53 protein-coding genes and 1 tRNA gene (1 of these 54 cut by a window edge) are annotated in these 55885 nt (G+C 62.8%); 24 read left to right on the top strand and 30 right to left on the bottom strand.

Features of this window, described 5'->3' with window-relative positions; genetic code table 11:
* From ASE60_RS06955 to ASE60_RS06945, 3 genes are all read right to left on the bottom strand, one after another.
* Positions 1-2925: the 5' portion of a sarcosine oxidase subunit alpha family protein gene (locus ASE60_RS06955; protein ID WP_057249019.1), read on the bottom strand. Its footprint begins 33 nt before the window's first position; 2925 of the gene's 2958 nt are visible here — the first part of the coding sequence; it begins with the start codon at positions 2923-2925; its stop codon lies off the left edge, out of view.
* The gene (locus ASE60_RS06950) at positions 2922-3200 is read right to left on the bottom strand and encodes a sarcosine oxidase subunit delta (protein WP_057249018.1); all 279 of its coding nucleotides are present in this window, start codon (positions 3198-3200) and stop codon (positions 2922-2924) included. Before ASE60_RS06950 ends, ASE60_RS06955 begins: the two co-directional genes overlap by 4 nt.
* Before the next feature lie 72 nt (positions 3201-3272).
* The gene (locus tag ASE60_RS06945) at positions 3273-4523 is read right to left on the bottom strand and encodes a sarcosine oxidase subunit beta family protein (protein WP_057249017.1); all 1251 of its coding nucleotides are present in this window, start codon (positions 4521-4523) and stop codon (positions 3273-3275) included.
* A 231-nt stretch (positions 4524-4754) separates the two neighbouring features.
* On the opposite strand from ASE60_RS06945, the gene cysQ reads away from it, so the two are divergent.
* The gene (cysQ, locus tag ASE60_RS06940; protein ID WP_057249016.1) at positions 4755-5531 is read left to right on the top strand and encodes a 3'(2'),5'-bisphosphate nucleotidase CysQ; all 777 of its coding nucleotides are present in this window, start codon (positions 4755-4757) and stop codon (positions 5529-5531) included.
* 19 nt (positions 5532-5550) lie between these two features.
* On the opposite strand, the gene ASE60_RS06935 is transcribed toward cysQ, so the two are convergent.
* Positions 5551-5925: a response regulator gene (locus ASE60_RS06935; RefSeq protein ID WP_057249015.1), complete on the bottom strand. Its 375-nt coding sequence runs from the start codon at positions 5923-5925 to the stop codon at positions 5551-5553.
* A 223-nt stretch (positions 5926-6148) separates the two neighbouring features.
* On the opposite strand from ASE60_RS06935, the gene ASE60_RS06930 reads away from it, so the two are divergent.
* A complete protein-coding gene (locus ASE60_RS06930) occupies positions 6149-6661 on the top strand; it encodes a DNA starvation/stationary phase protection protein (protein ID WP_057249014.1) in 513 nt (170 codons plus the stop codon).
* Positions 6662-6739: 78 nt separating this feature from the next.
* On the opposite strand, the gene ASE60_RS06925 is transcribed toward ASE60_RS06930, so the two are convergent.
* Positions 6740-7495 (bottom strand): Crp/Fnr family transcriptional regulator, encoded by a 756-nt coding sequence (locus ASE60_RS06925; RefSeq protein ID WP_057249124.1) that lies wholly within the window; start codon positions 7493-7495, stop codon positions 6740-6742.
* A 188-nt stretch (positions 7496-7683) separates the two neighbouring features.
* Between ASE60_RS06925 and ASE60_RS06920 the strand changes: the two genes are divergently transcribed.
* Together ASE60_RS06920 and ASE60_RS06915 are read left to right on the top strand one after the other, a co-directional pair.
* On the top strand, positions 7684-8541 hold the full coding sequence (locus ASE60_RS06920) for an SDR family NAD(P)-dependent oxidoreductase (RefSeq protein WP_057249013.1): 858 nt from the start codon (positions 7684-7686) through the stop codon (positions 8539-8541).
* A gap of 92 nt (positions 8542-8633) precedes the next feature.
* Entirely contained in the window at positions 8634-10190 is a 1557-nt protein-coding gene (locus ASE60_RS06915) for a VOC family protein (protein WP_057249012.1), read from the top strand.
* A 144-nt stretch (positions 10191-10334) separates the two neighbouring features.
* On the opposite strand, the gene ASE60_RS06910 is transcribed toward ASE60_RS06915, so the two are convergent.
* The 11 genes from ASE60_RS06910 to speB all read right to left on the bottom strand — a co-directional run bounded on the left by ASE60_RS06910 (position 10335) and on the right by speB (position 20345).
* Entirely contained in the window at positions 10335-10898 is a 564-nt protein-coding gene (locus tag ASE60_RS06910) for an NADPH-dependent FMN reductase (protein WP_057249011.1), read from the bottom strand.
* Between the two features lie 222 nt (positions 10899-11120).
* The gene (locus tag ASE60_RS06905; RefSeq protein WP_057249010.1) at positions 11121-12074 is read right to left on the bottom strand and encodes a ring-cleaving dioxygenase; all 954 of its coding nucleotides are present in this window, start codon (positions 12072-12074) and stop codon (positions 11121-11123) included.
* Between the two features lie 180 nt (positions 12075-12254).
* Positions 12255-13034 carry a carbon-nitrogen hydrolase family protein gene (locus ASE60_RS06900; protein WP_057249009.1) on the bottom strand — a complete coding sequence of 260 codons (780 nt, stop codon included), beginning with the start codon at positions 13032-13034 and terminating at the stop codon, positions 12255-12257.
* Positions 13031-13831: an ABC transporter permease gene (locus ASE60_RS06895; RefSeq protein WP_057249008.1), complete on the bottom strand. Its 801-nt coding sequence runs from the start codon at positions 13829-13831 to the stop codon at positions 13031-13033. The genes ASE60_RS06900 and ASE60_RS06895 overlap by 4 nt, the downstream gene beginning before the upstream one ends.
* Positions 13828-14682, bottom strand: a complete 855-nt coding sequence (locus tag ASE60_RS06890; RefSeq protein WP_057249007.1) for an ABC transporter permease — start codon at positions 14680-14682, stop codon at positions 13828-13830. Before ASE60_RS06890 ends, ASE60_RS06895 begins: the two co-directional genes overlap by 4 nt.
* Entirely contained in the window at positions 14679-15716 is a 1038-nt protein-coding gene (locus ASE60_RS06885) for an ABC transporter ATP-binding protein (RefSeq protein WP_057249006.1), read from the bottom strand. Before ASE60_RS06885 ends, ASE60_RS06890 begins: the two co-directional genes overlap by 4 nt.
* A gap of 121 nt (positions 15717-15837) precedes the next feature.
* Positions 15838-16917: an ABC transporter substrate-binding protein gene (locus tag ASE60_RS06880; protein WP_057249005.1), complete on the bottom strand. Its 1080-nt coding sequence runs from the start codon at positions 16915-16917 to the stop codon at positions 15838-15840.
* Positions 16918-17028: 111 nt separating this feature from the next.
* The gene (locus tag ASE60_RS06875) at positions 17029-17676 is read right to left on the bottom strand and encodes an amino acid ABC transporter permease (RefSeq protein ID WP_057249004.1); all 648 of its coding nucleotides are present in this window, start codon (positions 17674-17676) and stop codon (positions 17029-17031) included.
* Positions 17673-18341: an amino acid ABC transporter permease gene (locus ASE60_RS06870; protein WP_057249003.1), complete on the bottom strand. Its 669-nt coding sequence runs from the start codon at positions 18339-18341 to the stop codon at positions 17673-17675. The genes ASE60_RS06875 and ASE60_RS06870 overlap by 4 nt, the downstream gene beginning before the upstream one ends.
* A 61-nt stretch (positions 18342-18402) precedes the next feature.
* Complete coding sequence (locus ASE60_RS06865) at positions 18403-19197, bottom strand: transporter substrate-binding domain-containing protein (protein ID WP_057249002.1); 795 nt, start codon at positions 19195-19197, stop codon at positions 18403-18405.
* 86 nt (positions 19198-19283) lie between these two features.
* Entirely contained in the window at positions 19284-20345 is a 1062-nt protein-coding gene (speB, locus tag ASE60_RS06860) for an agmatinase (RefSeq protein ID WP_057249001.1), read from the bottom strand.
* A 223-nt stretch (positions 20346-20568) separates the two neighbouring features.
* Between speB and ASE60_RS06855 the strand changes: the two genes are divergently transcribed.
* A complete protein-coding gene (locus tag ASE60_RS06855) occupies positions 20569-21615 on the top strand; it encodes a LysR substrate-binding domain-containing protein (RefSeq protein ID WP_057249123.1) in 1047 nt (348 codons plus the stop codon).
* 80 nt (positions 21616-21695) lie between these two features.
* Positions 21696-22874, top strand: a complete 1179-nt coding sequence (locus tag ASE60_RS06850) for an aminotransferase (RefSeq protein ID WP_057249000.1) — start codon at positions 21696-21698, stop codon at positions 22872-22874.
* 24 nt (positions 22875-22898) lie between these two features.
* Here ASE60_RS06850 and ASE60_RS06845 read toward each other — a convergent pair whose 3' ends face one another.
* The 7 genes from ASE60_RS06845 to ASE60_RS06815 form a co-directional block, all read right to left on the bottom strand.
* The gene (locus ASE60_RS06845; protein WP_082615760.1) at positions 22899-23744 is read right to left on the bottom strand and encodes a DMT family transporter; all 846 of its coding nucleotides are present in this window, start codon (positions 23742-23744) and stop codon (positions 22899-22901) included.
* Between the two features lie 212 nt (positions 23745-23956).
* Positions 23957-25390, bottom strand: coding sequence for an aldehyde dehydrogenase family protein (locus ASE60_RS06840; protein WP_057248998.1), 1434 nt, complete (start codon positions 25388-25390; stop codon positions 23957-23959).
* A gap of 16 nt (positions 25391-25406) precedes the next feature.
* On the bottom strand, positions 25407-26141 hold the full coding sequence (locus tag ASE60_RS06835) for an MBL fold metallo-hydrolase (protein WP_057248997.1): 735 nt from the start codon (positions 26139-26141) through the stop codon (positions 25407-25409).
* A gap of 4 nt (positions 26142-26145) precedes the next feature.
* Positions 26146-27246, bottom strand: a complete 1101-nt coding sequence (locus tag ASE60_RS06830) for an ABC transporter ATP-binding protein (RefSeq protein WP_057248996.1) — start codon at positions 27244-27246, stop codon at positions 26146-26148.
* Positions 27243-28034, bottom strand: coding sequence for an ABC transporter permease (locus ASE60_RS06825; RefSeq protein ID WP_057248995.1), 792 nt, complete (start codon positions 28032-28034; stop codon positions 27243-27245). Before ASE60_RS06825 ends, ASE60_RS06830 begins: the two co-directional genes overlap by 4 nt.
* A 2-nt stretch (positions 28035-28036) precedes the next feature.
* Positions 28037-28921, bottom strand: coding sequence for an ABC transporter permease (locus tag ASE60_RS06820; RefSeq protein WP_057248994.1), 885 nt, complete (start codon positions 28919-28921; stop codon positions 28037-28039).
* A 104-nt stretch (positions 28922-29025) separates the two neighbouring features.
* Positions 29026-30123, bottom strand: a complete 1098-nt coding sequence (locus ASE60_RS06815; RefSeq protein ID WP_176907480.1) for a spermidine/putrescine ABC transporter substrate-binding protein — start codon at positions 30121-30123, stop codon at positions 29026-29028.
* 116 nt (positions 30124-30239) lie between these two features.
* Between ASE60_RS06815 and ASE60_RS06810 the strand changes: the two genes are divergently transcribed.
* Both ASE60_RS06810 and ASE60_RS06805 read left to right on the top strand, forming a co-directional pair.
* On the top strand, positions 30240-30857 hold the full coding sequence (locus tag ASE60_RS06810; protein ID WP_057248993.1) for a TetR/AcrR family transcriptional regulator: 618 nt from the start codon (positions 30240-30242) through the stop codon (positions 30855-30857).
* A gap of 54 nt (positions 30858-30911) precedes the next feature.
* Positions 30912-31304: a nuclear transport factor 2 family protein gene (locus ASE60_RS06805; protein ID WP_057248992.1), complete on the top strand. Its 393-nt coding sequence runs from the start codon at positions 30912-30914 to the stop codon at positions 31302-31304.
* Between the two features lie 298 nt (positions 31305-31602).
* Here ASE60_RS06805 and ASE60_RS06800 read toward each other — a convergent pair whose 3' ends face one another.
* The 3 genes from ASE60_RS06800 to ASE60_RS06790 all read right to left on the bottom strand — a co-directional run bounded on the left by ASE60_RS06800 (position 31603) and on the right by ASE60_RS06790 (position 35590).
* Positions 31603-32517, bottom strand: a complete 915-nt coding sequence (locus tag ASE60_RS06800; protein ID WP_057248991.1) for a transglutaminase family protein — start codon at positions 32515-32517, stop codon at positions 31603-31605.
* Between the two features lie 395 nt (positions 32518-32912).
* Positions 32913-34226, bottom strand: coding sequence for an FAD-binding oxidoreductase (locus ASE60_RS06795; RefSeq protein WP_057248990.1), 1314 nt, complete (start codon positions 34224-34226; stop codon positions 32913-32915).
* A complete protein-coding gene (locus ASE60_RS06790; RefSeq protein WP_057248989.1) occupies positions 34223-35590 on the bottom strand; it encodes a glutamine synthetase family protein in 1368 nt (455 codons plus the stop codon). Before ASE60_RS06790 ends, ASE60_RS06795 begins: the two co-directional genes overlap by 4 nt.
* Before the next feature lie 118 nt (positions 35591-35708).
* On the opposite strand from ASE60_RS06790, the gene ASE60_RS06785 reads away from it, so the two are divergent.
* Entirely contained in the window at positions 35709-36401 is a 693-nt protein-coding gene (locus ASE60_RS06785) for a GntR family transcriptional regulator (RefSeq protein WP_057248988.1), read from the top strand.
* Positions 36402-36727: 326 nt separating this feature from the next.
* Complete coding sequence (locus ASE60_RS06780) at positions 36728-37831, top strand: aminopeptidase P family protein (RefSeq protein WP_082615758.1); 1104 nt, start codon at positions 36728-36730, stop codon at positions 37829-37831.
* A gap of 80 nt (positions 37832-37911) precedes the next feature.
* Here ASE60_RS06780 and ASE60_RS06775 read toward each other — a convergent pair whose 3' ends face one another.
* Positions 37912-38169: a hypothetical protein gene (locus tag ASE60_RS06775; protein WP_156414596.1), complete on the bottom strand. Its 258-nt coding sequence runs from the start codon at positions 38167-38169 to the stop codon at positions 37912-37914.
* 144 nt (positions 38170-38313) lie between these two features.
* Here ASE60_RS06775 and ASE60_RS06765 point away from each other — a divergent pair, with 144 nt between their 5' ends.
* The 13 genes from ASE60_RS06765 to ASE60_RS06705 all read left to right on the top strand — a co-directional run bounded on the left by ASE60_RS06765 (position 38314) and on the right by ASE60_RS06705 (position 52858).
* Positions 38314-39030, top strand: a complete 717-nt coding sequence (locus tag ASE60_RS06765) for a FadR/GntR family transcriptional regulator (RefSeq protein ID WP_057248985.1) — start codon at positions 38314-38316, stop codon at positions 39028-39030.
* On the top strand, positions 39027-40199 hold the full coding sequence (locus ASE60_RS06760) for a PLP-dependent transferase (protein ID WP_057248984.1): 1173 nt from the start codon (positions 39027-39029) through the stop codon (positions 40197-40199). The genes ASE60_RS06765 and ASE60_RS06760 overlap by 4 nt, the downstream gene beginning before the upstream one ends.
* Positions 40200-40282: 83 nt before the next feature.
* Complete coding sequence (locus ASE60_RS06755) at positions 40283-41545, top strand: sugar ABC transporter substrate-binding protein (protein WP_057248983.1); 1263 nt, start codon at positions 40283-40285, stop codon at positions 41543-41545.
* A gap of 149 nt (positions 41546-41694) precedes the next feature.
* Positions 41695-42630, top strand: coding sequence for a sugar ABC transporter permease (locus ASE60_RS06750; RefSeq protein WP_057248982.1), 936 nt, complete (start codon positions 41695-41697; stop codon positions 42628-42630).
* Between the two features lie 5 nt (positions 42631-42635).
* Entirely contained in the window at positions 42636-43469 is an 834-nt protein-coding gene (locus tag ASE60_RS06745) for a carbohydrate ABC transporter permease (RefSeq protein ID WP_057248981.1), read from the top strand.
* An 11-nt stretch (positions 43470-43480) separates the two neighbouring features.
* On the top strand, positions 43481-44548 hold the full coding sequence (gene ugpC, locus ASE60_RS06740; protein WP_057248980.1) for a sn-glycerol-3-phosphate ABC transporter ATP-binding protein UgpC: 1068 nt from the start codon (positions 43481-43483) through the stop codon (positions 44546-44548).
* 204 nt (positions 44549-44752) lie between these two features.
* The gene (locus ASE60_RS06735) at positions 44753-45139 is read left to right on the top strand and encodes a cytochrome c family protein (RefSeq protein ID WP_057248979.1); all 387 of its coding nucleotides are present in this window, start codon (positions 44753-44755) and stop codon (positions 45137-45139) included.
* A gap of 241 nt (positions 45140-45380) precedes the next feature.
* Positions 45381-46223, top strand: coding sequence for a cytochrome c oxidase subunit II (locus ASE60_RS06730; protein WP_057248978.1), 843 nt, complete (start codon positions 45381-45383; stop codon positions 46221-46223).
* A 156-nt stretch (positions 46224-46379) separates the two neighbouring features.
* A complete protein-coding gene (gene ctaD / locus ASE60_RS06725; protein ID WP_057248977.1) occupies positions 46380-48155 on the top strand; it encodes a cytochrome c oxidase subunit I in 1776 nt (591 codons plus the stop codon).
* Complete coding sequence (locus tag ASE60_RS06720) at positions 48152-48856, top strand: cytochrome c oxidase subunit 3 (RefSeq protein WP_057248976.1); 705 nt, start codon at positions 48152-48154, stop codon at positions 48854-48856. The genes ctaD and ASE60_RS06720 overlap by 4 nt, the downstream gene beginning before the upstream one ends.
* Before the next feature lie 11 nt (positions 48857-48867).
* On the top strand, positions 48868-49590 hold the full coding sequence (locus ASE60_RS06715) for a heme-copper oxidase subunit III family protein (protein WP_057248975.1): 723 nt from the start codon (positions 48868-48870) through the stop codon (positions 49588-49590).
* Positions 49591-49599: 9 nt separating this feature from the next.
* The gene (locus ASE60_RS06710) at positions 49600-49977 is read left to right on the top strand and encodes a cytochrome C oxidase subunit IV family protein (RefSeq protein WP_057248974.1); all 378 of its coding nucleotides are present in this window, start codon (positions 49600-49602) and stop codon (positions 49975-49977) included.
* 319 nt (positions 49978-50296) lie between these two features.
* Positions 50297-52858 (top strand): FAD-dependent oxidoreductase, encoded by a 2562-nt coding sequence (locus ASE60_RS06705; protein WP_057248973.1) that lies wholly within the window; start codon positions 50297-50299, stop codon positions 52856-52858.
* A gap of 83 nt (positions 52859-52941) precedes the next feature.
* On the opposite strand, the gene ASE60_RS06700 is transcribed toward ASE60_RS06705, so the two are convergent.
* On the bottom strand, positions 52942-53871 hold the full coding sequence (locus ASE60_RS06700; RefSeq protein ID WP_057248972.1) for an aldo/keto reductase: 930 nt from the start codon (positions 53869-53871) through the stop codon (positions 52942-52944).
* Between the two features lie 253 nt (positions 53872-54124).
* The gene (locus tag ASE60_RS06695; protein WP_057248971.1) at positions 54125-54913 is read right to left on the bottom strand and encodes an SDR family oxidoreductase; all 789 of its coding nucleotides are present in this window, start codon (positions 54911-54913) and stop codon (positions 54125-54127) included.
* 96 nt (positions 54914-55009) lie between these two features.
* Between ASE60_RS06695 and ASE60_RS06690 the strand changes: the two genes are divergently transcribed.
* Entirely contained in the window at positions 55010-55585 is a 576-nt protein-coding gene (locus ASE60_RS06690; protein ID WP_057248970.1) for a TetR/AcrR family transcriptional regulator, read from the top strand.
* A 95-nt stretch (positions 55586-55680) separates the two neighbouring features.
* Here the strand turns inward: ASE60_RS06690 and ASE60_RS06685 are convergent.
* A tRNA-Met gene (locus ASE60_RS06685) sits at positions 55681-55757 on the bottom strand.
* Positions 55758-55885 lie beyond the last annotated feature (128 nt).

Genomic DNA, 55885 nt, shown 5'->3' with positions numbered 1-55885 from the left:
GAAGACCGGATCGCAGACCTCGGCGACGATCTCCTGATCGCGCAGCTTGTCGAAAACGATGACCTTCTCGCCGTACCGCTCACGCCCGGACTTCAGGAAGGCAAGTGCGATGGCATGCCCCAGGACCGGCGAGAAGCCGGCCGAGCTTACCCAACCCTGATCGTTCAGCGTCGAGGGCTTCGTACCTTCCTTCAGGAGATGGGCGCCGGCGCGCATGTCCTTGTCGGCATCGACGGCCTTCAGCCCGACGAGCTGCATGCGATCGGCGGCCGTCAGCCCGTAGCGCGTCGACAGCCGCTTGCCGATGAAGTCGACTTTCTGCATCGACAGCATGCGGCCAAGGCCGGCGTCGTCGGGTGTCACGCGACCGTCGAATTCGGCATGCGTCAGCAGTCCCTTCTCGAGCCGCAGCACATTGAGCGCCTCGACGCCATAGGCGCAGATATCGTGGGGCCGGCCGGCCTCCATGATCTGGTCCGCCACCGCTTCGCCGTTGCCGGCCGGCACGGCCAGTTCGAAGGCGAGTTCCCCGGAGAAGGAGATGCGGAAGAGCCGCGCGGCCACGCCGCTTTTCAGAACAATCTTCCGGGCGGAAAGGAACGGAAATGCGCCGTCGGAAATGTCGCCGTCGACAATCTGCTGCAACACCGCGCGTGCCTTCGGGCCGGCGATCGCCATCTGCGCCCATTGGTCGGTCGACGAGGTGAAACGGACTTCGAGTTCCGGCCAGAGCGCCTGGGCGCAATATTCCATGTGCGCCATGACCGGGCCGGCCATCGCCGTCGTCGTGGTGACGAAGAAATGCGCCTCGTCGAACCGGCTCACCGTGCCGTCGTCGAAGACGAACCCGTCCTCGCGCAGCATCAGGCCATAGCGCGCCTTGCCGACCGGCAGCTTCAAGACCGGGTTGCAGTAGAGCCGGTTGAGGAACTCCGCGGCGTCGGGGCCGAAAACCTCGATCTTGCCGAGCGTCGAGACGTCGCAGAGGCCGACATTGGCTCGCACGTTCAGCACTTCGCGATCGACGCTTTCGCGCCAGGTCTTCTCGCCGGCGCGCGGGAACCACGCCGAGCGATGCCAGAGCCCCGCCTCGACGAAGGTCGCACCGTTTTTCATCGCCCAGCCATGCAGCGGTGACTTCCGTGCCGGCGCCGCGTGTTCGTCGCGTGCCGTCCCGGCAAGCGCACCAAGGGAGACCGGTGTGTAGAAAGGCCGGAAGGTCGTGGTGCCGACCTCCGCCGGGCTGACACCGCGCATGCCCGCGAGAATGCCGACAGCGTTGATGTTGGAAAGCTTGCCCTGGTCGGTCGCCATGCCGTTGGTGGTGTAGCGCTTGGCATGCTCCACATGGCCGAAGCCTTCGCGAAGCGCGAGGCCAAGATCCTTCGCATGCACGTCGTTCTGGAAATCGACGAAGGCCTTCGACTTGGCACCCGGGACATACCAGAGCGCTGTGAAGGAAGAGGCTTCTTCAGCATCGACGACAGGAACGGCGGCCGAAACGGCGTTGAAACCGAGATCCGCCGCAATCGTTGCGGCCTTCTCCGCACCATCGGAAAGGCAGCCGGCGAGCGTATAGATACCGTTGGCAGCACCGACGGGGCGCAGACCACCGCCGACATCGGGGGCGGCGAATGCCTTCAACGCCTCCGACCAGACCGGCTTGGCACCTCGCTGGCAGGCAAGATGCACGACCGGGCTCCAGCCGCCGGACATGCCGAGTGCATCGCAGGCGATCAGTTCCTCGAAGCCGGAGCGCTCGACGACGATGCCCTTGAGGCGTTGCCTGCCCTTGGTATCGACGATGGAGGCCGAACGGATGACCCGGACACCATCGGGCGCCTGATCGCCGGATTCCGCTCGGGCATCGACGATCGCTGCGATCGCCACGCCTTTCGCAGAAAGCGTCCGCGCCGTGCGATAGCCGGCGCTGCCGCTGGTGAAGAGCGCGACCGTCTTGCCTGCGGCCACGCCGTAGCGTTCGGCAAAGGTGGTCATGGCACCGGCCATCATCACGCCGGGGCGATCATTGCCGCCGAAGACCAGCGGCCGTTCCTCGGCACCGGTTGCGAGCAGCGCGCGCTTGGCAACGATGCGCCAGACGCGCTCGCTTACTAGCTTCGACGACGGCTCGGCGACGTGCTTCTGCACGCGCTCGACGGCGCCGAAGACGTTGTCGTCGTACCAGCCAAAGACGGTGGTGCGCGAAAGCAGTGTGACGTTGGGCAGCGATTGCAGTTCCGCGACCGTGCGGTCGGCGAAGACGGATGCCGGGGCACCGTCGATGGTCTCGCTGGTCGAAAGCAGAGAACCGCCGAGCCGGAAATCCTCGTCTGCAACGATGACCCGGAGGCCGGCGCGGCCGGCCGTCAGTGCCGCCATCAGCCCGGACGGACCGGCACCGACGACGAGCAGATCGCAGAAAGCCCAGGATTTCTCATAAGCCTCGGGGTCGCGTTCGAGCACCGCCCGGCCGAGGCCCGCAGCACGGCGAATGAAGGGCTCGTAGATCCGCTCCCAGAACTGCTTCGGCCACATGAAGGTCTTGTAGTAGAAGCCGGCGCCGAGGAAGGGCGACAGCACGCCGTTGACTGCCCCGATATCGAAGGCGAGCGACGGCCAACGGTTCTGGCTTCGCGCCGTCAGCCCGCCGTAGAGTTCGGCGACAGTCGCCTTGGTGTTCGCATCGGTGCGGGCACCGGAGCCGATGGTGACGAGCGCGTTCGGCTCAGAGGGCCCGGTGCTGACGATGCCGCGCGGCCGATGGTACTTGAAGCTGCGGCCGACGAGCAACTGGTCGTTGGCAAGCAGCGCCGAGGCGAGCGTATCGCCCGCAAAGCCGCGCAATGGACTGCCGTCGAAGGTGAAGCTCAGCGTTTTGCTGCGATCGATCAGACCGCCGGAGGAGAGCCGATAGCCGCTCATCGCTCAACCCTCCGCGCGAACTCGGCGGCATCGACGACGGAATAGACCTCGTGGGTGGCCGTATCACGCTCGACCACCAGGAAGCGGCGACAGCCGGCAACGTGATGCCAGTGCTCGAAGGTCCGGCCGCGCGGGTTCACGCGCACATAGACATAGTCGTGCCAGGTTTCGTCAGAGTCCATCGGTTCGGGGCGGCCGCGCGAGGCATCGCCGCGGACCGCGAATTCTTCCTTCGGTCGAACCCCGCAATGCGGGCAGGTAATCAGGCTTGCCATTGTCTTCCGTATCCTGAAGCCGACCTCGGCCCCCGTTCATTCCGTACTGCCGGGCGGGCCGGCAAAGTGCTGTCAGTGAAGGTTGGGCTGTGGGCCGGCGCCGGCCTCGTCAACGGCATAGCCGCGCGCGAAGCGATCGAGCCTGAGGGCGCGCGCCACCGGATGGGTATCGTTCCTGGCGATCAGATGAGCGAAGCAATAACCGGAGGCCGGCGTCGCCTTGAAGCCGCCGTAGCACCAGCCGCAGTTCAGGTAGAGATTGTCGATCGAGGTGCGGTCGATGATGGGCGAACCGTCCATGCTCATGTCCATGACCCCGCCCCAGGCGCGCAGCACCCGAACGCGTGACAGGCCGGGGATCATCGTCACCCCCTCCTCCATCACATGCTCGGCGGTCGCAAGATTGCCGCGCTGAGCATAGGAGGAGTAGCCGTCGATCTCGGCGCCGAAGACGAGGCCGCCCTTGTCCGACTGCGAGATGTAGAAGTGGCCGCCGCCATAGACGATCACGTGGTCGATGCAGGGCTTCAGCCCCTCGGTCACGAAGGCCTGAAGTACATGGCTTTCGAGCGGCAGCTTGAGGTCCGCCATCTCGCCGACGCGCGAGGAATTGCCGGCCGCAGCCAGCGCCAGCTTGCCGCAGCCGATGAAGCCCTTGGTCGTTTCGACCCCGGTGACGACGCCGTTTTCGCGGCGGATGCCGGTCACTTCGCAATGCTCGATGATGTCGACGCCATGCCGGTCGGCACCGCGGGCATAGCCCCAGGCGACCGCATCGTGTCTCGCCGTGCCGGCGCGCCGCTGCAACAGGCCGCCAAGGATCGGATAACGGGCGTGGTCGTAATTGAGAAAGGGGATCATCTTCTTCAATTGTTCACGCTCGATGAGCTCGGCCGCCACGCCTTCCATCCACATCGCGTTTCCGCGCCTGATATAGGCGTCGCGCTGGGCGTCGCTGTGATAGAGCATGATGACGCCGCGTTGCGACAGCATCACATTGTAGTTGAGATCCTGCTCCAGCCCTTCCCAGAGCTTCATCGAAAACTCGTAGAAGGGTTCGTTGCCGGGCAGCATGTAGTTGGAGCGCACGATCGTCGTGTTGCGCCCGACATTGCCCGAGCCGAGATAGCCCTTCTCCAGCACCGCGACGTTCTTCACGCCGAATTCCTTGGCGAGGTAGTAAGCGGTCGAAAGACCGTGCCCGCCGCCGCCGACGATGATCACGTCGTAATGCGGTTTGGGCTGGGGCTGGCGCCATTGCGGCTTCCAATTCAGGTTTCCGGAAAGGGCGTTCCTGACGAGCGAGAAGGCGGAATAACGCATGAAGGCATCCAGGTGAGTTGCGTCGGCACATTTGCACAGCCGTGAGGCGGAAGCCAAGACGCAAGCCTGGCGCAGGTGCAAAAAACCGTTCGCTGGCTCATCGTGCACTTCGCTGCGCAGCGGAGTGGATCGATGTTCGTCTCCAATCGAATGCGCCTACCGCCAAAAGCACGGGTACCATCCTGTTCCCGATATGCTATGGGCTTGGTGATGGACGGAAAGTAAGGGCGAATGCTGGAGATACTGCAACAATCGGCGATATCAGCGGGTCGGGCCATTCTCGACATCTACAACGCAGGCCCGGCGGTCACCTACAAGGCGGACTTTTCGCCGGTCACCGACGCCGATGCCTGCGCCGAGCGCATCATCCTGGCGGACCTCGCCCGCGCCTTCCCGGACGTGCCTGTGGTCGCCGAAGAGGCTGTCGCCGCAGGCTTCGTGCCTGACATCGCCGGCAAATCCTTCTTCCTTGTCGATCCACTCGACGGCACGAAGGAATTCATCGGCCGGCACGACGACTTTACCGTCAATATCGCGTTGATCGAGAACGGCGCGCCCGTGGCCGGCGTCGTTTACGCACCGGCGCTCGGCATCCTCTATGCGGCGAACCACGGCAAGGCAGTGAAGGCGGTCATCGACCAGACCTTTCACCTCGACCATGAAACGATCATTGGCTGCCGCAGTTGCGGCGATCGCATGGTGGGTCTAGCCAGCCGTTCGCACAACAGCGCCGAGACGATCGCCTACCTCGCCGAGCACGGCATAGCCGACTACAGAGCGGTCGGATCGTCCCTCAAGTTCTGCCTTCTCGCAGAGGGGCTCGCTGACGTCTATCCGCGCTTCAGCCGCACGATGGAATGGGACACAGCCGCGGGCGATGCCATCCTCCGGGCGGCTGGCGGCGAAACGCTGACGATGGACGGTGCGCCGCTCACCTACGGCAAGCGCAACCAGAAGAACGACAGCGACTTCGCCAACCCCTGGTTCGTTTCGCGCGGCAAGCCGTAAGGACCCCGCCGGGAACCCATCACTCTTGCCGAATTCCGGCGGCGATCAGCTGGCCGAGCGTCCTCTCGTTGAACGGCTTGTCTATCCGCGGGACGTCCCGCAGATGCCCTGGGAAAAGCTCCATGTCGCTGTAGCCGCTGGTGAACCCAAACGGCATGCCGCGTGCAAGCATCGCATCGGCAACGCCGAAGCTCGTATGGTTATCGAGACGGACGTCGAGGATTGCAAAGTCAAAGCTCTGTCGAGACAGGATCTCCATCGCCTGGTCCGCGTTCGCCGCGATCGTCACCTCGGCAATACCGAGCGACGTCAGGATTTCTTCGGCATCCGATGCAATGAGGAAATTGTCTTCGAGAACAAGAACGGTCCGGACATGCGGAGGAACTTCGTCCATCCAGCTTACTCCACCTTGTGCGCGTACCGACAGGGCATTCGCGCCGATAAGAGCAAGCTATAGGCGCCTCGAGGCGGCCCGGCATTTAAATAAGACATGTAGCGCCGATTGGGGCCAAGCGCGGAACAACCGACCGGTACCGACGTTCAACACCGGTACGCGGATCACGATCGCAAGCGATCGCTGTTTCGCGGCTTTCTCAAGATAGAACGGGAGCAGGAGAATGAAGCAGACAGCCTCCGTGCTTAAACCGAAGGTCAAGGACGAAGAATTCGACATCGGCCTGACCAGGGCCTACCGTCAGGAGATGGCAGCGGCACTGTCCGACATCCTTGCCGATACCTACAAGCTGGTGATCAAGAGCCACATCTACCATTGGAATGTGGTCGGCCCATTGTTCAAGCCGCTGCACGAATTGACGGAAGAGCACTACAACACGCTCTTTCAGGCGACTGACGTGATTGCCGAGCGGATACGTGCACTGGGTCACCTCGCCCCAGCCAAACTCACCGAGGCGGCGGCATTTGCCCCGAGCGGCGGCTCCGTCAACCACGCGAGCGCGGCCGACATGGTGGCCGACCTGATTGCCGATCACGAGGCGGCCGTGCGCCGCATGCGCGACGCCGGCACCACGGCGGACGAGAACGACGACCTTGTCACCACGGACATGCTGACCGATCGCCTCAACTTCCACGAAAAGGCGCTTTGGATGCTGCGCGCGATCGTCGCAGCCTGATCCTATCGGGGTCCGGCATCGATGCGGCGACGTTCGCCGCATCGGAAAGGAAAGGATACGGCGCCCTTCAACGGCATTTCAGATGAAGGGCCGCTTGGGTTCATTCAACCCTTCCCAGCCCGAAATCGCAAGCAATCCATCGATATCGCGGACATTGCAGCCCTTGTCCGCCCAGCGGATCAGGTCGCGCTCGGCAAGCTTCTTCAACGTCTTGTTGGTATGGACGATCGAAAGACCCAGCGTATCGGCCACATGCTGCTGCGTGACCGGAATGGCGACGCGACTGCTGCTGAAAAGGTCGAGTGCCTTTGCACGCTGGTAGAGAAAGGCAAGCAGGTAGGCGGCCCGTTCCAGCGCCGAGCGGCGACCGATGCTCAGGAGGTTCTCATCCAGAATGCGCTCCTCGCGCGCCGCGATCCAGGTGAGGTCATAGGCGAGTTCGGGATAGTTGGCGAACAGGCGGTTCAGCTTGCCGCGCTCGAAAACGCAAAGGGTCACCGGCGACAGCGCTTCAATCGAATGCTGCATCTCCCCCATCAGGCTGCCCTGCAGGCCGATCAGATCACCCGGCATCACATAATTCAGGATCTGGCGGCGTCCGTCATCGAGCATCTTGTAGCGAAAGCCCCAGCCGGAAAGCACCGTGAAGAGGTGGGCGCTGTGCGCGCCTTCAACGAGGATGGTTGCGCCGCCATCGACTGCGAGTTCACCGGTCTTGAATTGCGACACGAAGGCGAGTTCTTCATTTGTGAAGGCGCGAAAATGGTCGAGCTTCCGCAATGGACAGCTTTCGCAAGGTGTGCGTTTTTCGTTTCGAGTTGCAGTTCCGTTCATCGTTCCATCCGCGAAAATGCCTTCGGCCACGCGTTCAATGCAAAACTGCAAGTAGCGCCGGAGCTGCCCGGGACAAGGGACGGCCTTGAAAACACATGGTTTTCAGGAGCCTCTTGCCGAGACGCCAATGGACAGGCCGTCCTTGGTGCCCTATCTCTTGCACGCGATCCCGCCACAGGAGTTCCGTCATGTCGCACCCCGCCTTCGCCCCCAACAATGTTGCCGTCATCACCGGTGCCGCCTCCGGCATTGGATTGGCAGCATCGCGCCATTTCGCCTCGCTCGGCCTGCGCGTCGTGCTCGCCGATCTCGCAGGCGAGAGATTGGACAAAGCAGTCGCCGAGGTCGCTGCCGTCACGCCGGCGGGTGCACAGCATGTCGTTGCGATCCCGACTGATGTCTCGCGGCTCGAAGATCTGGAAGCGCTCGAACGCGAGACGCGTCGACGGTTCGGAGAGGTGCACGTGCTGATGAACAATGCCGGTATCCAGCCCGGCAGCGCCATGCTCGGTGCGTTGGCAGCCTGGGAGGCGACGATCGGCGTCAATCTCTGGGGTGTCATCAATGGTGCCCGCACCTTCGCGCCGGGCATGGTTGCCCATGGCAAGGCGGCGGTCATCATCAACACCGGCTCGAAGCAGGGCATCACCACGCCGCCGGGCGACCCGGCCTACAATGTCTCGAAGGCGGGTGTGAAGGTCTTCACCGAAGCGCTGGAACACGAGTTGCGCAACACCGCCGGCAGCCAGGTTCATGCTCATCTCCTGATCCCCGGCTTCGTCTATACGTCGCTGACGGCCCATGGCCGCACCGAGAAGCCCGCCGGCGCCTGGACGGCCGAGCAGACCGTCGACTTCATGATGGAAAGCCTCGCCTGCGGCGATTTCTATATCCTCTGCCCCGACAACGACGTCCCCCGCGCCACCGACGAGCGACGCATTCTCTGGGCTGCCGGCGACATCGTCGAGAACCGGCCGCCGCTGTCGCGCTGGCATCCGAAGTACGCGGAAGCGTTCAAGGCGTTCCTCGAAAAGGACAGCGACTGATCCTCGGACGTAAACACAGCGTTCGCCGCAGCGCTTCTGGTGCCGGCGCCGCGCTTCGTGTTTTGTGAGCAGAGACCAATGAGGAATCAAGAATGACGAGCGGCATCCACCACATCACCCTGATTGCCCGGAAGGTCCAGGCGAACGTCGATTTCTATGTGGGCTTCCTGGGTTTGCGCCTCGTCAAGCGGACAGGCGGCTACGAAGACGCTAACCAGCTGCACCTCTTTTATGGTGACGCCGAGGGCTCGCCCGGATCGCTCGTCACCTTCCTGATGTGGGAGGACGGCGGTCGCGGCCGGGTGGGGCACAGCCAGCCGAGCGAAATCGCCTTCGCCATCCGGCCGGAGAGCATCGGTTTCTGGCTGACCCGGGCGCTGCAATTCAACATCGCCACCTCAGGGCCGTCGCAGGAGTTCGGCGAACCGGTGCTGCGCCTCAAAGATCCGGACGGCGTCATCGTCAAGCTCGTCGGCACCGAGGCGGTTTCGGCCACGGCTCCCTGGAGCACGCGCGATATCCCGGAAGAAGATGCGATCCGACGCCTGCGCGGCGCCACGATCCTTACCGAGAAGCCGGCAGAATCCGTTCGCTTCCTGAAAACGCATTTCGGTTACAGTGAAACGGCCTCCAACGACACGATCCGTCGCCTCACCTCCGCCTCCGGCGACGTCATCGACGTGCGCGACGCAACTGGCTTCTGGACGTCTGCTCCTGGAACCGGGACGATCGACCACGTTGCTTTCCGCGCGCCGGATCGGGCTGCCGTGGAACAAGTGGGGGTCGACCTGCGACGCGATGACGCCGGCGCCATCAACGCGCATGACCGCAAATACTTCTATTCGCTCTACGTGCGCGAGCCCGGCGGCTCGCTCTACGAACTGGCAAGCGACGTGCCCGGCTTCACCGTCGACGAATCCGAGGAAACGCTCGGCACCGAACTCTTTGTCCCCACGCATTTCGGCGCCGCCAGGGAAGAATTGCTGCTCGCCATGCCGCAGTTCGCACTGCCGGGAGAACCGCGCCTGACGCAAAGGGATCTGCCCTTCGTGCACCGTTTCTACCATCCGGAGAAACTGAACGACCGCACCTTCATGCTGCTTCACGGCAGCGGTGCCGACGAGACACAGCTTCTGCATCTGGCCCATCAGGTCGACCGCGAAGCGACACTCGTCGGCATTCGTGGCCGGGCGAACGAAGAAGGTTTGCCGCGCTGGTTCCGCCGCTATTCACCGACGACCTTCGACCAGAAGGACGTGCGCGCGGAGGCCGATGCCTTCGCTGCCTTCGTCGAGGGAGCCGAAGACGGCTACCGCATCGATCTCGAGAAGACCGTCTTCATCGGCTACTCCAACGGCGCCAACCTGCTGGTCGCGCTGATGCTCCTGCATCCGGGACTGATCCGCAACGTCGTGCTGATGCGCTCGATGCTCGTGCTCGACGATGTGCCGCCTCCTGATCTCTCGGGCACGAACATCCTGCTGCTGACGGGCCAGCACGACAGCTACGGAGAATTCGCGCCTCGCCTGAAGGCGGAGCTGTCACGCACCGGCGCGGATCTGACGACGACAGAACTCGACATGGGGCACGAGATCGGCGCACCTGATATTGCTGCAATCCAGCAATGGCTGGAGGAGAAGGGGCTGTAAGTCCCCCCGCCCCGCCTCCGACTGTCCGGCACCCCCTCTGGTCGGGCTTCACCCGAGCATCCATTGCCAAGCCGGTGCCGCATCGTGGATCCTCGGTCGAACCCGAGGATGACGAGAGCGTCGCGTTAGGACGATGTCAGCCGCCTACGCTTCTTTTTCCGCCCTGGCAAAATCCGCGAACGCCTTGACGAAGGCTGCCAGTCGGTCGCGGGCAGCCGCATCCGTCAGCGTCCCCTCGTCGTCGAAAAGCGTGTCCGCTTTGGGCAACATCAGCCGCTTGCCCGACCAGAGCTCGGCACCGAGCGTGCGCATGACGGGCAGCCACGCGTTCTGACTCAGAATGGTGCCGAAATTGCCGGGCGAGGCGCCGGCGAGCGCGAAAGGTCGGTTGCGAAACACCTTGGCGATATCGGCCGATGGCCGGCTCAACCAGTCGATCGCGTTCTTGAACACGCCCGGAATGGAGTTGTTGTATTCAGGCGTGAACAGGATGACGCCATCGGCGGCCATCACCTGCTGCTTCAGAACCGTCACAGCCGGCGGAATACCGCTCTCTTTTTCGATATCGCCATCATAGAGCGGAATACCGTGCAGTGTCGCGGTGTCGAATTTGACGTCATCCGGCAGATTTTCCGCGGCCGCCCGCATCAGGCCCGTGTTGAACGACGCTTTGCGCAGGCTCCCGGATATGCCGAGGATTTTCGTCATGAGATCTGATCCTTCCTACTCTACAGGTCCTTGCGGGCGCGCCTCGATAAAGGGATGGCGGGATGCGGGCGGAAAGCCGCACATGTTTTCCTCACCCCGCTCCGATGCAGAACGCAACAGCCGTCATGATGGGTCCGTGCGCGGCCGATGTCCAACAGCACCAGAGGGATAGAGACAAAAAAGCCGGGGACGAATCCCCGGCTTGTCGTTCGGACCAGACTGTTAGACCAGCGGCTTCAGCCGTGCCTCGATCTGGGCGCGCTTCGGCTCCAGGAACGGCGGCAGCGACAGGCTCTCGCCGAGCGTTTCCATCGGCTCGTCGACGGCGAAGCCGGGACCATCGGTCGCGATCTCGAAGAGAACGCCATTCGGCTCGCGGAAATAGAGCGAGCGGAAATAGAAGCGTTCGACCTCGCCGCTCGACGGCAGGCGGAAGCCATTGAGACGTTCGGTCCATTCCGTCAGCGCCGCATTGTCGGGCGCCCGGAAGGCGACGTGATGCACCGCACCGGCCCCCTGCCGGGCAATCGGCAGACCCGGCTGGACCGCGACATGCAGTTCCGCCGCTGGTCCCCCTTCGCCCATCGTGAAGACATGGACTTCGCCTTCACCATCCGGCGACGGATAGGTGCGCGCCGCGCTCATGTTCATCACATGGGTCAGGACCAGTTCTGTGTTGGTGATGTCGGGCACGCTGATCGTGATCGGGCCGAGGCCCTTGATCTGGTGCTCGGCCGCAACCGGGCTCTTTTCCCAAGGATGCGAGGGCTGAAGTCCGCCGTCGTCGATCAGCCGGAAGCGCTGGCCTTCGCCGTCCTCGAAATCAAGCGACAGGCGTCCGTCGATTTCGGAGACTTCGCCGACCGCTACCTTCAGCTCGTCGAAACGACGCTTCCACCAGCGTACGCTCTCGGCGCTGCCGACCCTCAGGCCCGTGCGCGAAATGCTGTGCGTGCCGCGGCCCTGGGGCCCGACCGGCCAATCGAAGAAGGTCAGGTCGGTTCCGGGCGTGGCACGGCCGTCAGCGTAGAAAAGGTGATAGGCGGTGGTATCGTCCTGATTGACGGTCTTCTTGACCAGCCGCAGACCAAGCGTCTCGGTATAGAAGCGCAGGTTCTCCGGCGCGTTCGCGGTGATCGCCGTCAGGTGATGGATCCCAGTCAGTTGCAAGCTCATGATTGCCTCCAAAGCGTGGCATTTCTGTTGAGCACCATATGGGATGTCGGATCGTTTCCGACAGTGGATCAATAAAGAACGGAACGTTCCCTCACGGTGAACAATCACCCCCGCATCGTCGCTGAAAAAGCACCTAGTTCATGGTTGCCACCAGCGAGATCGGGCGCAACCCGCACACCCTCAACGCCGATTGAGATCGCCGAGATAGGTGTTTTCAAGGCGGGAGATTGCATAGGCCCGCGGGTCGATCTCGACCAGCAGCATGGTTTCCTGCCCCGGGCCCGCCTTGGCAAGCACCTGTCCGTCGGGTGCCGCAATGCGCGACAGGCCGGCAAAGGAAAACAGCGGGTCCGAGCCGTGATGATTGATGTAGGCGACGAAGACCTGGTTCTCGAAGGCGCGCGTCTGGATCATGTGCTCGGCGATGAAGTCGCCGGACCAGCCGGCCGGCAGCGCCGTCGGCACCAGAACCGCTTCGGCACCGGCCAGCGCCAGTCGCCGGACGTTCTCCGGAAACTCGACGTCGTAGCAGATCAGCATGCCGCAGGTGACGCCACGGTGCACGAAGAGCCGGGTCGACGGTTCCGGCGCCCGGAAGATCGCGCGCTCGTAATCGCCGTAGAGATGGGACTTGCGGTAGATGACCGGTGTTGCCTCGCCGCAGACGTAGACGGCGCTGTTGTAGACGTCGTTGCCGTCGCGCTCGGCAAAGCCGGCGATGATCGCAATGCCGGTCTCCGCCGATATCGCCTTGAGACGCTGAACGATCGCACCGTCTGCGGGCTCGGCGAGCGCCGTCAGCGCCTCACCGGCGCCATAACCGGTGACGCCGAGCTCCGGCGTCAGCAACAGCGTCGCGCCTTCGGCCGCAGCATCCTTGGCGGCGCGCGCGATGCGGTCGAGATTGGCGACGACGTCACCCGCCGCCGACTGCATCTGGAGAGCGGCGAGCTTCATCATTTTCCATCCGACGACATGGCACCGAGCAGCTTCGGCAGGTCGCCGAAGCGGGCGACGAGACCGAAGATCACCGCAGCCGTCGTGACGAAGAGAACCGTCACCGAAGCCATGGTCGGCGTGTAGCCGTAGCGAAGCGCGTTGAAGATCTTGATCGGCAGCGTTTCCACGGTAAAGCCGACCGTCATGTAGGCAACGATGTATTCGTTGAGCGACAGCACGAAGGCGAAAGCATAGCCGGAGACGATATAGGGCAGGATCAGCGGCAGCACGACGGTGCGGAAGATCGTGCGCTCGTCGGCCCCCATGGTCGAGGCTGCCTCGACCAGCGAACGGTCGATCGAGGTAAAGCCGAGAGAAAGGGTCACCAGCGGCAGCGTCACGAAGAAGATCGCGTGGCTGACCACGGCCGTCCAGGGTTGGCCATAAAAGCCGACCGTTGCCCAGAAGGTGAGCATGCCGAGCGCGGTAATGACCGGCGGCAGCGTGAAGGGGGCGACGCCGAGAAGCTGGAAGATGTTCGCCCAGGGCGCGATACGCCGCCACAGAAACCAGGAGAGCGGGAGCGCGATCGCAACCGCAAGCGCTGCCGAAAGCACCGCCAGCGTCACCGAGGCAAAAAGGGCGTTCCGCCATTCCGGATTGAGGAAGATCTCGCCGTACCAGGAGAGCGAAAAGCCCTGGGGTGGAAAGGCGAGCGTCTGCTTCTGATTGACCGAGACGCCGGCAACGACGATCAGCGGCAACGACAGGAACAGGCCAATCAGGAAGAAATAGGCCTTGCGGAAGATCGAGGTCATGCCGCTTCTCCCTTGCGTCCGGCAATCACGGTGAGTGCCACGAGCCCGAGCGTCACCAGCACGAGGAAAACGGCCATGGCGGCGGCGAACGGCATGTTCGACTGGTAGATCGCCTGGTCGGTGATCAGCACCGACAACGTCCAGTGCTGCGGCCGGCCGAGAAGCTGCGGCAACAGATAGGAGCCCAGCGCGAAGATGAAGACCATGATCAAGGTGGCTGTGATGGTGTTGCGAAGAGCCGGCACGACCACCGTGAAGAAGGCTTTCAGCGGCGAGGCGCCGAGCGTGCGCGCCGCTTCCGTCAGGGTCGGATCGAGGCGCACGAGCGCCGGGAAAAGCACCAGCACCGTATAGGGGAAGGCCTGGTAGACCATGCCGGTCAGCACCGCGCCGAAGCTCGGCGTCAATGCCTTGGCCTCGGCCATGATGCCGAGCGCGACCAGGATATTGGTGATGCCGGCGGTGCGCGAAAACAGCGTCGACCAGGCAAAGCCGATGATGACTTCCGACAGCGACAGGATCGAGAGAAGCGCCACCAGCCAGACGACCTGCACCTTCCGCGCCATGCGCGTCAGCATGTAGGTGAAGGGCAAGGCGAGCACGACGCAGCAGATCGCCACGATGATGGCGAGCATCAGCGAGAAGCCGAGCACGCCGCCGAAGAAGACCGAGAGGAAGCGGGCGTAATTGTCGAAGACGAACGCCGGCGTATAGAAGCCGCCCTGCTGGCGCTGGAAGAAGCTGACGGCGATCATCGTGCCGAAGGGCACGACGAAGAAGATCGTGAGCATCGCCGCAGGAAAGAGAAGCGGCAGGTAGTCACCAAGGGTCTGGGGCGGTTCGCGTCTCATTTCTTCAGCACCACGCAGACATCGGGGGTGAGCGCGATGCCGACCTCCTGGCCGACGGTGACCTCCGGTCGCTCACGCGGGGTGGAGACGGCGACGATCTGGTGTCCGGCAACATCGACGAAGGTTTCGATCGTGCCGCCGAGATCACGCACGAAGGTGACCTTGCCAGTGAGCGCGCCGGCGCTAGGGGCAGTCAGGTGCACGTCTTCCGGGCGCACCGACAGGGTGCCCTTGGCGGCACCGGCCGGCAATTCAAGGCCGGGGATCGCCTGGCCGAGAACGACGGCGCGGCCAGAGCTGTCGCCCGCAACATCGAGCAGGTTCGTCTGGCCGATGAAGTCGGCGACGAAGCTGTCGGCCGGACGGCGGTAGATCTCGATCGGCGACGCGGCCTGGCGGATTTCGCCACCGCTCATGACGACGACGGTGTCGGCCATGGTCATTGCTTCGCGCTGGTCGTGGGTGACGACGATGGTGGTGATGCCGAGCTTCTGCTGAAGCTGGCGAAGTTCCACCTGCATCGCCTCGCGCAGTTTGGCGTCGAGCGCCGAAAGCGGCTCGTCGAGCAGGAACAGTTTCGGCGAGATCGACAGCGCCCGGGCGATCGCCACGCGCTGGCGCTGGCCGCCGGAGAGCTTGGCGACCGGCCGGTCGGCGTAACCCGTCAGATGGATCATCGCCAGCAGTTCGTCGACCCGCTTCTTCTGGTCTTCCTTTGCCGCACCGCGGATGCGCAAGGGATAGGCGATGTTTTCGCCGACGGTCAGATGCGGGAACAGCGCCAGCGACTGGAACACCATGCCGAGATTGCGCTTGTGCGTCGGAACCTGGGTGATGTCCTCGCCGTCGAGCCGGATCGCCCCGCCGGTCGGCAGGTCGAGACCGGCGATCATCCTGAGGAGTGTGGTCTTGCCGCAGCCGGAAGGTCCGAGCATGCAGACGAAGGTGCCGTGCGGCACCGTCAGGTCGACATTGTTGACGGCCCTGAAGGTTCCGAATTCCTTGACGACGTTTTGAAGGGCAAGTCCGGACATTGTTTCTCCGCGAGGATGGTCCCCTCCACCTCATGGGAGGGTTTCGGGCGGGGAGCGGCCGCAAGGCCTCTCCCCGTCGTTAGGTCGGTGGTTCTCCCCGATGACCGGGGAGCAGGCAGGATCAGCCGACGATCAGCTCGGTCCACTTCTGATTCAGCCAATCCGACTTCGTCTGGTAGAGATCGTAGCGCGGAACGATCGGCTCGATGTCGGACGAAACCGCTGCGAATTCCTTATCGGTGAGATCCGTGACTTCGCGCTTGACGGTCGGCGACGTCCCGACCTTACGCGACAGCGTCGCCTGGATCGAGGGCTGGCACATATAGTCGATGAAGATATGGGCCTCTTCCGACTTCTGCGAGGCACGCGACAGCGCCCAGCAACCGGAATCCTGAATGCCGCCTTCCTTCGGGAAGGTCGAACGAACAGGATGGCCGTCGGCGGCGGCAAGGCCGGTCACGTCGTGATAGTACTGGCCCATCGGGATTTCGCCCGACTTCAGCGACTGCTCGAACTGCGCCTCATCGCGGTACCACAGGCGGACGTTCGGCTTCACTTCTGCGAGCTTCTCGAACGCCTTAAGCAGGCCCTCTTCCGTGTCGAGCGCGTTGGTGCCGCCCATGAAGGTCTTGGCCGTCACTTCGAGCAGGAACGAGTTGGAAACGAGTGCTAGAAGGCCGAGCTTGTCGGCATTCGCCGGATCCCAGAAGGCGGACCAGGAAGTCGGCGCTTCCTTGTAGACGTCGGTGTTGGTCACCAGCGTGATGTACCACGAGACGGCGCCGATGCCGGCAATGCGGCCATCCGGGTATTTATTGACGAAGCGATCGAGCAGGTCCGACGCGTTCTTGATCTTCGCCGTATCGATCGGCGTCCAGAGATCGGTCGACTGGCCTTTCAGCATTGCCACCTGCGACATCATCGAGACGTCGGCCGGCGCCTGGCCGGCGCGGGCGGCCTGTTCGAGCTGGACCAGCCAGGCTTCACCGGTCGGCTCGGCGATCGATTCGACCGCAATGCCGGTCGCCTTGGTGAATTCTGGGAAGATGTTCTTGTCGAACGAATCCTTGAAGTAGCCGCCATAGACGCCGACCTTCAGCGACTTGTCCTGCGCCCGCAGGATCGACGGCATCGCCAGCATGGAAGCGCCGGCAAAACCGGCGCCAAGCAGCGTGCGGCGCTTGATGGGAGTGGTGATCATTCTCGTTCTCCTTTTTTGTTTCGGCGTTGCCCGCCTCGTTCCCTGTTGTATTTGATTCCTTACATGTTTTCAGTCCGGGGCGCGATCAGGAGGCGCCCCAAAATCCGTGGCCTAGTGCGCCGGCGCCCTCCGCTCGAGCATGCGCGCATATTGCGTCAGCGGATAACACAGCACGAAGAAGATCACCGCAACCAGCCCATAGACCGTGAAAGGTTCGAAGGTTGCATTATTGATCGCATTGGCGGTTCTGAGAAGCTCCTCGAAGCCGATGATCGAGGTGAGCGCCGTGCTCTTGATGAGCTGCACGAGGAAGCCGACCGCCGCCGGCCGGGTGATGGCAAAGGCCTGCGGCAGGATGACGAGGCGTAGCTCCTGCAGGCGATGCAGCCCGAGACTGGCGCCGGCATCCCATTGCCCGCGCGGCAGCGCTTCCACGCCGCCACGCCAGATCTCGGCGAGATAGGCGCTGGCATAGAAGGTCAGCCCGAGTGCGGCTGCCGTCCAGGGTTCGATGCGGAAGCCCAGCATCGGCAGACCGAAGAACATCAGAAAGAGCTGCATCAGGAGCGGCGTGCCCTGGAAGAGCGCGATGTAGCCGGAACCGAAGCGGCGCAGCCACGGACGTTCGGAGATGCGGGCCGCGAGGATCGCCAGTCCCACAGCGGCACCGCCGGCGAAGGCGACGGCCGACAGAAGAGCGGTCCAGCGGGTGGCGAAGATCAGGTTGCGCAGGATGTCCCAGAAGGTGAATTCGATCATGACACGCCGGCTCCCAGCACACGCCGGCCGCCGGCAACGAAGAGCCGCCGGACGGCCATCGAGAGGGCGAGGTAAATCAGCGTGACGACGAAATAGGTCTCGAACGAGCGGAAGGTACGCGCCTGCAGGAGATCCGCTTCGTGCGCCAGTTCCCGCACCGCGATCTGCGAGACGACCGCCGATTCCAGCATCATGATGATGACCTGGCTGGTGAGCGCCGGGAAGATCACCTTCAGCGCCTGCGGCAGGATGATCTTGATGAAGACCTGTCGCGGTTTCAGCCCGAGCGCAAATGCCGCCTCGCTCTGCCCCTTCGGCACCGCATCGAGCCCGGCCCCGACGATCTCGGTCGTATAGGCGGCCATGTTGAGCGTCATCGCCACGATCGCCGCGACGATCGGGTCGAGGCGAATACCGAGGCTCGGCAGGCCGAAATAGATGAAGAACAACTGCACCAGAAACGGCGTGTTCCTGACGACTTCGACATAGACGGCCACGGCCTTGCGTAGCACGGCATATCGGCTGCGGCGGGCGGCCGCGAAGAGAATGCTGATCAGGATGCCGAGCACCGTCGTGCAGGCGATCAGAAACACGGTCATAGCCGCGCCATGGGCGATTGCGCCCGCGGCGTCCTTGAGCCAACCGAAGCTGAGGCCGTAGCCCATCGTCGCAACCTTTCGAACAGGTCCGCGAGAAGCAGGGCTCCTCGCGGCCATCAGGCTCTAATTAGTCCTTGAGGTTGTCGGGGTTGAGCGGCGTCTTCAGCCAGGACTCGGAACTCGCGTTCAGCTTGCCATCGGCAAGCATCTTGGCGACCACGTCGTTGACCGCCTTCTTCAGGCCGTCTTCGTTCTTGTTGAGGCCGATATGCGACGGCGAAGTCAGAAGCTGGAACTTCTGCTCCGGCTTCAGCGCCTCCTGGCGCGCCAGCACCTGGGCGCCGACGTCGTTGCCGACGACCATCAGCTGGGCCTGGCCGGAGATGAAGGCCTGGATCACGGCATTGTAGTTGTCGAAGCGCTGAATGTCGGCGTTGGCGGGAGCCGCCTCGGTGAGCGAGGTGTCCTCGAGCGTGCCGCGGTTGACGGCAATGGTCTTCTCGGCAAGGTCTTCCTTACCGGCGACCTTGAGCTCGGCCGGACCGATGACGGCGATGTAGTAAGGTGCGTAGGCGGCGGCGAAGTCGATCACCTCGGCGCGTTCCTTGGAGAAGCCGACGCTCATCAGGATGTCAACGCGCTTGTCGTTGAGATAGGGAATGCGGTTCTGGCCGGTGACGCTGACGAGGTTGAGCTTGACGCCGAGGTCGTCGGCGATCTGCTGGGCGACATCGACGTCATAGCCCTTGATGCTCATGTCGGCGCTGGCCGAGGAGAAGGGCGGGAAGTCGGAGAAGATGCCGACATTGATCTGGCCGGCGGACTTGATATCGGCAAGCGCATCGGCCTTGGCGATGCCGGCGGCCGCACCGAGCATCAGGGCGGCAGCGAATGCTGTCTTCAGTTTTGCATGGATCGTCATGGTTATTCCCCTACCCGGAAGCTTTGTGATTGTGCAGTCTGGTGGTCGGCCGCCGTTTCCGGTCCGGCAGCCGACAAACGTTTGTGTCAGGCGGACTTGCCGGTAATGGCCGGGCTATAGACCATCAGGCTCAAAATCTCGAAGAGCACCTGCGCGCCGGCATGGGCCGTGTTGGTCGTCGAATCGTATTGCGGCGCCACTTCGACGACGTCGCCGCCGACGAGGTTGATGCCCTTGAGGCCGCGGATCAGTTCCAGTACCTCGCGGGTCGTGAGACCGCCCACTTCCGGTGTGCCGGTGCCCGGCGCAAAGCTCGGATCGAGGCTGTCGATGTCGAAGGAGAGATAGGTCGGGCCGTCGCCGACGATCTTCTTCGCCTTCTCGATGATCGCGGGAATGCCGAGGCCGGTCACTTCTTCGGCGTGGACGACGGTCATGCCGGACTCGTAGGAGAACTCCCAGAGATATTCGGCCGAGCCGCGGATACCGATCTGCACGACGCGGGTCGGATCGAGCACGCCGTCGAGCACGGCGTTGCGGAACGGACCGCCATGGTGGAACTTGGTAAGATCGTAGGCGCCGCCGGTGTCGCAATGGGCGTCGATGTGGATCATGCCGACCGGACGCTTCTTGCCGACCGCCTTCAGGATCGGATGGGTGATCGAATGGTCGCCGCCGACCGAGAGCGGAAGAACGCCGGCATCAACGATCTGGTTGATGCGCTTTTCGATATCCTCATGGCTGAGCTCCAGCCGGTAGCGGCTCTGGAACGGTACGTCACCGATATCGGCGACACGCAGTTCCTGCACCGGCGTGCAGCCGAGCACATGGTTATAGGGACCGATGCGCTCGATCGAACGTAGCGCCCGCGGTCCAAAGCGGGAGCCCGGGCGGTTGGTGACGCCGAGGTCCATGGGAATGCCGACGATCGCCACCTGAAGGTTGCCGAAATCCGGGTTTTCCGCATCGACCGGCATGTGCGGCGCGGTCAGGAAGGTCGGGATGCCGGAATAGGGAGCAAGGCGCGTGCCGCTCTTGTTGAAGATCTTGTCGGCAACCTTGCGGAAGGTGGGGTCGAACAGCTCGCCGCCATGGCTTTCGCCGTATTTCGCCTTCAGTTCGGCAAGCTTGTTGTCGTCCCAGGCCATCGGTTCAATCCTCCGTCATCCATAGCCCGAGGCATGCGCGCGAGGCGCCACAGAATTTTGTCTGCGGATGGGGCCGGCTCATCCGGCGCGATCATGTTCCCCAGGCTTTTTCGCCTTTGTTGACGATTATTAGGCGGCAATTCCCCTAGAAAATCAATTGACATTGTTATAGCGTTTCGTGTGAGAAAAATTCACATAACAGCAATTGCCGGAACCGCTCGATTTGTCCAGCCGCCTGCCGCCCTTGAACCCTTTGCGAGCCTTCGAAGCGACGGCGCGACGGGGCTCCGTATCGGCTGCCGCGCGTGAGCTGAACGTCACTCACGGTGCGATCAGCCACCAGATCCGCGCGCTTGAACTCTCGGTCAAGGCGGCCCTCTTTGAACGGGGCGGCAAGCGGCTGAAGCTGACGCCGCAGGGCGCGCTGCTCCTGCCGGCCGTCACCCATGCCTTTGCCGAGATCGCCGCGGCGACGGCGGCGATGACGCGTCCGACGACGAGCGGCGAACTGCGCATTACCTGCGTTCCCGCACTTCTCTCCTTCTGGCTGATCCCGCGGCTGCATCTCTTCACCGAACAGTATCCGGACGTGCGCCTGACGCTGATCGCTTCCAATGACGAGGCCTATCTGCATTCGCCCGATGTCGACGTCTGCCTGATCTATGGCGACGGCAACTGGTCGGGCGCGTGGGCGAAGCTTTGGAGTCGGCTGGAGCTTTTTCCGGTCGTGAGCCCGACACTGCTCAACATGCGGCCGCTGCGCTCCGTGCGGGATCTGCGCGACCACGTGATGCTGCATGGCGACGACGGCCGCGAGTGGAACACCTGGCTCGCCGCAGCCGATGCCAGTGACCTGCAGCGCGGGCGGCAGCATTTCATGAGCGATGCGCGGCTCTCGACCGAAGCCGCGCTGCACAATCAGGGCGTGGCACTCGGCGACACTATCACCGCCGGCAGCCTGATCGCGCGCGGCGAACTGATCGCCCCCTTCGACCTGACCGTGCCTGCCAACGACGCCTTCTTCGTCGCCTGCCGCAACGAGGTGCTGGCCGCCCCGATCGTGCGCATCTTCATCGACTGGATGTTTTCGACGCTCGAAAGCGACCCTATGCCGGAACTGCAGACTTCGGCCCGCACGATTATTCGCAGCCGGGCCTCGAAATTGGAGCCAACAGATCGTAAATCGGGCAAGGACAGCTTTCAGCCGGTCTCGGCGCCGAGCCGCGCCCGCCGCGCCGATCGCCCGCAGAAACGTAAAGCCAAGGCCTGAGGCAGGATGAGGAAAATGTACGCGGTTTTCCGCCCGCATCCTGCTTCAAACCATCGTGATCTAACGCAGGAACACCCGCCATGCCGCATTTCAACCCGCTCGTCGAAAAGCTCTCGCCGCCGCCCGTGCCCTCGGTGCTGGCCTGGGCGAAGTCCTACGACGGCTCCCGTGGCCCGCTGATCGACCTGTCGCAGGCCGTGCCCGGCTATCCTGCGCATCCGGATATGCTGGCATGGCTCGGCGAGACCGCCGCCTCCACCGCCTATACCGGCTATGGCGCGATCGAGGGCGAAGCAGTGCTGCGCGAAGCCTATGCGGCTCATGTCGCCGGGCTCTATGGCGCGGCGGTGACGGCCGACAACATTCACATCACCTCGGGCTGCAACCAGGCCTTCATCTGCACGGCGATGGCGATTGCCGGCGCGGGCGATACGATCCTGATGACCAACCCCTACTACTTCAACCAGGAAACCACGCTTTCGATGCTCGGCATCAATGTCGAGCTCGTACCCTGCGACGCCGGTGCCGGCTTCCTGCCCGAGGTCGACGCGATTTCTGCAGTGCTTCGCCCCGGCATCCGGGCACTTGCGCTGGTCTCGCCCAACAACCCGACCGGCGCCGTCTATCCGCCGGAGCTGCTCGCCCGCATCCACGAGGCCTGCCGCGCCAAGGGTGTCTGGCTGATCCTCGACGAGACCTATCGCGACTTCCTGCCCGACGCGTCCGTCGCGCCGCACGGCCTGCTTTCGAGCGAAGGCTGGCAGGAGAGCTTCATCGGCCTCTACAGCTTCTCCAAGTCCTTCTGCATACCCGGCCATCGCCTCGGTGCCATCACCGCCGGCCCTGCTGTCATCGAGCAGGTGACGAAGATCATGGACAACCTGCAGATCTGCGCGCCGCGCTCGGCCCAGGCCGCCGTCGCCAAGGCCATCCCCGCGCTTGCCGACTGGCGCCAGGCCAACCGCGCCGAGATTGCCGCGCGCGCCGATGCGCTGCGCGATGTCATGAGCCGGTTGCCGAAATGGAAGCTGCAGGCGGTCGGCGCCTATTTCGCCTACGTCCGCCACCCCTTCCCCGATATCGACTCACAGTTCATTGCCGAGAAGCTCGCAAAGCTCGCCGGCGTCGTCTGCCTACCGGGCGATTATTTCGGCGAAGGCCAAGAGAACTACCTGCGCTTCGCCTTTGCCAATGCGGACGCCGAGACGATCCGCAAGCTCGAAGAGCGGCTGGCAAATTTCACACCGCCGGGCCTCTAAGAAGTCAGCAGAAAGCGCGCGGCGTTATCCGCGCCGCGCAATGAGGATGCCGATCAATACGATCGCCCCGCCGATCGCCTGCATCAGGCCGACCGGCTCGGCAAGCAGTATCCAGGCGAGGATCGCCGCCACCACCGGCTGCAAGAGCAGGGTTAGCGACGAAAAAGCAGGCGGCAGATACGCGAGCGCATAGGTGATCGCCACCTGCCCGCCGGCATGGCTGACGAAGGCGAGTCCGAAGAGCATCGCCCAGCCGAAGGCCGTCACCGGGAACAGCGACTGTTCGAAGACAACCGCCATCGGCAGCATGCAGATCGCCGCCGAAGCGGTGCTCCAGATCATGATGCGCACGGTGCCAAAGAGGCTGCGCAGCCGGCCGATCGCCAGGATATAGCCGGCATAGAACATCGCCGCGACGACGGCGACGCCGTCGCCGACGAGGTTGCCCTCGCCCAGCGCCATCGGGCCACCCTTGAGGGTCACCACCCCGGCAACGGCCGTCACGAGGCCAATGACGAAGACGGTGCTAATACGCGCCCGAAACAGAAGCCAGCTTGCGAGCGTCACGAAGACCGGCGCGAGGTTGGCAAGCAGCGTGGCATTGGCGACCGACGTCTTGGTCAGCGCATAGTGCCAGGCCGCAAGATCGATCGCGAGAAACACGCCGGGCAGAATGAGCAGCGCATATTCCGAGAGCTTTTGCGGGCGCCGGTCATTGGCACTCTCCCCGCGAAACCACGACCACGCGAGCAGCGGGATCAGCGCCAGCGCCACCCGCCAGAAAGCGGTCGCCATCGGCCCCACCTCCGACAGCCGCACGAAGATCGGCGAACCGCCGATTGCAGCGCCGCCGATGAGGAGTGCCGCCATGGCAACGCGATTGTGGGCTGTGGAATGCGATGCGTGGGTCACGGGAGATATCCGGAAGGGGCTTGGTAGCCAGAGGCAAGAGGCCCTGAGCGCTTCGCAGCTATCAGATGGGCGCGGCCGGCGACAACCCCTGCTACCACAAAGCCCGAAAGAAAAAACGGCCGCCGCTGGATGCGACGGCCGATTTTCAATGCGTGGCGCTCCACCGCCGCTCAGGCAGCGTCCGGAACGTGCACGGTCTTCACTTCGAGGAAGTCCTCAAGACCGAACATGCCGCCCTCACGACCATTGCCCGACTGCTTGTAGCCGCCGAATGGGCTGCCGTAGCGGTGCGGTCCGCCATTGATATGCACCATCCCGGCCCGCAGGCGTGCAGCGACGCGCTCCGCCCGCTTCGGGTCGCCCGTCTGCACATAGGCGGCGAGACCGTAATTGGTGTCGTTGGCAACGGCGATCGCTTCCTCCTCGGTGTCGAAGGGGATGATCGCAAGCACCGGCCCGAAGACCTCCTCACGGGCGATGCGCATGTCATTGTTGACGTCGGCAAAGATCGTCGGCTTGACGAAGTAGCCGGTCTCGAAGCCCTCCGGCTTGCCGGCACCGCCGACGAGCAGACGCGCGCCCTCGGCAATGCCCGCCTCGATCAGCGCCTGCACCCGGCCAAACTGGACGTGGCTGACGAGCGGGCCGATATGGCTGCCTTCCTTGGTCGGATCGCCCACATTTGCCTCGCGGCCGACGCGCTTGGCGATCTCGACCACCTGGTCGTAGACGCTGCGCTCGACCAGCATGCGGGTCGGCGCGTCGCAGGATTGGCCGGAATTGTTGAAGCATTCGAGCACACTGCCGGTCACGCGATCTTCGAGATCGGCATCGGCAAAGACGATGTTCGGCGACTTGCCGCCAAGTTCCAGCGTCACGCGTTTGACGGTCTCGGCCGCATCCTTGCTGACGGCGATGCCCGCGCGCGTCGAGCCGGTGAACGACATCATGTCGATGTCGCGGTGCTTGGAAAGGGCAGCACCCGCATTGATACCGTCGCCGTTGACGAGGTTGAAGACGCCGGCGGGGAAGCCCGCCTCATCGATCATCTCGGCATAGAGCATGGCGTTGAGTGGCGTGAATTCGCTCGGCTTCAAGACGCAGGTCGAACCGGTCGCAAGCGCCGGCACCACCTTCAGCGCGATCTGGTTGATCGGCCAGTTCCACGGCGTGATCAGGCCGCAGACGCCGATCGGCTCGCGCAGGATCACGTCGCCGTTCGGCAGCCGGTCGCGGGTCTTCAGGCGCTTCAGCGCATCGATGAAGCCTTGCAGGTGGCCGACGCCGACATCGGCCTGCTGCTCGCGGGTCATGGTCTTCGGCGCGCCGAGTTCCATGGTGATGGTGTCGACCATCTCGTCATAACGGCGCGTGTAGACGGCGAGCAGTTTTTCGAGCAGCGCCAGCCGTTCTTCGACGCTTGTCTGGCTATAGGTGACAAAGGCCTTCTTGGCGGCGGCCACGGCCCGGTCAATGTCTTCGGCCGTGCCCATCGAGATCACCGCAACAGGCTTTTCCGTCGCCGGGTTCAGGACCTCGAGGTCGTTGGCGACGATGGGATCCACCCAGGCGCCATTGATGTAGAACTTGCGTTTGTCGAGCATTCGCTCCTCCTTCCCGTCAGTTTGTCTTTTGTTTTTCAGCAAGCCAGTCGCGGATAAGCGCTCTGTAACGCTCGCCGGAAAAGCTCGGAAAATGTCCGCCGTGAACGATACGCGCGGGTACCTTCAGCAGCCGTTCCATCGACGCCAGGTAGTCGTCGGCATTGGAATGATAGGTGTCCTCGATCAGCGGCCCATCGTAGACGATGTCGCCGGAGAACATGATGCCGGTCTTCGCCTCGAAGAGCGCGATACCGCCGGGCGAATGGCCAGGCGTATGGATCACGTCGAAGACCCGGTCGCCGAGATCGATATGATCGCCGTCTTCCAAAAGCCGCGTCGCCGGCGCCGCCTTCACCGCGTAGGTGGTGGAGGCATAGGGTTCGGGCGGCAGCGCGTCAAAGATCTCGTCGGCGACGTAAGGGTCGGCGAGCGTGTTCTTGCGCGTCGGATGGGCGAGAAGCTGCGCTTCCGCCGCGTGCACGCAGCGGCAGTCGAACTCGTGATGGCAGCCGATATGGTCGAAGTGGGTGTGGCTGGCGACGGCGGTCAGCGGACGCTCGGTGACGAGCGGCACCCATTCCCTCAGCGACACCACGCCCATGCCGCTATCAACAAGCATGTCGCGGTCGCGGCCGCGCACGTGCCAGATGTTGCAGCGATAGAACTCCTGGATGTAGGGCTCGTCGATGGCGGTGACGCCGTCGTCGAGCCGCCGCACGCGATACCAGTCCTTGGGGGCAATTCTCTGCATGGTGCTACGCATGTCCGCCTGTGGCGGGCAAGGCTACGACGTCGGCAGCGCGCACTGCAAGTGGCACGATCTCGCCTTCGCGCACGCTTGCCGATTGCGGCAGATGCGCCACCAGCGCCCTGGTATCCGTGGCACAGGGCTGCAGATGGCAGCGATAATGGGTGCCGAAAAAGGCGCTGCCGGCGACCCGTGCCTCGCCGAGCGCCACGGTCGGTCCTTCCGCCCGGTCGTCGGCGCGGAAATGCTCCGGCCGGATGGTGAGCGTGATGCGGTCACCGGCCTTCGGCGACGATGCCGTGAAATTCTGAGCAGGCAGCGCCAGGCTGCCGAGCGCGGTCTCAACCCGGGCGGAGCTCGCATCCGCCGCCGCAACACGGCCGGAAACGAAGTTGACCTCGCCCATGAAGCCCGCGGAAAACAGCGAACGCGGCCGCATGTAGACCTCCGAGGGCGGGCCGAAATCCTCGATCCGCCCCTGGTTCATCACGACGATGCGGTCGGCGATCGCCATCGCCTCTTCCTGGTCGTGGGTCACGTGCACGAAGGTCGTGCCGACCCGCTTCTGGATCGCCTTCAGTTCGTCCTGCATCTGGCGGCGGAGTTTGAGATCGAGCGCGCCAAGCGGCTCGTCGAGCAGAAGCACATCCGGGTCGACGGCAAGCGCCCGAGCCAGGGCTACACGCTGGCGCTGGCCGCCCGAGAGTTCATGCGGCCTCTTGCCGGCGGACGCCTTTAAGCCCACGAGGTCGAGGAAGCCCAGTGCCTTTTCGTCACGCTCGGCCTTGGCAAGGCCGCGCATTCTGAGGCCGAAGCCGACATTGTCGACGAGGCGCATATGCGGAAACAGCGCATAGTCCTGGAACATCGTCGTCGTCGGGCGCTTAGACGGCGCCACATAGGTCATGTCCTGCCCGCCGATCGTCACCCGACCCGAGCTTGGCGACAGAAAGCCGCCGAGGATCGACAAGAGCGTGGTCTTGCCGCAGCCGGACGGCCCGAGCAGGACGATGAATTCGCCGGCCCGGATGTCGAGGGAGACGTTGTCCAACGCCGTGAAGGCGCCGAAGATCTTGCTGACGTTTTCGATCGTGACGGAAGCGGTCATTGTTTTTTCGTCCTTCCGAACAGGGAAAGCTCAAGGATGAAGAGCACGGCGACGGAGGCGAGAAACACCAGCGAACCGATGGCATTGGTCTTGGGGTTGAGGCCAGAGCGCAGCATGCTCCAGATCTCGACAGGCAGCGTCACGTCGAAGCGCGATAGCAGGAAGGCGATGATGAATTCGTCCCAGCTGAAGGTGACGGAGAGGAAGAAGGCGGCAAGGATCGAGGGCATCAGCATCGGTGCCGTCACCAGCGCCATCACCTTGAAATCGCTGGCGCCAAGGTCACGCGCCGCCCGCTCGATGTTGATGTGATGATCGCCCATCGAGGCGTAGATGATGGCAAAGCAGAGCGGCAGGTTGATCACCACATGGCCGATCCCGACCGTCATCAGCGACAAGGGAACGTGCAGTGCATTGAGCACTGACAGCAGCCCAAGCGCGATGATCAGGTAGCTGACCGTCATCGGCGCGATCAGCAAGCCGCGCTGCAGGGCCGAGCCCGGCAGCTTGTAGCGCGCCAGCGCATAGGCCGCGAGGAAGCCGAGCAGCACCGAGATGACCGAGGAGGCAAGCGCCACGACCATTGAGTTGCCGAGCGCTGCCATCAGCTTGCGGTCGGCGAAAACCGCCTCGTACCACTGCAGCGAAAAGCCGTTGAAGGGCGGCACCGGCAGCCGGCCGTCCTGGAACGAAAAGAGCACCAGCACGGCAACCGGCAGGAAGATGAAGGCGTAGACGAGGACGAGATAGGTCCAGGACAGAACGCTTGCGGAGATCTTGCGCAACATCGTCAGGCCCTCTCGATCTTCAGCCAGCGGGCGCAGGCAACGTAGGCGACGGTGACGGCGAGCATCAGCACGATCGACAGCGCCGCGGCCATCGGGAAATCCGCCCTGCGCCCAAGCTGCAGCATGATGATCTGCGGCAGCACCAGCTCGTTGTTGCCGCCGAGGATCTGCGGCGTGACATAGTCGCCGATGCAGAGCACGAAGGTGAGAAACGCGCCGGTCATGATGCCGGGCAGGGTCAAGGGCAGCACCACGTGCCAGAAGGTCTGGAAGGCATTGGCGCCAAGGTCGGCGGCCGCGCGGCGGTAGTTGGGCGACAGCTGGATCAGGTTGGAATAGATCGTCAGCGTCAAAAGCATGACGAAGAAATGTACGAAGCCGATGACCGTCGCCGTGCGGGTGCTGGCAAGCTCCAGCGGCTCGGAAATCAGCCCGATGTTCATGAACATCTGATTGATCACGCCGTTCTTCGACAGAACCAGCAGCCAGGAATAGGAGCGGACCACGTAGGAGGTCCAGAACGGTAGGATGGCCAGGATCAGCGCCATGCGCTGCAGCCGCTTCGGCACCCGCTCGGCGATGATCCAGGCGAGCGGATAGGCAAGCAGCACCGAGATCACCGTCACGATGACGGTGATTTCCAGCGAATTGACCAGCCCCTGGAACAGCGCGTTCTCGGAGAAGAAGCGCGCGTAGTTGTCGAAGTTCCAGACGCGGACGAGCTCCCGCCCTTCCCGCTTCCAGAGGCTCATCGCCGCCATAAAGGCGAAGGGCACGACGAAGAAGGCGGCGGCCCAGAGCAGCGCCGGGGCAACGAAGCCCCAGGCCTTGCGCCGGTCGGCGTCTTCGAGCGCTGTCGCTGATGTCAGGGTTCCGGCGTCTGCCATGGCTATCCCGGGGCTCAAGGGTTGCGGGGCATGGTTTGCCCTCGTTCGCCGCCAAGGCGGCGTTGATCAGGCGAACGCGATGCCGATCGCATCCGCCCTTGTCGTTACTGCTGCAGCATCTCCGTCCAGGCGTCCTGGAACTGCTGGTCGAGTTCGGCCGACGGGATCGGATAGAGCTGCGTCTTCTTCAGGTATTCGGCCTGCTCGCTGAAGCGCAGCGCCGTCTTCTGCTGGTCGTTCAGGAATTCACCCGCCTTGGCGTTGGCCGGCATCGCCCAGTAGCAGGACGAGGTCGCAAGCCGCGCCTGGCCTTCCGGACTCAAGATGTACTGCACGAATTTCAGCGCCAGATCCTGCTTGGTCGAATCCTTCATGACGCCGATCGATTGCGCCCAGCGCACCGCACCCTGCTCCGGAATGGTCCAGTCGAGGCTCGGCTTGTCGGCCGAGAGAACCGCGGTGATCCACTCGCCGCCGCCGACGAGAATGTCGACTTCACCGGTCGCAAGCGCCGTCTGCGAGGACACGACGTCGCTCACCTGTTTCGACACGGCGCGCATCGCCGCAAGCTTTTCCTTGATCGCCGGCATGTCCGCTTCGGTCAGCTCGGAGGTCTTCTTGCCGAGGCCAAGCCCGACGAGACCGATCATCGGCAGATAGTAGTCATAAAGCGCGATGCGGCCCTTGTACTTGTCCGACCAGATGACCGACAGGTCCTGCATGTCCTTCGGGTCGACCTTGGTCTTGTCGTAGGAAATCGTGTTGTAGCCGAACTTCTCGGTGACGGCGTAGGTCTTCCCGTCCTTGGTGTTGTTGGCCTCCATGCGGACTTCCGGGAAGATGTCGGCGGTCGGCAGCGCATCGGCAGGCATTTCGGCGAGAAGATCGAGATCGATGGCGCGGTGCACATCAACGCCGTCGATGACGAGCACGTCCCAGTCGCCGGGCTGCGATTGGTCGAGGATCGAGAGCCCTGCCCCGGTGCCCTCATAGACCTTGACGTTGACCTTGACGTCATTGGCCTTCTCGAACGGCTCGAGCAGCGCCGGATCGGTGTGGTCGCACCAGACGAGCGCATTGAGCTCTTCCTGGGCGAAGACGGGTGCAGGCGCTGCAACCGCCGACAGCGTGGTGATCGCGATTGCGGCGCTGGAGGAGAGAAAACGGCGCAGGGGCGCACCGTCACGAACTGACTGCATCATGCTGTTGCCCTCATGGTTTTGACGCTCGTTTCGGCGTCTTCAAAAAAAGATTGAATGAATTCATTTTTTAAGTCAATCTCAATTTTGAACCAATTCATAATTCGGGGAAACATCAGATGACGGGACTGCGCGCACGGCAAAAAGCCGATCGGAACCGGCGGATTCTTGACGCCGCCGCCGTGCTTTTTCGCGAAGTCGGCTATGACAGCGCGCGCATCGAGGACATCGCCGAGCGCGCCGAGATCTCGGTCGGGACCTTTTACAACTACTATGAAAACAAGGGCGACATCCTGCTTGCCACCGTGTCGATGGAAGTCGAGGAAGTGCTCACTGCCGGCCGCTCGATCGTCGACAACCCGCCCGCCTCCGTCATGGGTGCCCTGGACGCGCTGATCGGCGAATACTACGACCACTCGCTCTTCTATCTCAGCAAGGAGATGTGGCGCACCGCCATGGCAATTGCCATCCAGCAGCCCGATGGCCCGTTCAGCAAGCGCTATACGGAACTCGACCGCCGGCTCTGCGATCAGATCTCGACCCTGATCCTCAAGCTGAAGGCCAAGGGTGTCGTCGCGCTCGATATCGACGCCGAGGCGGTCGGCGAGATGTTCTTCAACAATCTCAATATGATGTTCACCGAGTTCGCCAAGCGCGAACCAATGACGCTCGACGACCTGAAAGCCCGCGTTTCCCGCCAGAACCGTCCGCTCGCGACACTGATCTCGGCCCGCTGACCATCACAAAAACACGACCGGAGCAAATCTGCGCCCGGAAAAAGAGGAAACACGATGCAGGATCTCGAACAGTCGGTGCTTTCCGCCGCCGACCGGCTGGTTGCCGCCTTCGCGCGGCACGACCGCGCTTCCTATTTTTCGGCCTTCGCGCCGGATGCCACCTTCATCTTCCACACGCTGGACCGGCCGCTTCTGAGCCGTGCGGCTTATGAGGCGGAATGGGCCCTCTGGGAGGAACGGGATGGTTTTCGGGTGCGCGCCTGCCGTTCGAGCGAACGGCATGTGCAGGCGGTGGGTGATGTCGCGGTCTTCACGCACCGCGTCGAGACGGAACTGGAATTCAATGGCGAACCGGCGACGGCGGACGAACGGGAAACGATCGTGTTCCGGCGGGCATCGTCAGGCGATTGGATCGCCGTGCACGAACATCTGTCTCGCCAAAGCTGAATCAAGAAAGATCAGAAAGCGCCCACGACGACGGCGCTGACGAAGGAGAATGCGGCCACGATCGCAATTGCGTGCGGGACCAGATGGACGAACGACCGGCGCTGGGGTGCTGATGCATAAGCCGCGTATCGGGATTGGACCATCGGCCTCGAAGCGTTCATCGCGTCTCTCCGTCATTCACTCGCGGGATTTAGTCCGCCTTCTCTCTTGTTCTCCTATATTATCGATTGAGTTTATAGATATTATTTTCCGCTAAATGCGCATGTCGTAAAAAATCGGTTCGGCGAAACCGCCGTCGTTAATGGCGATTGCGGTCGCGGTCCAGGAGGTGTTTCGACCAGGTTTCGCTGAACCACGGGGTCAGCAACGAAACATCGGAGCCGTGATGCGAGCGCGTGAGCGCACTGTCGGCCTCGACACAGGTCCAGACGGTGAAGGCGGTCAGTTCGTGTTTGCCGAAAGTCTGGATCAGCGGAATGTCGGCCGCGTCACGGCCGCGAGCGACCGCAATCCGCCCTGCCCGTCGCTGATTGTTCTTGGCGTCGAACGTATGCCAGCGATCTCCAAGAAAGACTTCGAACCACGCGTTGAAATCCATCGGCGCCGGATGATCGCTCTTCGGGATGTCGGCCATGTAGCCGTTCACATAGCGCGCCGGCATGTTCATGCAGCGGCAAAAGGTGATCGCCAGATGCGCATAGTCGCGGCTGACGCCGACGCGATCCTCATGGGCTTCGAGCGCGGTGCGCATTGCCTGGGCATAGCCGTAGCTGAAGACCAGGCGCTCATGCACATAGTCGCAAATCGCCTGCACGCGCTGCCAACCGGCAGGCACATCTCCGAACAGTCGCCACGCGAGCGTACCGAGCCGATCCGTTTCGCAGTAACGGCTGGCCGCGAGATAGGGTAGCCAAGCGGCCGGCAGGTTTTCGACCGGCACAGCATCCGCCAGCGGATCGGAGGCGTCGAGCCTGCCGTCATCCTCGATCACCGCGTCATAGGAGAGCTTGAAGTCGCCTTCGGGCACGGTCATCCGGAAACATGTATTGCCATGCGGATCGGTGATCTCTTCCATCTTCACGATTGGCATGGAAACCGGCCCATGTTCGCGCCGAAGGGTTGCGCGCCGTTCCGGCACGACGGAAAGATAGGTCATCATCGGGGTCGGTTGCGGGCAACGAATGCCGATTTCATAGCCAAAGCGCACGAACATCTCGAGGCCTCCCAGGAAATCAATCGGGAGTCATATGCTCCCCGCCTGCCTTGCCCGCAGAAATGCGGGCCCTCCTTGGTATCCGTTTGCATACGAACGCCGCTCCCACGGACCGGCCGCATGCCAAAGATGCAACGGGCCCTTCGAACGGGCGAACCGATGCGCTACAGCGCCGCGCGTCTTATCGGACGCGCAAAGGTCGCTGTAGCACTTTGATTTTCTGCATCCTCAAATCGGCGACGATTTGAGGAACCGTGCAGTAAGGGATTAATACTAGCGCATCAGCCGGCAAGGCGGAATTACACTCCGCGGGAAATCTGCCATTCGACTCGCGCGCAAGGGGCGTGGCCGGCTTTATGGCAAGCCACCCCATCACAGAGCATCGGCCTTTTGCCCTACAATCCGACCGCGTCCTTGAACTGGTACCACCAGGAACCGATCGTCGAATATTGCGCCCGGAACATGCGCCCGCCCGGGAAGGGATACCAGGGCAGCTTTTCGAAGACGTCGTAGCGCGTGGTGTCGCCATCGATCGCTTCGGCGAGTGTGCGGCCGAAGAGATGCGATCCGGTGACCCCATGGCCGCTGTAGCCGTGGGCGAAATAGGTGTTGGAGCCGATCCGGCCCATCTGCGGCACGCGCGTGAAGGAGAGCGCGAAATTGCCGCTCCACGCATAGTCGATCTTCACGCCCTTGAGCTCAGGGAACACCTTTTCAAGATTGGGCTTCAGCTTGGCGACCACATCGGCCGGATCGGTGCCACCATAGACGGTGCCGCCGCCGAAGATCATCCGCTTGTCGGCGGAAAGCCGGAAGTAGTCGAGAATATAGCGCACGTCCTCGACGCACATGTCGCTCGGGATCAGCGAATGGGCGAGCTCTTCGCCGAGCGGCGCCGTCGTGATCATCTGCGTCGAAACAGGCATGACGCGCGAAACGAGCTTCGGCACCGCGTCGCCGAGATAGGCATTGCCGCAAAGCACGACAATACGTGCCGAAACCTCGCCGCCTTCGGTATAGACGGTCGGCCGCGCCGCCTCGTGGTCGACGCGCGTCACGGGCGACTGTTCGTAGATCGTGCCACCGATGCTTTCGAGCGCGCGCGCCTCGCCGAGCACGAGATTGAGCGGATGCATGTGCCCACCGGTCGTGTCGAGCATGCCGCCGCAATAGGCATCCGACGTGACGAGCTTGCGAAGCGCGTCACGATCGAGAAGCTGGTGATCGTCCATGCCGTATTTGCGCCAGAGCGCCTGCTTGGCTTCGAGTTCCTTCATATGCGCCGGCGTATAGGCGGCATAGATGTTGCCCGGCTTCAGGTCGCAGTCGATCTGATACTGGCTGACGAGACGACGGATGATCTTGCCGCCTTCCTGCACCAGCCCGCCGATGAAGCGCGCGGCGTCGTCGCCGTAGCGGCGCTGGATCGTCGATAGGCTGGCGTTGAGGCCGTTGACCACCTGGCCGCCGTTGCGGCCGGAAGCACCCCAACCGACCTGGGCGCCCTCGACGACGACGACCTTGTAGCCTTTTTCCGCAAGGTGGATCGCCGTCGACAGGCCGGAGTAACCGGCACCGACAACGCACACGTCGGTCTCGACGCGGCCCTGAAGTCGGACCGGCGTGCGGATGATGTTGCGGGATGCGGCGTAGTAGCTGGTCGGGTAGCTGCCGTCGCCGGCATAGGAGTTCTGTTTCGTGACCATCAGACAATTTCCAGATAGGCGCTGAATTCGTAATCCGTGACCTGCTCGGCAAAGCCTGCAATCTCCTGGCGTTTGCAGGCGATCAGCATCGAGCGCAGCACGGGATCGAAAATTTCGGCGGCAATCGGTCCTGCCTCGAAGCTATCGACCGCTTGCCCCCATTCCGAGGGAATTTTGGGCAGTTTCTCCGCTGCATAGGCCCGACCCGAAACAGGCGCCGGTGGCTTCCACTTGTTGCGGATGCCAACGAGGGCAGCGCCGAGGATCGCGGCGATGACGAGATAGGGATTGGCGTCGGCTCCGGCGACGCGATGCTCGATGCGGCGCGCGGCCGGATTGCCGCCTGGAATGCGGATTGCCGAGGTGCGGTTCTCATAGCCCCAGCAGACGGCCGTCGGCGCGTGCGTGTCCGGCCTGAGCCGCCGGTAGGAGTTGAAATGCGGCGCAAACAGCAGCGTCGTCTCGGCCATGCCGCGCAAGAGGCCGGCAACGGCGTTCTTCAGCATTGGCGAACCTTCGTCGCTGCCGTCGTTGAAGACGTTGTTGCCCTCCTCGTCGAGCAGGCTGAAATGGATATGCATGCCGTTGCCCGACCGTGTGCCGTAGGGCTTGGCCATGAAGGTGGCGGCGAGGCCATGCTTGCGCGCGACACCCTTGACGATGCGCTTGAAGAAGATGGCGTCGTCGGCCGCCTTCAGCGGGTCGTCGGTGTGGAGTAGATTGATCTCGAACTGGCCGATGCCGTTCTCGGCGATCGCCGCATCCGCCGGCACGTTCTGCCGGGCACATTCCTTGTAGACGTCCGAGAAGAACTCGCCGAAATCGTCGAGCTCGTCGATCGACAGGATCGCATCGGAATCGAGGCGCTTGCCGGTATAGGGCGAGATCGGCGGCACCGCGCTGTCGGGCTCCGGATCGATCAGGTAGAACTCCAGTTCGGTCGCAACGACGGGGCGAAGACCGAGTTCCTGATATTCGCGCACGACCGCCGCCAGCGCCTGGCGCGGATCGGCAAGAAACGGCTTGCCGTCCTCAAGCTGCAGCCAGAGCGGCACCAGCGCGCTCGGTCGCGAAGTCCAGTTGACCGGCAGCGCGCCGCGGCCGGTGACACCGCAGATACCGTCGCGGTCGCCGCTGGCGAACACCTGCTCGCTGTTGATGATATCCTCGCCCCAGACATCGACCCCGACGATCGAGAGCGGCATGCGGATGCCGCCGCCGAGCACCTTCGCCGCCTGCTCCACCGGCACGCGTTTGCCCCGCATGATGCCGTTGAGGTCGCAGACCACCGCCTGGATACTTTCGATCGGCCCGTTCTGCTCGAGCCATGCCTTGAATGCGCTGGGGTCTTCCGCGTCGAGCGACATATCGCAAATCTCTTTTTGTGATCACATTTTGTGATAGTTGACATAATTCAGGAATTGGAGTCAAGCATCGGCAATGGTATCAGGCGCATGAAGGACGCCAGGCAGAAGGAATGCGATCGTGAAACCCCTTGTTTTGCCGCCACTTGCCCGACCCGACGGCATGACCACGCATGACTATGCCTTCAACCGGCTGCGCCAGGCGATCATGGTCGGCGCTTTCCGCCCCGGCACATCCGTCACCATCCGCGGCCTTGCCGAAGCGCTCGAAAGCAGCCCGACGCCGGTACGCGAGGCGCTACGTCAGCTGACATCGATCGGCGCGCTGCAATTCCTTGAGAACCGCCGTATCGTCGTGCCGCACATCACGCCCGCGCGGTTCGAGGAACTGATCTTGCTCCGCATCGCGCTCGAAAGCCATGCCGCCCGCCGGGCCGTCGCCCATCTCTCCGAGCGCCAGATCGAGAAAATTACGGCAATCGATGACAGTATCGAGACGGAAATCCGCAAGGGGAACAAGGTGGCAGCGCTGATCGCCAACCAGGCGTTTCATCGGATGATCTACTCGGCCAATCCCGACCCGGTCGCCATGCCGCTGATCGAAAGCGTGTGGCTGCAACTCGGGCCCATCCTCGGCATCGCCATGGAGCATGTCACCGAGCTCTACGTGGTCGATCGTCATCGGGAGGCCATCGATGCCCTTAGGCGGCGCGACGAGGAGGCCGTTGCCGATGCGATCGCCGCCGACATCCGGGAGGGGATCGGCGGCTTCGATCAGCAGGCGGTCGCGCGCCTTCTGCGGCTGGCGGCCTGAGCCGACGGCAGGCCACGGCCTCATAAATTTTAGTGTGACTAAAATTCCGTATTGACAACGCTCAGGCACGGCACCAAAGTCGTGAAAATACAGATGCATAGCGACGGGAGGCGCGAGCCTTCCGGCCCAATGCCCGCGCATTCGAGGGGGAGGAGTCCGCTTGAAGAGCCAAAGATTTTCAGCCTGGGGCAACACCTGCGCCGGCCTATAGCATTCCCCAAAACCGCCACATCACGCCGGTCGGCCCGGCCACCCCATCCGCCCGTCGATGAGCGCTACAGCCGCGTGAATGGCGAGCGCATCCTCAAGCCAGAACTGGAAACATCATGAACGAACTCACCAAGAGCCGTTTTGCTGCGCTCCGCCGCAAGATGGCCGAAAGCAAAGTCGGCCTCGTCGCGCTCGCGCCCGGATCGCACATGGATTGGCTGATCGGCTACCATCCGCATCCGGACGAGCGCCCCTGCCTGCTTCTGATCGGCCCGGAAAAGGAAGCCTTCCTGATGCCGGCCCTCAACGCCGAGGGCACGCGCGAACACACCGACATCGCCTTCCACAACTGGGCTGATGACGTGGGCCCGACCGATGCTCTGACGTCGGCCCTCGCCGATGTCGGCGCGACTGCACCTGGCCGCATCGTGCTCGACGAGACCATGCGCGCCGATTTCGCCCTGCTGCTGATCGATGCCCTGCCAGAGGATACCGCGCGCGAATTCACCCCGGCAACGCTCGGCGCCCTGCGCATGCGCAAGGACAAGAGCGAATACGCCCTTTTGAAGATGAATGCCGGCATTGCCGACCGCGCCATGCAAGCGGCCTTTTCCAAGATCCGTCCGGGCATGACCGAGAAGGAACTGGCCGCTGAGATCCGCGGACACTTTTCCTCGGAAGGTGCGGCACCGGCCTTCTGGATCGTCGGCGCTGGCGGCAATGGCGCCTTCCCGCATCATTCGGCGAGCGAACGGGTGATCGAGGAAGGCGATGCCGTCGTCATCGATATCGGCGGCCGCAAGCAGGGTTTTCCGAGCGACATCACCCGCATGGCAATCGTCGGCCGCGCCCCTGAGGGATACGGCCAGATCCACACCATCGTGGAAAGGGCCGTGCAGGCAGCGTTGAAGGCCGCCCGTCCCGGCGTGCTCGCCAAGGACGTCGACGCGGCCGCCCGCAAGGTGATCAGCGATGCCGGCTACGGCGAATACTTCGTTCACCGCACCGGTCACGGCATGGGCATCGACGGTCATGAGCCGCCCTACATCACCGCGACCTCGGAAACCGTGCTGGAAGAAGGCATGGTCTTCTCGATCGAGCCCGGCATTTATCTTCCCGGCCGCTTCGGCATCCGGCTTGAGGATATCGTCATCCTGCGCGAAGACGGGCCGGAGGTTCTCTCTTCCCTCCCCCGCGACGTGCACGTCGCCACAGTCTGATCAAACAAGGTCTGATCAAAGCTGCGGCGCTCTCGGGCGCCGCTTCTCTTTGTTCGGTTCGCTCGGCAGCACAGCAATGCCTATTGGGTCGGCCGCTTGCGGGGTTTCGACGTCGTGTTGCCGACTGGACCATCCTGGCCGGGACGTTGCCTGTAGGCTGGCTGCCGCTGTTCGACCGGCGGCCAGATCCAGTAATAGCCATAGGGCTTGCGCTGGACCCCCTCGTAATACTCGCCCTTTCTGGTGCGCATCTGCGCTTCCGCATCGCCCGCGACGCTCGTCACGGCAAAGACCGCGCCCACCATGGCGATGGCAAACAGATATCCCGATTTCAACATCGTCAAGCTCCTTGCCTCCTGTCTACGCCGGAAGCGTGCGAGGTCAACCACCTGCGCGTTCCATCAGTTCCTGCTTGACGACCTCTCGCGCCTTATCCATAGTGGTGAGATGTCAGACCAATTTGGCGCCGAGGGGGAGGCTGAATGACTGAACAAGCCAGAGCCGCGCTTCTGCCATTGCCGCCCGCCGACCGGGCCCAGCAGGTCATTGCCGCGTTGGCTGACTACATCGAACAATCGGGGCTTAGACCCGGCGAACGCCTGCCAGCTGAACGCGAACTGATGACGGCGCTTGCCGTCGGTCGGTCGACTATTCGCGAAGTCATCCGCCACTTTCAGGCGCTCGGCGTCGTCGAGGCGCGCAAGGGCAGCGGCACCTATCTCTTGCGCATGATCACGGGCGCCACCGTCCATATGCCGCTCACCCTCGACGCTGCGCATCTGCGCGACGTGCTTTTGATGACGCTCGAGGTCCGCCGCGGCATCGAGGTTGAGGCCAATATGGTCGCGGCCCGCCGGCGCACCGACGAAGACCTTGATATCATCGAAGTGAAGCTCAACGAGATGGAGCGGGTGCATATCGCCAAGGGCACGTCAGGTCCGGAAGACCTTGCCTTCCATCTGGCGATCTACGATGCCACCCACAATCCGCTCTTCCGCCAGCTCCTCGAACAGATGCGCGAAGCCTTCGAGCGCTTCTGGGAGGAGCCGTTCGATCGGTCGGACTTCGCCCGCCGCTCCTTCCCGTTCCACCGTACCCTGTTCAACGCGATCGCAGCCCAGGATCCTGACACCGCGCGCGAAGAAACGCTGAAAATCCTCGCGATCGTCGAGGAAGACATCAAGGAAATGTCCAAATGACCAACGGCCTCGATCCGTTCGACCACGCCTCGCTGACCGTCGCGCATGACGAAGGCCACGCCTTCGATGCCGTCGTGCCGCCGATCGTTCAGACCTCGCTTTTCACCTTCAAGGATTATGACGACATGGTCGCGTCCTACCGGGGCGAGCGTGTGCGACCGATCTATACCCGCGGTCTCAACCCGACCGTGCGCATGTTCGAGGAGATGCTGGCGAAGCTCGAAGGCGGCGAAGACGCGATCGGTTTTGCCAGCGGCATGTCGGCGATCTCCTCGACCGTGCTGTCCTTCGTCGAGCCGGGCGACCGCATCGTCGCCGTCAATCATGTCTATCCCGACGCCTTCCGCCTGTTTGGCACGCATCTGAAGCGCATGAAGATCGAGGTGACCTATGTCGACGGTCGCGACGAGGAAGCAGTCGCCAAGGCCCTTCCCGGCGCCAAGCTCTTCTACATGGAAAGCCCGACAAGCTGGGTGATGGACACCCACGACGTCGCCTCCCTCGCCCGCCTTGCCAAGGACCAGGGCATCATCACCGCCATCGACAACAGCTGGGCAAGCCCGATCTTCCAGCAGCCGATTTCGCTCGGCGTCGATCTCGTCATCCATTCGGCGTCCAAATATCTCGGCGGCCATTCGGACGTCGTCGCCGGCGTCGTGACCGGCTCGAAGGAACTGATCGGCCGCATCCGCTCGGAATCCTACCCTTATCTCGGCGGCAAGCTCTCGCCCTTCGATGCCTGGCTCCTGATCCGCGGCTTACGCACCCTGCCGATCCGCATGAAGTCGCATGAGCGCTCGGCGCTTGAAGTCGCGCGGCGGCTGCAGGCCCATCCGCTGGTCGAGACCGTCTGCCACCCCGGCCTCGGCAACACGCTGCCGCCGGGCCTTTCGGGCACATCCGGCCTGTTCTCCTTCATCTTCCGCGAGGGCGTCGATGTCAGGCGCTTTGCGGATCATCTCGAACTCTTCAAGCTCGGCGTTTCCTGGGGCGGACATGAAAGCCTCATCGTGCCGGGCGAAGTCGTGCTGTCGCAGAAAGCCCAGCCCAATTCCGCGGCCGCCTTCGGCATCTCGCCGCGGTCGGTACGGCTCCATGTCGGCCTGGAGGGAACGGAGGCCCTCTGGAGCGATCTTGAAGCGGCGCTCGCCGTCGCTTCGACTGGCTGACAGGAGCGGCTGCAGGCGGTTTTCCGCCGGCATCCCGCTATCCCCACTTTGAACCAAACCAACGAAGAAAAGAGGGAACAAGAATGAAGAAACTGATCACTGCCACGCTTCTCGCCAGCCTGATGGCCGGAAGCGCACTCGCCGATACCAAGCTGAAACTGGTCGAGGTCATCACCAGCCCCGAGCGCACCGAGACGCTGAAATCGATCGTTGCCAAGTTCGAAGCCGCCAACCCCGGCACCACGGTCGAGATCATCTCGCTGCCCTGGGGCGAAGCATTCCAAAAGTTCGCGACCATGGTTTCGGCCGGCGAACTGCCTGACGTGATGGAAATGCCCGACACCTGGCTGTCGCTCTATGCCAACAACGGCATGCTCGAAAGCCTGGAGCCCTACCTCGCCAAGTGGGAACACACGGGCGGCCTGACCGAACGCGCGCTCGAACTCGGCCGCGACGTCAACGACACCGCCTACATGCTGCCCTACGGCTTCTATCTGCGGGCGATGTTCTACAACAAGAAGCTGCTCTCGGAAGCCGGCGTCAGCGAACCGCCGAAGACCATGGACGATTTCGTCAAGGCATCGGAAGCCGTATCCAAGCTTCCGGGCAAATCCGGCTACTGCCTGCGCGGGGGACCGGGTGGTCTCAACGGCTGGGTGATGTTCGGCGCCACCATGGCCGGCAGCAACAAATTCTTCAATGAGGATGGCACCTCGACCATGAACAGCGAAGGCTGGGTCAAGGGCCTGACCTGGGTGATCGACCTCTACAAGAAGGGGCTGGCGCCGAAGGACAGCGTCAACTGGGGCTTTAACGAAATCGTCGCCGGTTTCTACAGCGGCACCTGCGCCTTCCTCGACCAGGATCCGGATGCGCTGATCGCCATTGCCGAGCGCATGAAGTCGGAAGATTTCGGCGTCACCACCATGCCGAAGGGTCCGAGCGGCAAGGCGTTTACCACCATCGGCTTTGCCGGCTGGTCGATGCTGTCGGCAAGTCAGAACAAGGATCTCTCCTGGAAGCTGATCGAGACGCTCGAGGGGCCGGAAGGCAACATCGAGTGGAACAAGCGCACGGGCGCGCTGCCGGTGCACAAGTCGGCCGAGAAGGATCCCTTCTATGCGAGCGCGCAGTTCAAGGGCTGGTTCGACGAGCTTGCCGACAAGGACGTCGTATTGACGGTGATGCCGACCTACCTCGAGGAATTCGCCTTCTTCAAGGATTCGCTCGCCATCAAGACGACTCAGGAAGCCCTGCTCGGCGACATCACGCCGGAAGAGCTCGCCAACCAGTGGGCCGACTACCTGACCAAGGCGCAGCAGAAGTTCCTCGCCAGCAAGAAGTAAGCCTTCGGCCGGCGGCGGTTCGCCGCCGCCGGCCCTCGTGACCTTGAGCGGAATGACGTGGGCGCGGTCTCCGCCTGCATCCCGCTCCGACTGAACGAAAACGAGGCACGTCGAAAAAACCGGCGGCCGCACAGGGGAAATTTCGATCGATGGACCATGTCGCCCGCCAAAGCGGCCTGCCGGCAGGCAGGACGCCGCTGAAGAAGCGCATCGCCGATGGCGCCGCGCCCTATCTCTATAGCGCGCCGGCGCTGATCCTGATCGTCACCGTCATGCTGGTGCCGCTGGTGCTTGGCGTTTCCTACGCCTTCCGCGACATCCAGCTCTTAAACCCGTTCTCCGGCGCCTACATCGGCCTCGATCATTTCCGCGCGCTTGCCGAGGACCAGGCCTTCTATCGGGCGCTGCGCAATACGCTGTGGTGGACCGGCGCGTCGGTGTTCTTCCAGTTCGTCTTCGGCCTGATCCTGGCGCTGCTGCTCGACAAGCCATTCTATGGCCGCGGTCTCGCTCAGGCCCTCGTCTTCCTGCCCTGGGCAGTGCCGAGCTTCCTTGCCGGCCTCAACTGGGCCTGGCTTTTCAATCCGGTCGTTGGTCCCTTGCCGCATTGGCTCTACGCGCTCGGCATCATGAGTGAGCCGAACAACATCCTCTCGGACCCGCAGCTTGCCATGTGGGGGCCGATCATCGCCAATGTCTGGTGGGGCATTCCCTTCTTCGCGATCACCCTGCTTGCCGCCCTGCAGGCGATCCCGCGCGATCTCTATGAGGCCGCCAGCATCGACGGCGCCGGCCCGGTCCAGCGTTTTCTCTCGATCACGCTGCCCTTCCTGGCGCCGACGATTGCCATCACCATCCTCTTGCGCACCGTCTGGATCTCGAACTTCGCCGACCTGATCATCGTCATGACCAATGGCGGACCGGCCGACCGCACCCAGATCGTCGCCAGCTATATCTTCACCCAGGCCTTCAAGCGGCTGGATTTCGGCTACGCCTCGGCGATCGCACTGGTGCTTCTGGCACTGCTGCTCGCCTATTCGATGCTGATCGTCATCCTGCGGCAGTGGCTGTTGAGCAAGGATTGAGACCGATGCGCGCCAAACCGCTTTTCCTCATGATCGCGCACCGATCGGCAATCCTTGCCTACATCGCCTTCGCGCTCTTCCCGCTCTATTGGCTGCTGAAGGTTGCAGTCACGCCCAACGACCTGCTCTACTCGGAAGGCATTCGAATGTGGCCGTCGCGCGCCAGCCTCGAACATTTCGATTTCGTGCTGCGCCACAGCGCCTTTCCGGTGTTCTTCAAGAACAGCCTGATCGTATCCGGCTCCACCGCCGTTATCGTCACCATCCTCGCCTCGCTCTCGGGTTATGCGCTGTCGCGCTTCAACTTCCGCGGCAAGTACTGGCTGGTGGCGCTGATGCTTTTGACGCAGATGTTCCCGCTGGTCATGCTGGTGGCGCCGATCTTCAAGATCCTGTCGCCGCTTGGCCTCACCAACAGCCTGACCGGGCTCGTCATCGTCTACACCGCCTTCAACGTGCCGTTTGCCACCTTCCTGATGCAGTCCTTCTTCGACGGCATTCCGAAGGACCTGGAAGAGGCGGCGATGATCGACGGCGCCACCCAATTCGTCGCCTTCCGCCAGATCATCCTGCCGCTGACGCTGCCCGGCATTGCCGCAACCCTCGGCTTCGTCTTCACCGCCGCCTGGAGCGAACTTCTGTTCTCGCTGATGCTGATCTCCGGTAACGACCAGGCGACGTTCCCCGTCGGATTGTTGTCCTTCGTGTCGAAGTTCTCCGTCGACTTCGGGCAGATGATGGCGGCCGGCGTGCTCGCACTCATCCCCGCCTGCCTCTTCTTCCTGCTCATTCAACGTTATCTCGTCCAGGGCCTCACGGCCGGCGCGGTCAAAGGCTGAGGATTGCTCTCATGGCTTCCATCGATATCGCCAACATCCAGAAATCCTACGGCATCCACCCGGTCCTGCATGATGTCGACCTGAAGATAGGCGACGGCGAATTCGTGGTGCTCGTCGGCCCATCCGGCTGCGGCAAGTCTACGCTTCTGCGCATGATCGCCGGGCTTGAAAGCGTCACCTCGGGCGAGATCCGCATCGCCGGAAAACGCGTCAACGAACTGGCGCCGAAGGACCGCGACATCGCCATGGTGTTCCAGTCCTATGCGCTCTATCCGCATATGTCCGTCGCCAAGAACATGAGCTATAGCCTCAGGCTCCGGAAGACGGCCAAGGAGAAGATCGCGAGCATCGTTTCAGGGGCCGCCGCCAAGCTCGGCCTAGATCCGCTGCTCGAACGCCGGCCGCGCGCACTCTCCGGCGGCCAACGCCAGCGCGTCGCCATGGGCCGCGCCATCGTGCGCGAACCCAAGGCGTTTCTCTTCGATGAGCCGCTGTCGAACCTCGACGCCCGCCTGCGCGAGCAGATGCGCGCCGAGATCAAGAAGCTGCACAAGGACCTCGGCGCGACCTCGATCTACGTGACCCACGACCAGATCGAGGCGATGACGCTTGCCGACCGCATCGTCGCCATGAACGGCGGCTTCGTCCAGCAGGTCGGCAGCCCGCTCGATCTCTACGACCGTCCCGCAAACCTCTTCGTCGCCGGCTTCATCGGCTCGCCCGGCATGAACTTCTTCGAGGGCACCTACCTGAACGGCACCGCCCCGCGCTTCGAGACGGAAGGCGGCGTTGTCATCCCGGCACAACCGCATCCGGCGCTCGCCGACGGCGCCCGCGCCACCCTCGGCATTCGCCCGGAACATGTGGAGATCGGCGTCGAAGGACCGGATGTGCTGAGCGCCAATGTCGACCTGGTCGAGCCGACCGGCTTCGGCATCATCCTGCATCTCTCCTTCGGCCGCGCCGGCTTCAAGGCCTTCACCAACGACCGCCGGTTCCTCACCGCTTCGGGTTCGCTTGCCGTACGACTGCCGGTCGACAGGCTGCATTTCTTCGACGCCGCCGGCAATCGGGTCTGATCGCGCGCACCGTCCCTGGTGAAAATTTAGGCGCAACCGGCGACCTGCCGGCTGCGCCGGTTGACTTCCACAAGGCGAGGCGTACGGTCGTCCTGTCGCAAGTATCAACCGCCGTGGCGCCAACTTAAGAGAAGCAAGCACCGCCAAAACGACAGATTGACGATAGCCTTCCTTGCCTGCGCCCGGCGATTTTGAGGAAGTGTCATGCGAATTCTTGTTGTTGCCCTTGCCTTTTCGACAACGATGCTCTGTCCGTTCGCAACCCTCGCGCAAGAGGGCGATGCCGCAGCCGGAGCCACCGTCTTCAAGAAATGCGCTGTCTGTCATGTTGCCGACAGCGATACCAACAAGGTTGGACCATCACTCAACCATCTGTTCGGGCGAACGGCCGGCACCCACGCCGACTTCAGCTACTCGCCGGCGATGATCGATGCCGGCAAGGGTGGGCTCGTCTGGGACGAGGCGCATCTGCGCGACTATCTGCACAATCCAAGGACCAAGGTGAAAGGCACGAAAATGGCCTTTGCCGGGCTGAAGGACGACACGGATATCTCCAACCTCATTGCCTACCTCAAGCAGTATTCGCAGTAGGCTGAAAAGACTAAAGGCAACCGCCGTCCGCACGGAGACGGCGAATTGCGACTATTCAACGTTCGTGCAATAATTGCAGGTACAGCGCCGCGCGTCTTATCAGACGCGCAAAGGTCGCTGTAGAACTTTGAATTCCTGCATGTTTTTGTCCTTTGATCGGAGACGATTAAAGGAAACATGCAGCAGGCTCTACGGATTGCGTATTCATGCCCACAGCCGCCAGCGGCAAGGAGGGACAGAAATGGCCGTGGTAGTTATTCTGGTTTTGTTGGCCGTTGGGTCGGTGTTGTTCCATCTGTTGAGCCCGTGGTGGTGGACGCCGATCGCGTCCAACTGGAATTACATAGACAATACGCTCATCATCACCTTCTGGATTACCGGCGTCGTCTTCGTCGCCGTGGTGCTTTTCATGGCCTATTGCGTCCTGCGTTTTCGGCATCGCCCGGGAAACCGGGCTGCCTATGAACCGGAAAACCGCAAGCTCGAAGGGTGGCTAGCCGGCGGCACCACGCTCGGGGTCGCCGCCATGCTGACCCCCGGCCTTTTCGTCTGGCACCAGTTCGTGACCGTGCCGGATGGCGCAACGGAGGTCGAGGTCGTCGGCCAGCAGTGGTTGTGGAGCTTCCGGCTCCCAGGCGCGGACGGCAAGCTCGGCACCTCCGAGACCCGCGACATCACCCCGGAAAATTCGCTCGGCCTCAACCGCAATGACGCAGCGGCGCTTGACGATTACGTCATCGAAGGCGGCGAGCTGCATCTGGAAGTCGGCAAGCCGGTCAAGATGCTCCTGCGCTCGGTCGACGTGCTGCACGATTTCTACGTGCCGGAGTTTCGCGCCAAGATGGACATGGTGCCGGGCATGGTCACCTACTTCTGGCTGACGCCGACACGCACCGGCACCTTCGAGGTCTTGTGCGCCGAACTCTGCGGCGTCGGTCACCCACAGATGCGCGGCACCGTCGTCGTCGACAGTGCCGCCGACTACCAGGCTTGGCTTTCGCAGCAGCAGACCTTCTCGCAGCTGCAGGCAAAGGCAGGGACGAAGGAAACGGCGCAGGCAGGAAATGCCGCCCCGGCGCAGTAAGAAGCGCCCCGACGGCCAAAGCGGGATGAGGAAAAGTGCTTGCGGTTTTCCGCTCGCATCCCGCTCGTGAGCGAAAGCAATTCCAGCGTTGGTGTCCGGAATTGCGTGGTTCAAAGCGTTGGATCGAAATGATCCGGTGTTGGGAGGTTCTCGCAGATGGTCGACATCCGGCATAGCACGGGCGAACCGATAGGCGCCGCGGAAGTGGAGGACGTCGAGCTTTATCATCCCCATAGCTGGTGGACGCGCTACGTCTTCAGCCAGGATGCCAAGATCATCGCCGTGCAATATGCCTCGACCGCGATCGCCATCGGCATGGTCGCCCTGGTGCTCTCTTGGCTGATGCGGCTGCAGCTCGGCTTTCCCGGCGCCTTCGCCTTCATCGACGCCGAGCGCTACTACCAGTTCATCACCATGCACGGCATGATCATGGTGATCTACCTGCTGACAGCTCTCTTCCTTGGTGGCTTTGGCAACTACCTGATCCCGCTGATGCTTGGCGCGCGCGATATGGTCTTCCCCTATGCCAACATGCTGAGCTACTGGCTTTACCTGCTCGCTGTGCTCGTGCTCGTCGCCAGCTTCTTCGCCCCCGGGGGCCCGACCGGCGCCGGCTGGACGCTCTACCCACCCCAGGCGGTTCTCTCTGGCACGCCCGGCGGCAAGGACTGGGGCATCATCCTGATGCTCTCCTCGCTCATCCTCTTCATCATCGGCTTCACCATGGGCGGCCTCAACTATGTCGTCACCGTGCTGCAGGGCCGCACCCGCGGCATGACGCTGATGCGCATGCCGCTCACCGTCTGGGGCATCTTCACCGCGACGGTCATGGCGCTGCTTGCCTTCCCCGCCCTCTTCGTCGCCTGCGTCATGATGCTGTTCGACCGGGTGCTCGGCACCAGCTTCTTCATGCCGGCGATCGTCGAGATGGGCGAGCAGCTGCAGCACGGCGGCGGCAGCCCGATCCTGTTCCAGCACCTCTTCTGGTTCTTCGGCCACCCGGAGGTCTATATCGTCGCGCTGCCGGCCTTCGGCATCGTGTCGGATCTCATCAGTACCCATGCCCGCAAGAACATCTTCGGCTACCGCATGATGGTCTGGGCGATCGTCATCATCGGCGCGCTTTCCTTCATCGTCTGGGCGCACCACATGTATGTCAGCGGCATGAACCCCTATTTCGGTTTCTTCTTCGCGACGACCACGCTGATCATCGCCGTGCCGACGGCGATCAAGGTCTACAACTGGGTGCTGACGCTCTGGCGCGGCGATATCCACCTGACGCTGCCAATGCTGTTTGCGCTCGCCTTCATCGTCACCTTCGTCAATGGCGGGCTGACCGGCCTCTTCCTCGGCAACGTCGTCGTCGACGTGCCGCTCTCCGACACGATGTTCGTCGTTGCGCATTTCCATATGGTCATGGGCGTGGCGCCGATCCTCGTCATCTTCGGCGCGATCTATCACTGGTATCCGAAGATCACCGGCCGCATGCTCAACGAGGTGATGGGCCAGATCCATTTCTGGGTGACCTTCGTCGGTGCCTATCTGATTTTCTTCCCGATGCACTATCTCGGCCTCATCGGCATGCCGCGGCGCTATTATGAAATGGGCGAAACCGCCTTCGTCCCGGCCTCTGCCCATACGCTCAACGAGTTCATCACCATCATGGCGCTGGTCGTCGGCGCCGCTCAGCTCCTCTTCCTCTTCAATCTCATCTGGAGCATTCGCCATGGTCGTGAGGCCGGTGGCAATCCCTGGCGGGCGACGACGCTCGAATGGCAGACACCGGAGACGCCGCCACGCCACGGCAACTGGAAGGAACTGCCGGTCGTCTACCGCTGGCCCTATGACTACAGCGTGCCGGGAGCGGCCGAGGATTTCATTCCGCAGAACCAGCCGGGCTCCGCAGGTCATGCGCCGGAGGGTGCCTCATGAACGTCACCTTGATCCTGCTGGCCGTGATTCTCACGATCGCCGGCTGGTGGCTCAGCCGGCAGCGGCTCTTCTCAAAACCCTGGCTGGAGGTCGGTCACGCGTTTGACCCGCGTCCAGATGGTCGTCCTTCGATCCCACCCGCAAAAATCGGCCTCGGCGTCTTCCTCGCCGTCGTCGCCGCGCTCTTCTCGCTTTTCATCAGCGCCTATTTCATGCGCATGGCATCGACCGACTGGTGGTCGACGCCAATGCCGAAAGTCCTCTGGCTGAACACCGCCATCCTCGGGCTCGGCAGCCTGCTTCTGCATGCGGCGCGCGTCACCGCGGAGCGCCATCGTGACGAGGCAAGCCGCACGGCCCTGATCGCTGCGCTTGCCGCGGGGCTCGCCTTCCTCGCGGGCCAGGTCTTCGCCTGGCGCGAACTGACCGATGCCGGCTTTCTCATCGCCGACAACCCGGCCAACAGCTTCTTCTACATGATATCAGGCATGCATGGCCTGCACATCCTCGGCGGCCTCTTCGCGCTCACCCGAGTGATCGTGAGAACGCGCGCCGGCCCGATGGACGAGAGGGCCGTGCTGTCGATCACGCTCTGCGCCACCTACTGGCATTTCATGCTGGCCGTTTGGCTGGTGCTTTTCGCGCTCTTTTCCGGCTGGGCCAACGACTTCGTCGAGCTCTGCCGGCAACTCTTGACCTAAGGAGCCAAGGCATGTCTGTCGAGACACATTCGCCTGTCCGAGAACCGCTCCACCGCCCGGCGGGACTTGCCGGTTTCGCCGCCGACTGGGCTTCGGATCAAAGGACGTTCAAGAACGTCTCCTGGGGCAAGGCGATGATGTGGATCTTCCTCCTCAGCGACACCTTCATCTTCGGTTGTTTCCTCATCGCCTACATGTCGGCGCGCATGTCGACGGCCGTTCCGTGGCCCAATCCGAGCGAGGTCTTCGCGCTGCACATCGGCGGTTCCGACGTGCCGCTGATCCTGATCGCCATCATGACCTTCGTGCTGATCACCTCGAGCGGCACAATGGCCATGGCCGTCAATTTCGGCTACCGCCAGGATCGAAGGAAAACCGCTTTGCTCATGGTGGTGACGGCGCTCTTCGGCGCCACCTTCGTTGGCATGCAGGCCTTCGAGTGGACCAAGCTGATCACCGAAGGCGTACGCCCCTGGGGCAACCCTTGGGGCGCTGCCCAATTCGGCTCGACCTTCTTCATGATTACCGGCTTCCACGGCACACACGTCACGATTGGCGTCATCTTCCTGCTGATCATCGCCCGCAAGGTCTGGCGCGGCGACTTCGACACCGGCAGGCGCGGCTTCTTCACGAGCCGCAAGGGGCAATACGAGATCGTCGAGATCACCGGCCTCTATTGGCACTTCGTCGACCTCGTCTGGGTCTTCATCTTCGCATTCTTCTATCTGTGGTGAGGCATGGCCATGACCGAAACGACGGCACACACCGACACGATACCGCAGGCAGGGTCGCGGGCACCGGCGCATGAACAACACCAGCAGCATCCGATCGGCCTCTACCTGGTCGTCTGGGTGCTGCTGTTCGTGCTCAGCACCTTCTCCTATCTCGTCGACTATGTCGGGCTGCAGGGCTATCTCAGGTGGTCGCTGATCCTGCTCTTCATGGTGCTGAAGGCCGGCCTCATCGTCGCGATCTTCATGCACATGGCCTGGGAGCGGCTGGCGCTGATCTACGCGATCCTGCTGCCACCGCTGCTGGTGCTGGTCTTCGTCGCTCTGATGGTCTCGGAATCGCACTACGTGCTCTTCACCCGCCTTGCCTTCTTCGGCGCGGCACCGTGATCGTGAAGCAGCAAGCCGCCCGCACGATGTCGCAGATCGCCTGCATCGTGGCGTCGCCGCAAAACCGACATTCGTGCCCCATGCGATGACGCATTCGAATGCGCCCGCGTCTTCTGTATGCTAAGAGAAATCGCTTCGATGCTCTTCGACGCTTTTTCTCACGAAATCAGTGGCATGACCGTCCCGCTAGCTCTCGTTCTACGATCCACAGATTGCTCGGCTCTGGTCGTGCAGTTTGATGATTATGTCGTAGACAGGCTCTAGTCGGCGCGTCTCACGCCCTAAAATCCGGCATCCAATCCAACTAGGGTCGCAATCAATGGCAGAGTTTCCGCAAAAGGCGAAAGTCGTAATCATCGGGCTGGGTGGCATCGTGGGTGCCTCGATCGCGCACCACCTGATCGAGCGCGGCTGGGACGATATCGTCGGCATCGACAAGTCAGGTGTGCCGACCGATATCGGCTCGACCGCCCACGCTTCGGACTTCTGCTACACGACCAGCCATGACTATCTCTCGGTCTGGACGACGCAGTATTCGATCGATTTCTTCGAGAAGATGGGCCACTACGCCCGCATCGGCGGCCTGGAAGTCGCGCGCACCGGCGACGATGTCTGGATGGAGGAGATCAAGCGCAAGCTTTCCTCTGCCAAGGCCTTCGGCACCCGCGCACACTATGTCTCGCCGGCTGAAATCAAGAAGATGTTCCCGCTGATCGAAGAGGATCAGGTCATGGGCGGCATGTTCGACCCGGATGCCGGCCTCGTCATCCCGCGCTCGCAGACGGTTGCCGGCAAGCTCGTCGATGCGGCGGAAAAGTCCGGCAAACTGCAGGTCTTCGGCAACACGCCGGCGAAGTCGCTGATTGTCGAGAACGGCCGCATCAAGGGTGTCGTCACCCATCGCGGCACGATCATTGCCGACCACGTCATCGTCTGCGCCGGCATCTGGGGCCGCTTGATCGCCGAAATGGTCGGCGAGGATCTACCGGTCATGCCGGTCGACCATCCGCTCACCTTCTTCGGCCCGTATAACGAGTTCGAAGGCACCGGCAAGGAAATCGGCTTCCCGCTTTTGCGCGACCAGGGCAACTCCGCCTATATGCGCGACACCGGCGACCCGAAGACCACCGAAGGCGGCCAGATCGAGTGGGGTTATTACGAGACCACCAATCCGCGCCTCTGCCATCCCCGGCACATTCTTGAAAAGCACGAGGCGCGCCTGTCGCCGTCACAGCGCGACCTCGAGATGGAGCAGATCATCGAGCCGCTCGAGCGCGCCATGGAGCTGACGCCGATCCTCGGCGAGCTTGGCTATAACGAGAGCCACTCCTTCAACGGCCTCCTGCAGGTCTCGGCCGCCGGCGGCCCCTCCTGCGGCGAGAGCCAGAAGGTGCGCGGCCTCTGGTACTGCGTCGCCATCTGGGTGAAGGACGGCCCCGGCTACGGCAAGCTGATCGCCGACTGGATGACTGACGGGCGCACCGAGATCGACCATGCCTCGATCGACTATTCCCGCTTCTACCCGCACCAGCTCGAGGAGGAGTTCATCGAGGGCCGCTGCTTCGAGGCGGCGCAGAAGATCTATTACCCCGCCGTGCACACGCGCGAACCCTATGCCAGCGGCCGCAACGTCAAGCGCTCGCCCTTCTACGAGCGCGAGAAGGAGCTCGGCGGCTACTTCATGGAACTCGGCGGCTGGGAGCGCGCGCACGGCTACGCCGCCAACGAACATCTTCTCGAAAAATACGGCGACCGCGTTCCGGTGCGCGAGAACGAGTGGGACAGCCGCCATTTCTGGCGCGTGTCCAACGCCGAACATCTGGCGATGAGCGAGGATTGCGGCATCGTCAACCTGTCGCACTTCCACATGGTCGACATCGAAGGTCCTGACCATGTCGAACTGCTCGAGTGGCTTTGCGCCGCCAAGATCGGTGGCGACGGCAACATCGGCAAGGGCATCTACACCCACTTCCTCGATGACGAGGGCATGGTGCGGGCCGACTTCACCGTCTTCCGCATGGCCGACCGCTGCCGTCTCGTGAACGGCGCCGATGCCGGACCGCGCGACTTCCAGTACATGCGCCGCGTCGCGGAAGACCGCGGCCTTGACGTCACCATCACCGACGTTTCGGAAAAATTCATCACCATCGGCATCTGGGGGCCCAATGCCCGCCAAACGCTGAAGAAGGTGGTTGCCGATCCGGCGGGCCTCGATCTCGAGAACTTCGCCTTCGCCGCCATCAAGCCGATCGAAATCGCCGGCAAAAAGGTCACCGCCTTCCGCATCTCCTATGTCGGCGAGCAGGGCTGGGAACTGCATATGAAGTACGAGGACGGCCTTGCCGTCTGGGACGCGCTACGCGCCACCGGCGTCATGGCCTTCGGCGTCGAAACCTATGCCAACTCGCGCCGCATGGAAAAGAGCCTGCGCCTGCAGAACGCCGATCTTCTCACCCAGTACAACCTGATCGAGGCCGACCTTGCCCGTCCGAAGGTCAAGGACGTCGACTTCCGCGGCAAGGCCAAGCACCTCGAATACAAGGCGCGCGAACACCAGCCCGCCATGCTCTGCACGCTCGTTCTGACGGAGAATACCGACAAGAATGGCGTGAAGCGCTACCCGGTCGGCACCCTGCCGGTGATGGATCCGGAAACCGGCAAGGTGCTGGTCGACGAACTCGGCCGCCGCTCCTACACCACCTCGATCGCCTTCGGGCCGACGATCGGCAAGAACATCGCGCTTGCCTATCTGCCCTGGTCCCATTGCCAGGTCGGCCGCAAGTTGAACGTCGAATACTTCGCCGAGACCTATCCGGTCGAAGTCGTCGGCATCGGCTACAAGCCGCTCTACGACCCCGAGAACCTGAAGCCGCGCACCTGATCGATCGGCACCAGAACCAAAAACGAAAAGGCCCGCTCACATCCGAGCGGGCCTTTTTACTGTCCGGCGCACCAAAATCGCCGTCAGGGCAGCACGTGCCCGGCCGCAGTAAAGAGGCGGTACCAGTCTTCGCGCGACAGCGTGGTATCCGCGCCGGGCGCGATGTCTGCCAGCCGTTCCGGGCTCGTCGTTCCAAGGACCACCTGGATGTTGGCCGGATGCCGGGCGATCCAGGCGTAGGCGATGGCCGACGGCGACACCGCATATTTGCCGGAGAGTTCGTCGAGCACCCGGTTGAGTTCGGGAAAATTGGTTTCGTCGCCGACGAAGACACCGCCGAAAAAGCCCTGCTGGAACGGTGACCAGGCCTGCAGCGTCATGCGGTTGATCCGCGAATAGACGACCACCTCGCCGTCGCGGTCGATCGACTGCTCGAGACCCGCCATGTTCGCGGCAATCCCAAACGCGACCGAGGGGGCGTGGGCAATGCTGAGCTGGATCTGATTGGCGACGAGCGGCTGGCGCACGGCCGTCTTCAGGAGATCGATCTGCCGCGGCGTATGGTTCGACACGCCGAAATGCCTGACCTTGCCGCCCGCCTGCAGTTTGTCGAAGGCATCGGCCACTTCCTCCGGCTCCACCAGGGCATCCGGGCGATGCAGCAGCAAAAGATCGAGATAGTCGGTCTTCAGTGCCGCAAGCGAGCGGTCGACGGACTGGAGGATATGGTCGCGGGAGAAATCGAAGTAGCCGCGCCGGATACCGCACTTGCTCTGGATAACGATCTGTTCACGCTCGGCAGGCTTCAGCCGCAACGCATCGCCGAACCGACGCTCGCAGGCATGCAGTTCGCCGCCATAAATGTCGGCGTGATCGAAGACGTTGATGCCGACGTCCCGCGCCTTGCCATAAAGCCGGGCAATGGCGTCATCACTGAGATCGGCGATCCGCATCAGGCCGAGAACGGCGGATGAAACGGAGAGATCGGTTGTTCCCAGGTTGAATTTTCTCATCGGATTATGCTCGCACCGTCAACATTGTTTCGAAGGAGGATTTCCGCCCGCAGGCGCAACTGGCTGCGGTAGCGAATCTTTGATCCTCAATCTCTACCAGCCCGAGGGCGCTTGGCAAACGCCCGAGCATTATCGACGATCGTGCGAAGCGGGTAGCGATGACGAGCAATGCGCCGGGTCGCCCGCCAGCGCTTTGCTGTCCTATTGTCGTGGGAGCCGACACGGTCGTCCGCTCCCACGGCCAGCGGTTTGATCAGGCAGCCGACCGATAACGCTCAGCCGGCTCGGATTGTGCGAAATTCGGCAGCATCGCCTGGCGCGCGGCGTCGAACGTATGCCACTGGCCGGCGTCCGGCAGCGGCGGGATCGTCACCAACTCGCGGCGATCAAAGCCGACTAGTGCCGCATCGACGAGATCGCCGGCCTCCATCACGCCCGCAAGCGTTTCGACATCGACGCCCGCATGATCCCAGATCTCGGTGCGCGTCGCAGCCGGCAGCACCGCCTGCACATAGACGCCCTTGGGCGCCAGCTCGACGTTCAGCCCCTGGGAAAGGAACAGCACGAAGGCCTTCGTCGCGCCATAGACAGTAGCACCCATCTCCGGCGCAAGGCCGACGACGGAAGCGATGTTGACGATCGCCCCCTCACCCCTCTCGGCAAAACGCGGCGCTACGGCATGGGCCAGCCTGGTGACGGCAGTAATATTGAGCGAGATGAGCTTCGAAATGTCCTCGCCCTTTTGCTGAAGGAAGCCGCGTGGGATCGATGTGCCGGCATTGTTGACCAGAACACCAATACGCTGATCCTCGCGCAGGCGCTGCTCGACCTTGGCCAGATCCTGCTCGTCCGTCAGGTCGGCGGGCACAACGTCGACATTCACGCCGGTTTCGCTCCGCAGCCGCTCGGCAAGCTCTGCCATGCGCACCGCATTGCGTGCGACCAGAATGAGATCGTGACCGCGGCGCGCAAATCGCTCCGCATAGACGGCGCCGATACCGGTGGAAGCACCGGTTACGAGGACTGCAGACTTCTTGCTCATCGGGTGTGCTCCTTTGATTTATTCATGATAGTCATCATGTATTTGGATATATGACGGCCATCATGTATAATGTCAATCGAAATTTAGGAGACGGTGATGCGCGTGAGCCGACAGCAGGTCGAAGACAACAAGCGAACCATTCTGGAGGCGGCTGGTCGGCTGTTCCGGGAGCGTGGTTTCGAGTCCGTCACAGTGACGGATGTGATGAAGTCGGCCGGGCTCACCCACGGCGGCTTCTACGGCTACTTCAAGTCCAAGGATGATCTGATTGCCCAGACCCTGGCCGGACTCCGGGGAGAAGCCGAGCCAAAGTCGACGGACTTGGCCGCCGTCGCACAGCGCTATCTTTCAGCGGAGCATCGAGACGATTTCGCACATGGCTGCCCGCTTGCCGCCCTGGCGTCGGAAGTGAGCCGGCAACCCCAGGGAGCACGCACGGAAATGACAGCGTTTCTCAAACGTCAGTTCGAGCGCCTGGGTAAAATAGCGCCGGGCCTGGACGAAAAGCAGAGGCGCCGTGCCGCGATCGGCAATTCGGCGAGCATGATCGGCGCGCTGATCCTGGCCAGGATGACCGACGATCCGGCCCTGTCGAACGAGATCCTCGAGGCGACGCGCGGCTGGCTTTCGGCGGGGGATGGCGAAGGGGCCAAGACCGCCGACGTCGCCTGATATTCGCTGTGTTTCGTGCCCTCGCCCGTTCTCTCCGGGTAGCGCAAGAACGTCAAAAAGCCCGCGGGATTTCTCCTGGCGGGCTTTTTTTGATTTGGTTGCGGGGGCAGGATTTGAACCTGCGGCCTTCAGGTTATGAGCCTGACGAGCTACCGGGCTGCTCCACCCCGCGCCATTTAGGTAAACCGCTAAGCGGTTTATCCGTCATCGCGGTAAATCCCTATGGGATTTATCCGCTCTTTCCGGGTTTTGCCGAAGGCAAAATCCCGTTTAATCCGGTCCGAGTTTTGCGAAGCAAAA

It is taken from the genome of Ensifer sp. Root278, from assembly GCF_001429285.1.
GTDB lineage: Bacteria > Pseudomonadota > Alphaproteobacteria > Rhizobiales > Rhizobiaceae > Ensifer.
The sequence above is the reverse complement of the archived record's forward strand: the minus strand, read 5'-3'. Positions and strand labels throughout refer to the sequence as shown.

What these genes read in the sequence shown, in the direction of transcription:
- ugpC (WP_057248980.1), top strand. Translation starts at nt 43,481, where the DNA reads ATGGCTTCCATCGATATCGCCAACATCCAGAAATCCTACGGCATCCAC.
- ASE60_RS06715 (WP_057248975.1), top strand. Translation starts at nt 48,868, where the DNA reads ATGTCTGTCGAGACACATTCGCCTGTCCGAGAACCGCTCCACCGCCCG.
- ASE60_RS06805 (WP_057248992.1), top strand. Translation starts at nt 30,912, where the DNA reads ATGCAGGATCTCGAACAGTCGGTGCTTTCCGCCGCCGACCGGCTGGTT.
- ASE60_RS06875 (WP_057249004.1), bottom strand. Translation starts at nt 17,676, where the DNA reads ATGATCGAATTCACCTTCTGGGACATCCTGCGCAACCTGATCTTCGCC.
- ASE60_RS06930 (WP_057249014.1), top strand. Translation starts at nt 6,149, where the DNA reads ATGAAGCAGACAGCCTCCGTGCTTAAACCGAAGGTCAAGGACGAAGAA.
- ASE60_RS06900 (WP_057249009.1), bottom strand. Translation starts at nt 13,034, where the DNA reads ATGATGAAGCTCGCCGCTCTCCAGATGCAGTCGGCGGCGGGTGACGTC.
- ASE60_RS06890 (WP_057249007.1), bottom strand. Translation starts at nt 14,682, where the DNA reads ATGAGACGCGAACCGCCCCAGACCCTTGGTGACTACCTGCCGCTTCTC.
- ctaD (WP_057248977.1), top strand. Translation starts at nt 46,380, where the DNA reads ATGGTCGACATCCGGCATAGCACGGGCGAACCGATAGGCGCCGCGGAA.
- ASE60_RS06830 (WP_057248996.1), bottom strand. Translation starts at nt 27,246, where the DNA reads ATGACCGCTTCCGTCACGATCGAAAACGTCAGCAAGATCTTCGGCGCC.
- ASE60_RS06760 (WP_057248984.1), top strand. Translation starts at nt 39,027, where the DNA reads ATGACCAACGGCCTCGATCCGTTCGACCACGCCTCGCTGACCGTCGCG.
- ASE60_RS06735 (WP_057248979.1), top strand. Translation starts at nt 44,753, where the DNA reads ATGCGAATTCTTGTTGTTGCCCTTGCCTTTTCGACAACGATGCTCTGT.
- ASE60_RS06820 (WP_057248994.1), bottom strand. Translation starts at nt 28,921, where the DNA reads ATGGCAGACGCCGGAACCCTGACATCAGCGACAGCGCTCGAAGACGCC.
- ASE60_RS06915 (WP_057249012.1), top strand. Translation starts at nt 8,634, where the DNA reads ATGACGAGCGGCATCCACCACATCACCCTGATTGCCCGGAAGGTCCAG.
- ASE60_RS06695 (WP_057248971.1), bottom strand. Translation starts at nt 54,913, where the DNA reads ATGAGCAAGAAGTCTGCAGTCCTCGTAACCGGTGCTTCCACCGGTATC.
- ASE60_RS06755 (WP_057248983.1), top strand. Translation starts at nt 40,283, where the DNA reads ATGAAGAAACTGATCACTGCCACGCTTCTCGCCAGCCTGATGGCCGGA.
- ASE60_RS06880 (WP_057249005.1), bottom strand. Translation starts at nt 16,917, where the DNA reads ATGATCACCACTCCCATCAAGCGCCGCACGCTGCTTGGCGCCGGTTTT.
- ASE60_RS06905 (WP_057249010.1), bottom strand. Translation starts at nt 12,074, where the DNA reads ATGAGCTTGCAACTGACTGGGATCCATCACCTGACGGCGATCACCGCG.
- ASE60_RS06935 (WP_057249015.1), bottom strand. Translation starts at nt 5,925, where the DNA reads ATGGACGAAGTTCCTCCGCATGTCCGGACCGTTCTTGTTCTCGAAGAC.
- ASE60_RS06945 (WP_057249017.1), bottom strand. Translation starts at nt 4,523, where the DNA reads ATGCGTTATTCCGCCTTCTCGCTCGTCAGGAACGCCCTTTCCGGAAAC.
- ASE60_RS06815 (WP_176907480.1), bottom strand. Translation starts at nt 30,123, where the DNA reads ATGATGCAGTCAGTTCGTGACGGTGCGCCCCTGCGCCGTTTTCTCTCC.
- ASE60_RS06745 (WP_057248981.1), top strand. Translation starts at nt 42,636, where the DNA reads ATGCGCGCCAAACCGCTTTTCCTCATGATCGCGCACCGATCGGCAATC.
- ASE60_RS06870 (WP_057249003.1), bottom strand. Translation starts at nt 18,341, where the DNA reads ATGGGCTACGGCCTCAGCTTCGGTTGGCTCAAGGACGCCGCGGGCGCA.
- ASE60_RS06690 (WP_057248970.1), top strand. Translation starts at nt 55,010, where the DNA reads ATGCGCGTGAGCCGACAGCAGGTCGAAGACAACAAGCGAACCATTCTG.
- ASE60_RS06910 (WP_057249011.1), bottom strand. Translation starts at nt 10,898, where the DNA reads ATGACGAAAATCCTCGGCATATCCGGGAGCCTGCGCAAAGCGTCGTTC.
- ASE60_RS06845 (WP_082615760.1), bottom strand. Translation starts at nt 23,744, where the DNA reads ATGGCGGCACTCCTCATCGGCGGCGCTGCAATCGGCGGTTCGCCGATC.
- ASE60_RS06950 (WP_057249018.1), bottom strand. Translation starts at nt 3,200, where the DNA reads ATGGCAAGCCTGATTACCTGCCCGCATTGCGGGGTTCGACCGAAGGAA.
- ASE60_RS06885 (WP_057249006.1), bottom strand. Translation starts at nt 15,716, where the DNA reads ATGTCCGGACTTGCCCTTCAAAACGTCGTCAAGGAATTCGGAACCTTC.
- ASE60_RS06750 (WP_057248982.1), top strand. Translation starts at nt 41,695, where the DNA reads ATGGACCATGTCGCCCGCCAAAGCGGCCTGCCGGCAGGCAGGACGCCG.
- speB (WP_057249001.1), bottom strand. Translation starts at nt 20,345, where the DNA reads ATGGCCTGGGACGACAACAAGCTTGCCGAACTGAAGGCGAAATACGGC.
- ASE60_RS06865 (WP_057249002.1), bottom strand. Translation starts at nt 19,197, where the DNA reads ATGACGATCCATGCAAAACTGAAGACAGCATTCGCTGCCGCCCTGATG.
- ASE60_RS06720 (WP_057248976.1), top strand. Translation starts at nt 48,152, where the DNA reads ATGAACGTCACCTTGATCCTGCTGGCCGTGATTCTCACGATCGCCGGC.
- ASE60_RS06835 (WP_057248997.1), bottom strand. Translation starts at nt 26,141, where the DNA reads ATGCAGAGAATTGCCCCCAAGGACTGGTATCGCGTGCGGCGGCTCGAC.
- ASE60_RS06850 (WP_057249000.1), top strand. Translation starts at nt 21,696, where the DNA reads ATGCCGCATTTCAACCCGCTCGTCGAAAAGCTCTCGCCGCCGCCCGTG.
- ASE60_RS06700 (WP_057248972.1), bottom strand. Translation starts at nt 53,871, where the DNA reads ATGAGAAAATTCAACCTGGGAACAACCGATCTCTCCGTTTCATCCGCC.
- ASE60_RS06895 (WP_057249008.1), bottom strand. Translation starts at nt 13,831, where the DNA reads ATGACCTCGATCTTCCGCAAGGCCTATTTCTTCCTGATTGGCCTGTTC.
- ASE60_RS06730 (WP_057248978.1), top strand. Translation starts at nt 45,381, where the DNA reads ATGGCCGTGGTAGTTATTCTGGTTTTGTTGGCCGTTGGGTCGGTGTTG.
- ASE60_RS06920 (WP_057249013.1), top strand. Translation starts at nt 7,684, where the DNA reads ATGTCGCACCCCGCCTTCGCCCCCAACAATGTTGCCGTCATCACCGGT.
- ASE60_RS06825 (WP_057248995.1), bottom strand. Translation starts at nt 28,034, where the DNA reads ATGTTGCGCAAGATCTCCGCAAGCGTTCTGTCCTGGACCTATCTCGTC.
- ASE60_RS06810 (WP_057248993.1), top strand. Translation starts at nt 30,240, where the DNA reads ATGACGGGACTGCGCGCACGGCAAAAAGCCGATCGGAACCGGCGGATT.
- ASE60_RS06780 (WP_082615758.1), top strand. Translation starts at nt 36,728, where the DNA reads ATGAACGAACTCACCAAGAGCCGTTTTGCTGCGCTCCGCCGCAAGATG.
- ASE60_RS06790 (WP_057248989.1), bottom strand. Translation starts at nt 35,590, where the DNA reads ATGTCGCTCGACGCGGAAGACCCCAGCGCATTCAAGGCATGGCTCGAG.
- cysQ (WP_057249016.1), top strand. Translation starts at nt 4,755, where the DNA reads ATGCTGGAGATACTGCAACAATCGGCGATATCAGCGGGTCGGGCCATT.
- ASE60_RS06710 (WP_057248974.1), top strand. Translation starts at nt 49,600, where the DNA reads ATGACCGAAACGACGGCACACACCGACACGATACCGCAGGCAGGGTCG.
- ASE60_RS06925 (WP_057249124.1), bottom strand. Translation starts at nt 7,495, where the DNA reads ATGAACGGAACTGCAACTCGAAACGAAAAACGCACACCTTGCGAAAGC.
- ASE60_RS06800 (WP_057248991.1), bottom strand. Translation starts at nt 32,517, where the DNA reads ATGTTCGTGCGCTTTGGCTATGAAATCGGCATTCGTTGCCCGCAACCG.
- ASE60_RS06840 (WP_057248998.1), bottom strand. Translation starts at nt 25,390, where the DNA reads ATGCTCGACAAACGCAAGTTCTACATCAATGGCGCCTGGGTGGATCCC.
- ASE60_RS06705 (WP_057248973.1), top strand. Translation starts at nt 50,297, where the DNA reads ATGGCAGAGTTTCCGCAAAAGGCGAAAGTCGTAATCATCGGGCTGGGT.
- ASE60_RS06765 (WP_057248985.1), top strand. Translation starts at nt 38,314, where the DNA reads ATGACTGAACAAGCCAGAGCCGCGCTTCTGCCATTGCCGCCCGCCGAC.
- ASE60_RS06775 (WP_156414596.1), bottom strand. Translation starts at nt 38,169, where the DNA reads ATGTTGAAATCGGGATATCTGTTTGCCATCGCCATGGTGGGCGCGGTC.